Below are 56674 nucleotides of genomic sequence, written 5' to 3' on the forward strand. Positions count from 1 at the left end.
CGCTTTGAGCTGGAGGAGAGCAAGGCTGTGCGGGCACTACGCGACCCATCCCATTTGACAGTCTGCACCCTGCAGGAGGACGGCGAGGCGGTCTGCACGCCCGCGCTGATGCTTCCTGCCACCTATCAGGCCATGGAGCGCTTTGAGCTCCTGATGCACCTGGGGCATCCGGACATGGCCGTCCGGCATCTGGCCGGCCGGGCGCTCCTGGCCCGCTTTCCCGACGCGGCGGATATCCTGATCGCCCAGCTGGAGCAACCCCAGTGGGGTCTGCGCCAGGAGGAAGCGCTGAGCCTGCTCGTGGGCCTGCAGGCCAGCCAGAGCCAGCCCGTGCTGCTGGCCGTGTTGCTGCCCATGCTCCAGTCCCGGGAAGAGGCGCGACGGCTGGCGGTGGTCAAGGCCCTGCGCTGGCTCACGGACGAGGCCTCTCCCTTTCTGCTCGCGCTTGGCGATGTCTCCTGGCGGGTTCGCCTGCAGGGGATTTTTGCCCTGAGCGACATGGGCCGGCCCGAGCACCGTCCGGCACTGGAACGACTGCTGCGGGAGGACCCTCCCCAGCTCCAGCAAGTCCGGCAGGCCACCCAGGGCGCGCTGGACCGCTGGAAACATCGCGGCCCGGAACGTTCCCTCAAGCACGTCCTGCGGCGCAGCGAGGAAGAACGCTGATGGGAACGCAAGGGGACTCCGCCCGGTTGTGACGCGCCTGCAGGCCGGTCTGGCCTCTTCCCTTGGCGCGCTGAATGTGGGACATGAGCACCATGCTTGGCCAGATTGGGCGTGGCCTTGTACTGCCCTTATCAGCCCTTAGCAGGAGGAAGTTCATGCGCCACATTCGTCTGATGTGTCTTGCCCTTGTGCTGCAGCTGGTTCTTGCCGCCGCCGCGCAGGCCGGCACGCTGCCGGATGGCTTCGTCTACCTCAAGGATGTTTCGCCCGCCATCCTGCAGGACCTGCGCTACTACGGCGAAGATAACTTCGTCGGCGCCCGGGTGGATGGCTACAACGCCCCCACCGTCATCCTCACCCGGCAGGCTGCCGAGGCCCTGCATCGGGTGCAGGTGCAGCTGCAGGCTTTCGGGCTCGGGCTGCTGGTGTTCGACGGCTACCGCCCCCAGCGCGCCGTGGACCATTTCCAGCGCTGGGCCAAGGATCTGCAAGACACCAAAACCAAGGAGCGCTACTACCCGGACGTACCCAAGGAAGAGCTCTTCAAGCGCGGCTACATTGCAGCCCGCTCCAGCCACAGCCGCGGCTCCACCGTGGATCTGACCATCATCTCCCTGGAAGACGGCCAGCCCCTGGACATGGGCTCGCCCTTCGATTTCTTTGGCCCCATCTCCTGGCCGGCGTCCATGGACGTGCAGGCTCCGCAGCGCGCCCACCGCATGCTCCTGCAACGCTTGATGGTCAGCCAGGGGTTTGTGCCGTACGATCAGGAATGGTGGCACTTCACGCTCAAGGGTGAGCCGTTTCCAGATACGTTTTTTGATTTTCCGGTGGAGTAGGGTGCGGGGTTGGCAGACTGGGGCGCTCGTTGTGACCATGTAACGACAAAGAGGGCTCGGATTGGCCGCCTGGAGTCTGGGCTTATAACACCTTAAATTTCAAAAGATTCCTTGATTGAAGCCCGTTGGTTTGCTAGGACTGTGCTGGTTTTGATTCTCGTTTTCAGGCGGCCGGCGCGATATTCGCGGCGGCCCGCCACAGCACAGGAGCGGATGCATGGGTCGAACCTCCTCCGACGCGCCGGTCATCGCCGTCCAGGGATTGCACCACCGGTACGGGGCGCGCGTCATTTATGAGCAACTCTCCCTGAATGTGCCCCGGGGCAAGGTGGTGGCCCTGCTGGGCAAGAACGGCGTGGGCAAAACCACGCTCATCAAGATTCTCATGGGCTTCCTTACCCCGCATGCCGGCCGCTGCACCGTGCTGGGGGACCCGTCTCATGCCCTCACGACAGAAACCCGCCGCCGCGTCGGCCTGTTGTTCGAGGGCCACGTGGCCTACGATTTCATGTCCATCGCGGAGATCGAGCGGTTTTACGCCCCGTTCTACCCCCGCTGGCGGCGTGAGTTGTATTGGGAGCTGGTGGGCCGCATGGGTCTGCCGGACAATCACCGCATTGCCCGCATGAGCGAGGGCCAGCGTTCCCAGGTGGTCCTGGGGCTGCTCATGGCCCAGCAACCGGATCTCCTTATCCTGGACGACTATTCCATGGGTCTGGATGCCGGGTACCGCCGGCTCTTTGTGGATCTGATGGCTGAATATCTGGACCCGGCCAGGGGGGAGCGCACCGTGTTCCTGACCTCCCACGTCATCCAGGACATGGAACGCTTTGTGGATGATATCATCCTGCTGGAGCGCGGCGGGGTGGCGCGACAGTGCGCGCTCAAGGACTTCCTCTGCCAGTTCAACCGCTACAGCCTGCCCAAGACGGCCGTGCGCGGCGGCCTGCAGGCCGGGGGCGGTGCGGGAGCGAGAGGGGGCGAGCTCATCAAAAATGCCGAGGAGCACGCGGCGCGCTGGGAATTGTTCTCCTTTGCCAGCCTGGAGGCGCTGCGGGCCACGCTCCGCGAGCAGGGCCACGATGCCACGGACCTGCAGCAGCTGCCCATGACCCTGGAAGACGCCTTTATTGGCTATACCGGGCGGTATTAGGGCCTCCCACCCAGCCACGCAACGAACCAACCATGCAGCATGGAATGCGGGCTTCTGCCTTGGTGGCAAGAGCCTGTCCGGAGCGATTTGTCGTGATGATCCAAGCAATTTTGATGAAGGAGTGGCGCAAGGCCTGGCGGCCGGCCCTGGTGATCCTGGGGGGCAACGTCCTGGCTGCGGCGCATGTCTGGCTGGCCACGCGGCAGCTGTTTCAGCGCGAGCATGCGGAAGTGGTCTGGTACCAGACCATGCAGCTGGGGCTGCCGTTTTTTCTCACCCTCAAGTACCTTCCCCTGGCCACGGGCGCAGCGCTGGCCGCGGCGCAGTTTCTGCCGGAAATGCGCAACGAGCGGCTCCGGCTCGCCCTGCACCTGCCCCTGGGGCTGCCCGGACTGCTCCTGGCCCATGTACTGGCCGGCCTGGCCGGGCTGGCCGCCTGTCTGGCCATACAGGCGGCGGGGCTGACGCTGGCCGTGACCAGCTGGTTCCCGTGGGAGATGCTCGGCCATGTCCTGGCCGTCTGGGCGCCCTGGGCGCTGGCCGGGGTGGTGGGGTATCTGGGGTTGGGGGTTGCGCTTCTGGAACCATCCTTCAGCCGGCGTCTGGCCGATCTGGCCCTGGCCGTGGGCGCGGCCTGGTTGTTTTTGCTGCCCGTGAATCCGGGGCAGGCCGCCTCGCTGCTGCCGGCGGGCATGTTGCCTCTGCTGGCCCTGGCCATGCTGCATTCCGCTGGCCGTTACAGAAACAGGAGGGCGGACCGGTGATGCAACGTCTTGCGCAGGCAGGTCTGGCCCTGCTGGTGGTGGCGCTCCTGGCCGTGTATCTGCCCCTGGGCTATGCATGGCTGTGCGTGGAGCCCGTGGAAAAAACACATCTGCTCTACAGCCCGGTGCTGGAACAGTTTGTCTGGAAAGAGAAAGTGGCCGCCGTGCCGCCCGAGGCCCTGGGCAAGGACGAAGACCATCATGCGGACATCATCCACCGCGACGAGGCCGGCCAGTATTACAGCCGGGTGGAATTCGAGAAGCTGCTGCCCTTCATCTACTTCAAAAACATGGAGATGTGGGGCCTCCTGCCCCTGTCGCTTGGCGGGCGGACCTTTGACGCGGCCAGCATCAAATCCAACCGGCGGGTCATGGAACTGCGGCCTCGGGACGTCCTGGAGGCTGACGCGGTCTGGCGGCAGGTGGTGCCCCTGCTGGAAGCCACGCCCGGCGAAGCCCGGCTGGTCTTTCCCGAGGACCGCCTCCGCCTGACGCCTGACGGGCTGGAGTTCATCAATGCCGATTTCAACCGTGTGGATGCAGCCTTGAGCCGGACCTTCACCAGGGCCCTGGCCGAGGCGGGCTTTGTGTTTCCGGCCCGGTTCGCCGCCAACTGGCCCGTGTTGCTCAAGCCCTTTGACGCCGGGCTGTTCCTGGTGGACGCCACGGGGGCGGTGTTTCGCCTGCGCCGGCAGGCCAATGCCCCGGTGGCGACGCGATTGCCCTTCCCTCCGGCGCTGCAGCCAAGGCACATCGCGGTCATGGAAAGCAACCAGCATGACTATCTGGGGCTGCTCCTGGCCGGCAACAACACCCTGCAGGTGCTGCGGGAGGCGGATCTGGCGCTCGTCGAACTGCCTTTGCCGGGCTATGACCCCGAGCGCATGGAGTGCAAGCTGATCATCGATCCCCTGCACGTCACGGCCATCTACAGCGATGAGGAGATGGTTCACGGCGTGGCCATGGACCGGGACTTCCGCCCCGTGCGCACGTATTCGCACCGCATGTCCCGGGCCGTGCCTTCGCCGGCGCAGCAGTTGCAGGCGGCGTTGTTCCCGTTCCAGGTGCGCTGGCAGGCGGAACCGCAGCCGGGGTTCCAGGTGCGGCCCGGCGGGGCCTTGGCTCTGGCGGGGATGGCCGCTGCCGTGGTGGCCTTGCTGGTCCTGCGCCGCTCCCGGAGGTTGCCGCTCTGGGAGGGGAAGGGGCTGGTGCTGACGGCGGCAACCGGTCTGTACGGCCTGCTCGCCACGGTGCTGGTGCTGGACGAGTAGGCGGCCAATCGCCGCTACAGCCCCTGGGCCCGGGTTCTGGCATGGCGGACCAGCTGGCCCACGTCCAGAATCAGGGAAATGCCGCCATCGCCGCTCACGGTGGCGCCGGAGAGCCATTTGAGATTGCGGTACATGTCCGCCAGGGGCTTGATGACCGCCTGTTGCCGGCCGACTACCGCATCCACGGCCAGGCCCACCTGTTGGCCCTCGCTGGAGACGACAACGACGCGCTCCAGCGGGGGCGGCGTGCCCGGTGCCTCCAGCAGCGTGCGCAGGCTGATGCAGCTGATCAGATGCCCCATGCGCTCGATGGTGCTCACTTCGCGGTCGTTTTCGGGCGAGGAGGCGCGCTCCTGGCAGGCCTCCACCGAGGTGAGGGGGATGATGTAAGACTCGCCGCCCACCACCACATGCAACCCGTCGATGATGGCCAGGGTCAGGGGCAGGCGGATGGCCAGGGTGGAACCCTGACCGGGAGTGCTCTCCATGCTCACGGCGCCGCGCAGGGCGTCGATGCTCTGCTTGACCACATCCATGCCCACGCCACGGCCGGACAGGCTGGAGACGGTGCTGGCCGTGGAAAAACCGGGCAGGAAGAGCAGGTTGCAGATGTCTTTGTAGGTGAGCTCATCGCCTGGAGCGGCGAGCCCGCGCTCAATGGCCTTGGCGCGCACGGCTTCGGCATTGATGCCGCCACCGTCATCTGTCACCTGGATGACCACCTCGCCGCTTTCATGCCAGGCGGCCAGCCGCACGGTGCCCTTGGCCGGCTTGCCGGCAGCCAGGCGGACTGCGGCGGCCTCGATGCCATGGTCCACGGCATTGCGCAGGATGTGCATGAGGGGATCTTTGAGGCGGTCGATGACTGTCTTGTCCATTTCCGTGTCTTCACCTTCGGTGATCAGCTCCACTTCCTTGCCGGTCATGGTGGCGGCGTCGCGCACCAGCCGGCGCAAGGCGCCGGTGACGCTGCCGATGGGCAGCATGCGCAGGCCCAGGGCGGTATCGCGCAGCTCGTCGGCCAGGCGTTCCAGATCCTCGGCAATGCGGTAGATCGGGGAGTCGGCCTCCATGCCGCGGGTGGTCTGGGTCAGCCTGGACTGCAGGATGACCAGCTCGCCGACCATGTTCACCAGATAGTCCAGGCGGCTGGAGTCCACCCGGATGCCGCTCGGGGCTGTCTCGGCACGGGCGGCGGGGGGAGGGGCAACAGCCTGGGCCCCGGCAGGCGGCGCTGCAGTGCGCAGGTTCAGCACCTCCTTGTGCTGGGCTTCCAGGGCCGCGCAGATTTCATTCGGAGCCTGCTGCCAGATTCCCTCCAGCAGGCGGGCAAAGGCGTCCAGGTCTGAATCGCGCACCGTGCCCGGGCCGATGGCCTGCACCCGGGCGACCTCTTCGCTCTCAAAGATGAAGATATCGCGCAGGGAATCAGCCCCGCAGGGGGAGAGCACCAGTACGTCCCACCAGCAGCAGACCTGCTCGGGATCCAGCTCCTGCAGGGGAGGCACGGCCTCGTCATGGCAGAGCAGACGGGTTTTGCCCAGCTCGCACAGTTCATTGAGCAGCATGAGCGGCTGGGTGCCGGAAAGAAAGGTCTCCGGCTCGGGCCGATAGCGCAGCCAGCACAGCTCGGCCTGTGGCGGCGTGGCGGATTCCAGCTGCGTCTGGCAGTCCCGCGCCGCCCTGCCCGAGGGCGGTTCCGCAGGCGGAGCAGGCGTCCGGGAGGAGGCCGATTCGCCCAGATACGGCTTGAACTGCGCGATGATGGCGTCCGACGCGGCAATGCTGGCCGGCTCGCCGGCAGGATCCTGGCCGAGCAGTTTCAGCAGATGATCCTTGGCCTGGAAGGTCAGGCTGATCAGCTCGCCGGTGGCCTGGATTTCGCGGCTGCGGACCTTGTCGAAAATGGTCTCAATATCATGCGTGAACCGGGCAATTTCCGAAAAGCCGAACATGGCCCCGGAGCCCTTGATGGTGTGCATGGTGCGGAAAATGCTAGCAATACACTCGGCATTCTGGGGATCCTGGTCCAGACGCAGGAGAAGGCCTTCCAGATCCGCCAGCAGTTCCTGGGCTTCTTCGATGTATGGCTGGTGGGGGTTCATGGCGGCCATGGGCGTCTCCTCAACGTGCGTCACCAGATTCGGGCGATTTTGGGGAAAGGCCAAGCCCCGTGGCAAGCTCCCGGGCCAGGGCGGAGGCCAGGGGAGGCGGCGTGCCAGGATCGCCCGATGCGCTGGCCGCGTCGCCCGCGTTCTTCGGATGACTGGCGATAAGATCCCCCCAGTTGGTGGCCAAGGCCGCGCAGCGGAAATCCGGATGCAGATCCCGCGCGCAGATCAGGGCCACGCCGGCGTCCTCACAACTGCGGCGGGCTGCCGTCAGTAGTTGGAAAAAGGACAAGTCCGCTTCGGCCACCCGGGAAAAACTGCAGTGCACGTCGCCGCCGGCCTGCAGGGCTTGCAATAGTGTGGCTTTGATGGCCTGGGCGTGTTCCACGGTGCAATGGGGCGGAAACGTGATCTCCATGGTGGCTGCGCTCCGTTCACAGTGCCGCGGCATCGGCGGCGGGGTGGAGGGACTCAAGCTCCTCGGGGGCGAACACCCGGTATTCATCCAGCAGGAGCATGAAGGCATCGCGATGGCGGGCCACTCCCTTGATGAAGTCCGTGCGGACGCTGGCGCCCATTTGCGGCGCCGGGGCGACCTGTTGTTCATCCAGTTCCAGCACTTCCTTGACCGAGTCGGCCAGGGCGCCGATGAGCAACTGGCGTCCTTCCTCTTCCAGTTCCAGAATGATGATCCGCGTAAAGATGGTGCGTTCCGTGCGGCCCATGCCGAATTTGTGCTTGAGATCCACCACGGAGATGGCATTGCCCCGCAGGTTGACCACGCCCCGGATAAAGGACGGCGCATGCGGGATGCGGGTGATGTCGCAAAAATCGAGGATTTCCCGGACCGAGGCGATGTGGAAGGCAAAGAATTCGCCATTGAGGGTAAAGGACAGATGCTTTTTGGGTGCGCCAACGCTCATGAAGCCTCCCAGATGACGATCCTGATATCCGTGCCGGAGGGCCTCCCTGCGGTCACGGGCCAGCCGCGTCCTGCAAAGCCAGACGGGGCGGCATGCGGCAGGCGTGGGCCATGGCGCGCGCCGGACAAGCCGGCGCGCGCAGGGGACGGCAGGGGTCAGTAGCGTTCAAACGCATCGTCCATGGCATCCCCCTCGCTCAAGTCCAGGACGATTTTCTTGGCAGTCTTGGCGGAAGCCGGCTTGTCCCCACGGCCGCCGGGCAGGCTCCTGTGGGGCTTGACGGCGGAGCGGGCGGCGGTTTTCTCGCCGTCTTCCTGCAGGGAGAAGAAGGCGATGCTCTGCTGGAGCTGCTGGGCCTGGGCGCTCATTTCCTCGGCAGTGGAAGCCAGTTCTTCGGCAGAGGTGGTGTTCTGCTGGGTGACCTGGTCGAGCTGTTCCAGGGCGGTGCTCACCTGGCGGGCGCCCATGTTCTGCTCGTTGCAGGCTGCGGCGATTTCCTGCACCAGACCGGCGGTTTTCTGAATGTCCGGCACCAGCTTGTCCAGGAGCACCCCGGCCTTTTCGGCCACGCCGGTGCTGTTGGCGGCCAGCTCGGTGATTTGCGAGGCCGCCACCTGGCTGCGTTCGGCCAGTTTGCGCACTTCCGAGGCCACCACGGCAAAGCCCTTGCCGGCGTCCCCGGCGCGGGCGGCCTCGATGGCGGCGTTCAGGGCCAGCAGGTCGGTCTGGCGGGCGATTTCCTCGATGATGGAGATCTTACTGACGATTTCCTTCATGGCCGCCACGGTCTGGCTGACGGCCTGGCCGGATTCCTTGGCGTCCTGGGCGGCCTTGAGGGCGATGACTTCCGTCTGGGTGGCGTTGTCGGCATTCTGGGAAATGGACGCGCTGATCTCGTTCATGGAGGCAGAGCTTTCCTCCACAGCGGCGGCCTGTTCCGTGGCGCCCTGGGAGAGCTGCTCGGAGGCGGCGCTCATCTGCTCGCTGCCAGCGGCGACGTTTTCGGCGCCGTTTTTCACGTCGCGCAGCACGTCGGCCAGCCGGCGGACCATTTCGCCCAGGGAGTGCATGAGCACATCCTGCGCATCACGCTGTTCCACGGCAATTTCCAGATTGCCCTGGCTCAGCTCCTGGGCAATGGCGGCAATGCGCTTTTCCGCCTCTACCAGACCGTGCAGGGCCTGGATCAGGGCGTCCTCGTCGGAGCGGGGGCGGATGGTCTGGTCAATCCGGCCGATGGCCAGGCCCTGAGCCAGGGCCACGATGCCGCGCTCGGCTTCCACCAGGGCCTGAATGGCCCGCATGAGCTCATCCTTTTCCGAGCGGGGCTGGGCTGCCACATCCAGGTTGCCCACGGCGACGCGTTTGAGCGTGGTCACGGTGCTTTGCTCCGCCGCCACCAGCCGCTGCAGTGCTTGGATGAGCAGGTCGGCCTCGGAGCGCGGGGTGAGGGTCACTTCCAGATCCCCCTGGGCCAGCTGCTCGGCCACCTGGGCCACGCGGCGTTCGGCCTCCACCAGGGTTTTGACAGCCTGCATGAGGGTATCGCGCTCGGAGCGCTCGCTCACCTGCACCTGCAGGTTGCCCAAGGCCAGCTGCTCCACCGTGGCCACGGTTTCGCGTTCTGCGGCCACGAGGCTGGCGAGGGCGGTGATCAGATCATCATTGTTGGACCGGGGGATGGGGGAGACGCTCAGATCGCCCATGGCCAGCAGGCCCACAGTCCGGCTGACTTCCTTTTCCGCATGCACAAGTTTTTGCAGGGAATGCATCATGGAGTCCTTGTCCGAACGGGCCGCGGCATCCACCTGCAGGTCGCCCTCGGCCAGCTTGGAGACGATGCCTTCCACCTTGCGGGAGGCGGACACCATGGCGCGCATGGCTTCGTAGACGCTGTCCTGGTGGGCGTTGGCGTGGAAGTCCAGGGTCAGGTCGCCGATGGCCACCTGCTTGGCCATGGCGGCAATATCCCCGGGCTCGCCGCCCAGGCTGCGGGTCACGCTGCGGATGATCAGCCAGGCCGTGAGGCTGCCAAAGAGGATCATGGCTCCGGTGAGCAGGGCAATGAGCATGACCGACTTGGCGAACACCTCCTTGGCGTTGTGCTCGCGTTGGGCGGCGTACTCCAGGTTGAGTTCGGTCAGCTTGTTGATGGATTCGCGCATGGTCTCGAATTGCTCGCTGGCCTGTCCCATGGTCAGGGTCTTCGCCTGCTCCTGGCCATCCATGGTGTTGCGCTGCCGGGCCTGGACCACCTGCCGGGAGGTTTCCTTCCAGACGGCGAGATCCTTTTCAAACTGCGCGATAAAGGCTTTCTCTTCCGGCGTCTGGGCCATGTTCTTGAATTTGTTGAACCGGTCCTGGGCCTGCTTCAGGTTGGTGTCGTAGGCGTCCAGCAGTTCCTTGAAGCCTGCGGAATCCGCATCGGTAAAGACCATGGACCGCTCGGCCACCAGCAGCTGGTGCAGGTCGCGGTCGGCCTCGATGAGGCTGTCTATGCCGGGGAGGAAATGGCCAAAGAGTTCACTCAGATCGTTGCTGATGGTTTTGGCGGCGTCATAGCCGGTGTACCCCACCCCTGCCAGGGAAAGGATGATGACGGCATAGCTGGCGACGAGCCTGAAGCTCAGACGGCTTGTCAGGTTGTTGCGCATCGGAATCTCCTCGGGAACTGTGTTGCAACGATCTGGATACCTACAACAACGTACAGACGGCCAACGGGGTGCGTCACGGCGTGCGGGCCGGGCAGCGCACTGCATGCGTGCTGTCGGCAGGGGGATGCATGGTCGAAACCAGCGGGCTGCAGGCCGAGCCGGTGGCGAGGGCCAGGTGTCCTGGGCGAGACGCCAGAGGCTCGCCGTGGCAACTGGAGGGGAGGAGGTAGAAATGTCGGCTGGAAAGCCGGCAGGGAGTCGGGGCCGCAGGGCCTCGTGCGTGGTGCGTGATGGCACCGTACGGTGCCATGCAGGCATGCGCCGCTACGAGGGTTCGACGGACATCACACAGCGCACGCATAGCGTTGCTTGGCAAACAGCGCACCCTTGCCCCCCTTGTCCTTCACTTTCGGTCTGGGACCACACCCTTCCTTGCGAGCCACAACGAACGCGCCACCGGGGGACACGTCGGGGAAAACACAGCGTTGACGAGGTGCCACGCAGTGCCTGCCGATGTGCTCCGGCAATTCTGGAAGACTACAGTCAAATCATTAACAGGTTTCAATCATTTGGGCAACCTGATTCAACTAATGTGTGCCAGCACGGAGGGTGGAGGGGGTGGGTCAGAAAGGACGCACGGGTGTTGGGGAGGGGAATTTCCAGTAAATGTCGCAGGCACCGTGAGTCCACCACAATCCAGGCATTTGGCGGACGGTCCTCCCCGAAAGAAGGAGTGGCTCACTCCGGGCGCCAATGGCGACCTGCGAAAATTCGCGCAGCTATTCCCCGCCACCGGCGACGTCGGCGCGGTCCACGGCCTGCAGAATGGCGTCGGCCAGTTCGCCCACGGGGCAGGGTTTGAGGAAGTAGTTCGCCGCGCCGCGTTCCAGCATGGCCGCGGCCACATCCATGGAGGCATGGCCCGTGAGCGCCAGCACTTCCATGGCCGGGGCAAGGCGTTTCATGGCCTCCAGGGCTTCCAGGCCGCCCATGCCGGGCATCTTCACGTCCAGGAGCGCCACCTGGAAGGTCTCCTGCTCCAGCAGGGCCAGGGCTTCCAGCGCGCCGGCAGCCGTAGTGGCCTGAAAGCCTTTGGCCCGCAGCAGCCTGGCCAGGGTTTCGCGGAAGCGTTCTTCATCGTCCACAATCAGCACGCGGATGGCATGGAGGGATTCGGGCATGGCGGTTCCTCACAGGGCAGAGGGTTCAAAGTAGCATGCGCCGGTGAAGAAACAGTCGGCCAGGGCCTGGACGCTGGATTCGCCGGTCATGAGCATGTCCACCTGCCGGGTGTATTGCAGCAACCGGCCCATCTGGACGAGCACGGCTTCGATCTTGGCGGCGTCGTACTTCTGGAACCGGCCGGCAACGCGATCGCCCGTGGTTTCCACCTGAAAGCCCAGACGTTCCAGAATGAGCGCGATGCCGCGGGCACGCCGGCTGCGGCGCTGCTCGTCCGCTGCGCCGCCCTTGAAGGAAAAGGTGATGTAATTCTTGTTCACCGTGCGGCCGCAGTAGCAGTCCAGCACGCCGTAGTGGTAGCCGACTCGGGAGCTGAAGTTGAGATATTTGTCTGAGATGATAGCGTAGCTGCGGTCGCCGAACCGCTCCTTGTGCAGATGATGTTCGCCTACCAGCTGCTCGCCCAGCACGGAGAGGAATCCTTTCAGATGCACGGGCCGGGGCCCCTGGGTTTGCGGATCCAGAATCAGCCCCTGGAGCAGGGCCCTGAAGGGCCGGGAGACGACATCCTGCACGGGGACGCGGTGGCGGCGGTGGGCGGTTTCCGTCAGGCCGCCGCCCAGGTCGATGATGTAGAGGTCCAGACCGGTGGTGCCGTCCAGGGGCAGGGCAAAGCCTTCGTCTACAGCGTCGGGGGAGGTGGGATCGTGCTTGCCTCCGGCGGTGCCGGCGGCGTGATCACTGATGGCGAACATGACGCCATAGGACTTCTCGTGCAGGAAACGCATGATGTCGTGCAGGGTGCGGCAGTGTTCCGGGGCGAAGCTCTGGGCCTTGGGGTCGGTAAGGGTCAGGGGCACCACTTCGCGCCGCAGGGTCTGCAGGGCTGCCCTGGCCGGGGAGGTCGGGGCGTCCAGGGAACAGGAGGCCCGGGCGCTGGACTCCCTGGCCTGGCGCTGGGCTTCCAGGGCTTCCGGGTGGAGGCCGGCATGCACCCGGCGGGACCATGCGTCCAGGGTCACGGGGCGGCCGGATGGCAGTCTGGTCATGGCGTCCGGCAGGCCCACCAGGGTGGGCAGGCCGAATTCGCGGGAGACGGAGGCCATGTGCCCGGTCACGCTGCCGTGTTCGGTGATCACCCCGGCCAGCCGTGGAAAAAGGGCCGTGTAGCCCGGCGAGGAGTGCCGGGCCACGAGGATGGCTCCTTCAGGCACGTTTGCGGCGTCCTCGGGTGTGGCGGAAAGAAAGACCGGCCCGGCGGCCAGACCGGGGCAGGCGGCGTCCCCGCCTTCGGCCAGCAGGGGCAGGGAACAGTCCTGCAGGCCGGCAAAATCCGCGTCGGTCTGATGGCTTTGCCCCAGGGGGCGGGACTGCAGAAACTGCAGGGAGCCGGCAGGGTCCACGGCCCACTCCACATCCTGCGGCTGGCCAAAGTGGCGCTCCAGGGCCTGGGCGGCGCGGGTGAGGCCCTGGAGCTGCTCCGGCAGGAGGCAGGGGAGGGCGCGCAGGGCCGCAGGCGTCTCCAGTTCCACAAGGGCATCATCCCTGCGGGTCAGCATGGAGGTCTTGCTGCCGAGACGCTCTTGCAACACCATGCCGGAATCCGCATCCAGAATGTACACATCCGGCTGGACACGGCCTTCCACGGCAAAGGCCCCCAGGCCCCACACGGCGTTGATGTACAACGCCCGCCGGCCCAGACCCCAGGGGTGGCGGGTGTACATGACACCGCTGGACTGCGCGTCCACCATCTGGATGCAGGCCGTGCACATGGCCAGCCCGTCCAGGGAAAGGCCATGCTGGAGCAGATAGCTTAACGCCTGGGGGGAGTACAGGCTGGCCGCCACGCGTCGCCAGGCCTGGCAGAGCTGGTCGCGGGCCACGTGGAGCACGCTCAGGTACTGCCCGGCGTGGGAAAGCTCGCCGTCCTCGCCCAGGGCGCTGGAGCGCACGGCCACGCGTAGATCCTCAGGTGCCAGCCCCAGCCGCGCGGCGCAGGCGTCAAAGGCGTCCAGCATGGCCTGCTCCAGGGCCCGGGGCAGGGGGGATTCCAGCATGGCCTCGGTGATGCTCCGGCTGGCCTCGGCATGGGAGGCGGGGTCGCCGGGCTGGATGATGGAGATGCACAGGCGGATAACATCGTCCAGGGCATTTTCCTGGATAAACTGCCGGAATCCCGCCACGGTGACGGCAAAGCCATCCGGCGTGGGCAGGCCCAGGCGGCCGTGCAGCTCGCCCAGGTTGGCGGCCTTGGCGCCGGCAATGTCCACCAGCTCCCGATGCAATGCAGCAAGTGACAGAACCGCCGGCGCGGCCAGCGCTTCCGCGAGATGTTCAGGATTGGCGAGCACATGGGTGAGTCGGTCCCGGATGGCGTCCATTCTGGAACGCAGCTCGGGCTGTGGCTTGCCGGAAAGGGTCTCGAAACTGGCGATCATCCGCAGGCCGTGAAACATGGCCCGGGTGGCGAGCTGCCGCAGCTGGGCCAGCCCCACCAGCTCGCCGCCGGCGTGGCGGGTTTCCAGTTCGGAAATGATGTTCAGAAGCTCGGTGTTCGATTCCAGGAGCTGCAGAAAGGCCTGATAGCGGGCGCGGAAAAAGGCCTGGCGATCGGCCCGGGCCGTGGCGGCCTTGCGTCGGTGCGCGGGGAGGAGCCGTTTGACGGCAGAGGAGATGATCTGGTGCAGAGGGGCGTCGGCCATGGCGGTTCCTTTCACCCACGTCAGATTGATACGCTGGCCGGTGGCTGCGGGCCGGCAACACGCACGGGGTCCAGGGGGAGTTCAATGGTGAAGGTGGCCCCCAGGCCGGGCAGGCTGGCCACGCGAATGACCCCGCCCAGGCTTTCCACCATGCGCTTGCACAGGGCCAGCCCCAGCCCGGTGCCCTGACCGGGCGCCTTGGTGGTGAAGAACGGGGTGAAGATTTTGTCCAGATGTTCCGGGGCGATGCCTTGGCCACTGTCCCGAACGCCAATTTCGACCCGGCCACCCACGCAGGCCGTGGTGACCATGATGCGGCCCCGGCGGGGGGAATGCTCCTGGGCGGCTTGGGCGGCCTGCACGGCCTGGGCTGCATTGTTGAGCAGGTTGAGCAGCACCTGCCGCAGCAACGGGCCGTCGGTGCGCAGGGTGGTCAGCTCCGGATCGTAGCTGCGCAGGACCTCCACATCGAGGAGCCGCTCGTCGCGTTCCACCAGCAGGACCATGTCCTCCACCAGCCGGTTGAGTTCCCAGGATTGCACAAAGGCCTCGCGTGGACGGGAGAAGTCCAGGAGCTTGCGGGTAATCTCCCCGCCGCGGGCCACCTGCTGGCAGATCTGCCGCAGGCTGTCGCGGATGTCCGCACCATGGCCGCTCGGGTTCTCCTCACCCAGGAGCAGCAGGGACAGCTCGGCTTCCTGACCGATGATGGCCAGAGGGTTGTTGATCTCATGCGCCACCCCCGAGGCCAGCTGGCCGATTTCGGCCATTTTCTGGGATTGCAGCAGGGCTTTGTCCAGGTTCTGCACGTGGGCCAGGGAGCGGGCCAGGGAACGCTGCATCCACCAGGCGCCGGCCACGGCCAGGGTCGAGGCGGCGGCCAGAAAGCCCACGCCCGCGGCACTCAACCCCAGCAGCCACAGCAGCCCGCCCAGAAGCGCCAGGCCGGCAGTGGCCAGACGCCCCAGGCGGAGCAGTTGCTGTGGGTTGGGGGGTGCCTGCCCGGAAGAAGAGAACAGCCCAAGCGCGAGCACGGGATCAGCCTTCCTGAGACTCTGAATGATTGTCCGCTGCCATACTGGATTCAGAGACCTGCGACCGGCGCAGGGCCCTGCGTTCTGCCGCGGCCTGGATGCGCAGGAGCAGCTCCTCCAGGTTGTATGGCTTGAGCACGTAATCGAAGGCGCCGTAGCTCATGCCCTCCAGCCCGGTTTTGACCGAGCCGTGCCCCGTGAGCATGATCACTTCCACCTCCGGGTGCTTTTTTTTGATTTCCTTGAGTGTTTCCAGGCCGTTCAACTCGGGCATCATCACATCCAGGATGACCACGTCCACGGCGTGGGATTCCAGGTGTTCCAATCCCTTTCGTCCGCTGATGACGCCGGCTGCGGTCAGACCGCGCTTGCCGAGACGCTTGACCATCAGGGAGACGAATTCTTCCTCGTCATCAATAATCAATACCGTGATCGGATGCATCTGCGCGCTCCTCTCAGCGTGCCGCCAGGGGCAGGCGCACGGTGAAGGTGGCGCCGTGGCCTTCCTCACTTTCCACGGCAATGTGGCCGCCCAGCTTTTCGATGATCCCGTAACTGATGGACAAGCCCAGGCCCGTTCCCTCGCCAACCTTTTTGGTGGTGAAGAAGGGGTCGAAGATCTTGTCCTGGATATGCCTGGGGATGCCCGGGCCGGAGTCGGTCACGGTGGCAATCACGTCCTCCCCTTCCTGGCGGGTGGCGATGGTGATTTCGCCCTGGCGGTCGATGGCGTCGATGGCGTTTTCCAGCAGATTCAGAAAGACCTGCTGGAGCTGGGCCGGGTCCGTGGTGATGGAGGGCAGGTTGCGGTCGAAGGCTTTATGGATGGCAATGCTGCGGTACAGGGCCTCGCTTTCCAGGAACTTGGTGGTCTGCTCCAGCACGGCGTTCAGGTCGATGTGCTCCTGCATGGGCTCCATGCGGCGGGCAAAGCCGAGGAGGCGGTGCGTCACCGTGCGGGCGCGTTCCACGTGCTGGTCTATCTTGATAAGGGCTTCGTCAATTTCATCATAATTTTTAACGTGTTCCTTGTCCTCCTCGCCCAGGAGGTCGCGGATCCAGCCGGCGCTTTCGCGAATCAGGGTCAGGGGGTTGTTCACTTCGTGGGCCACGCCGGCGGCCAGCTTGCCAATGGCGGCAATTTTGCCGGACTGCATGAGCGCGGCGTCCATGATGGCCTTTTCCTTGTCGGACTGGGCCAGCCGGGCGACGATGCTGCCGGAGGTGATGAAGGCGCCGATGAGGATGACCAGTCCGCCAGCCAGGACTATAATGAAGGTCTGGCGCTGGGTGCGCAGCAGGGGGGTCATCTCCTCGGCCGTATCCTCCTGCACCACGAGCAGCCAGTTGGCCTGTTGCAGCCAGGTCATGCCGGTGAGCAGGATGTGGCCGTTGGGCAGGGTGGATTCGGAAACGTGGGCCCCGGAGAACGGGCCCTCCATGGGCAGTTCAGCGGTGCCCAGCACCGGGCCGTGCCGGCTGGACATGGTCTGCAGCACGCTTTTGCCGTTCACCAGGAAGGCCTCGGCCTGCCGCCCCATGGGCACGGCGCGGACCAGGGTATTGAAGACGTCTGTATCCACGGTGGCGCGCATGGCCCAGACCTTGTCCTTTTCCCGGCGCAGCACGGCCACGATGCAGTGCGGGTAGTTGCGGAAGCCCAGGAACGTATCACTGACGTAAATGCCGCGCCGCATGACTTCATTGAACCAGACTTCCTGACTGTAATTGAAGCCCTTGAGTTTGTATGGGCCGGCATAGGCAATGTGGTTGCCATCCTGATCAATGACGCCGAGGTCCATGAAGGCATGGAAGGAGCCTTGCAATGTGGCCAGGATCCGGGTCAGGCGGTCCTGATCGCTCAGCTCGTCCATGGTGTAGCTCTCGGCCACGGTGCGCAGCTGGGAGAGGCTGGCCTCCAGGAACATGTCAATGGCGTTGCGCTTGTCTTCCATGATGATGCGCAGGGCGCGTTCCACCTTCTCCTTGTAGGCCTGGCTGAAGGAGGTGTGGATGATGTAGCCCAGGGAGAACAGCGGCGTGAGGGAGAGCAACAGAGTGGCGCCGATGATCTTGAGGCGCAAGGCGGTATATGGCGAGGATTCCATGGCTTATGCCTCTGCGAATTCCGGTGAACCGACACGTTGCAGATCCCGGCGAAGCTGCTGGCGGAGCGCGGCGACCCGGGCCGCATCGCCCATGACCATGTCCAGTTGCCGGGTGTGCTGGACGAGATGGCCTATCTGGCGGATGGCAGCTTCCATTCGTTCCTGGTCGTAGCCTTCCAGCCGGGCAGTCAGGGTGTCGGCCCGGACTTCGACAGCAAAGTCCAGCTCGGCCAGCAGCTCGGCGATGAGTTGGGCCCGGGACTCCCGGCGGTCGATGCTGGCTGCGCCGCCCTTGAAGCTGAAAAAGAGGGTGTTCTCGTCCACATTCGGGCCGGCCATGGCCTCCACCGTACAGAAGTGGAAGCCAGTTCTTGACTGCAGGCTCATGAAATATTTGGAGATGAGAAAATAGGTCTGCTGCGCGAAGGCCGAAGCCATGCCCGGCTCCAAATCCGGATTGGTGGCGGCCTCCAGCATCACCGTCATGAACCCGCGGGCGTCCACGGCCGGGGGGCCCTCCCAGGGGATGGCCGTCAACCCGCGCCAGTAGGCCAGCATGGGCACGCAGGCGACCTCTTCCAGGGAAACGTACGGCCCGGCAACGGGGGCGTGCAGGCCATCATCCAGATCTACCACCCAGTACTGCATGGGCCGGCCGTCCAGAGCCAGCTGCTTGCTGAGGCCGATGGGGAACTGCCGTCCCGCCTCGCTATCGGACTCTTCCCGGCCGCGGAACATCTCGTCCACGGCCTTTTCGTGGCAAAAGCGGGTGATATCATGCAGGGTGGCGCAGTAGTCGGGGTGGAAGGTGGCGGCCGCGGGATCCAGAAAGGTCAGGGGGACGATGAGGGAGGCGGCCCGCTCCAGCATGCGATAGGCCGGACTGCCGACCAGGGTGTTTTTGCGCGGACTGGCGGCGGCCAGGAGCACGCCTTCGTTCCGGCCGGGCAGCACCAGACAATGGGTGGCGTCCACCGTGATTTCCCCAGCCTGGGCCAGCAAATCCACGGCGTCTTCTATGCCAAAAATGGCCGGCACGCCGAATTCCCGGGCCACATTGGCCAGGTGTCCGGCCGTACTGCCGCTGGCGCTGACCACGGCCGCGGCCCGCTGCAGCAGTGGAGCCCAGCGGGGCAGGGCCTGCTGCACCACCAGTACCGCACCAGCCGGAAACTGCAGCAGATGCGCGCCCTGACGCACCACAAACACAGGGCCCGACGCCGCACCGGGGCTGGCCGTCTGGCCGCCCCTGGCAATGGCCTGACCGGCCAGCTCTGCCAGCGCCGCATTCGTTTCGTCGGCAACCCGGGCAGCCGCAGGGGAGGGCGCCTGCACAGCCAGTGGACGGCACTGCAGGAGCACCAGTTTTCCCGACGGTGCAAACGCCCACTCCACATCCTGCGGGCAGCGGAAGTGTCGTTCCAGCTCAAGCGCCAACCTGGACACCTGCCGGATCTGCTCCGCGGTGAGACTGGGCAGATCCTGCAACTCGGGTGGCGTCTGATCAAGAATGATCCCTTCTTCCGGGTGCAGCACGATGCGTGTCGCCTTGCTGGCAAGGTGTGCGTCGAGCAGTTCGCCCGTTGTGCGGGAAACGATAAATCGATCCGCCGGAGTCTGGCCGTCCACCACGGCTTTGGGCAGCCCAAGGACACTGTGGATATGCACCCCGTCACCATCAGGATCCAGCGGGTCGGTGGAATAGGCCACACCGCTGGCCACGGCGTCGATCATTTCCAGGCATCCCACGCACATGGCCACATCTTCATCCAGAAGCCCCTTGGCCTGGCGGTAGGCCATGGCCGTGACGCCATACTTGGAGGCTACGATTTCCTTGTATTGTTCCAGAATCGAGGCGCGGTCCACATTGAGCTCGGTGCGGTACTGGCCGGCAAAAGACGCGCCATGCGCATCCTCACCCAACGCACTGGAGCGCACGGCCACCTTTACCGGAGCGCCGCAGGCCTGCTCCAGGGCGGCATAAGCCTCCAATATGGCAGCGGCCACCTCTTCGGGCAGGTCGGCTTCGATGATGCAGTGCTGCACAGTGGAGGAAAGGGCGATGAGTTCGGGCAGGGTGAAGGCTCCGGCAATCTGAATGCGGCGATTGATTTCCTCTTGCAACCCATGATGTTGCAAAAAACGATAGAAGGATGTCGTCGTAATGACGAATCCTCTGGGAATTTCCGCATGTACAGATCTGGCTGCCTGGGCCAGGGTGGCCAGCTTGGAGCCAATATCCAACGCATGTTGCTGCCCAGCCTCGTGCAAGGGAATGATAAGTTGCCCTCCTCCATGTGCAGTATGCGTGCGAAGGGAATCCTCTATGGAAGATTGAATGCGTTTGAATGAACAATGCAGGGCATCATACGTTCCTGGGCGCATACTTTCCAAAGATCGAATCATGGTGAAGACGTTGGTGGCAATATCCACACATGTGCTTCGCAGAGTCTGTACATTGAAAGTGCGGTCTCCATCCAACGCTTCTTCCAAAAAAGCCATGGCGTGCAGGGCTTTTCCATTGGATTGCAGCAGTCGTTTGAAATGGAGGCACCGGCTTTGAAACTCCTTGCGCAGGGCGTCAAGCGCGTCGAGGTCGGCTGGGGTGGGCTTGGAAGTGCCAAGGCCGAGCAGCTGGGAGAGTGTGTGCCGAAGAAACGCCATATGAAGCTCCTTAGCATGAGCTCCGCCATGAAATGTTGAGCATCTGGCGGGCACTGTGTAAACGAGCACCTGGCATGCAGTTAACCGCCAAGGGAGCGCATGGAATTGGCCTCTTGAATTTTCATGAGCAAATAATCAAAGGACATTGGCTTCATCATGTAGTCAAAGGCGCCAAGCTCCATGCCTTTGACGGCAGTTTCCACATCGGCATGTCCAGTCAACATGATCACTTGCGTGCCAGGACTGATGGTGCGCAATTGGCGTAATGTTTCAATGCCATCCATTCCAGGCATTTTTACATCCAGGACTACGACGTCGTAGCAGTTGGAGCGGGCCAAATTCAGCGCCTCTTCGCCACTGGCGGCCACATGCAAGTCTATCTTGCGCTTGGACATGCGCTTTTGCATGAGATCCAGAAAGTCCTGCTCATCATCAACTAAAAGAACGCGCGTCATTTCCATGAGGAGCTCCGGGGTGTCTGTTCAGCCGGCGGGGGAGGGGGCGGAGCCCGCGCCTCGGGTTCCGCCCACAATCAACTGTCGGCCTGCAACGGGAACCTCACTGCGCCGCCCGCTGCCTGAGGTTGGTCAGCATGGTTTCAATCTGCGCCAATGATGTCTTGATGTCCTCAGGGTAGTCCTGCATCTTCAACGCTGCAGTTTTCAGAGACATTTCCATTAAGGCGCCCTGCAGTGCGGCTGTTTGCAGTGCTTGCTGCTTGGCCTCCATGGCGGCCAGCTGCCCTTCCAGTCGGCCGAAAAATTCCTTGCTCTTGGCCTCCAGCCTGGCGTCTGCCTTTGCTTCAATGGTGTTGATGGATTCAGTCGTGGAAACAGTAACACCCTCTATCCTGAAGGACAACGCACTGTAGGCAATAACAATGCAGATGATCATCAATCCAGCAAAACATCCTATCAACAGGCCCTTGCTCCAGCTTTTGTAGTCGCGTTGCTGGGATTCACTGCCAGGCTGTGAAAGACCATGCAGTGCCTCCAGCCGTTTACCTAATCCTAGCATGACAGACTCCTTATTATTGCAGTCTGAGGGTAAATATCCCAGAAAGTCAGCCATTATCCATGCACTGATTGCTGCGCCCCGTGCAGGCCAGAATGGAGTGCAACAGGGTTATTCACATCGGAAGTACGATTGCGCCTTTTCCGAAGAATAAATATTGCAACAAGCAAGGCAAGCAGTGTTGGAATGCATGCACCAAAGAAAATGGACATGAACGTGGAGTTGACGTTGTCTGATTGAGAGGCGTAGTACATGGCCACACAAAGCTCTGAAAGAATGAGTATATCAGCAATCGCGACCAATATCAGCTTTTTGTAGTCATGTACTTGAGGTTCTGCTGCGTCTTGCATTGTTTTGCTCCTGCACTTGAGAGAGTAGGCGCCCGGGCTGCAGGCGTGGAAGCAACCCGGGCGCAAAGCTCAGACGAACTGTTACTTCTTGTAGATGTCCGTCTTGCTGATGTTCATGAAGCGCGCAGCCTGACCTTCTTCCTTGTAAAAGATGCGCACTTCGTCACCGGAAATCCAGGTATCTTCAGGAAGATTGATGGATTCGGCGTCAACAGTGAACTTTGCAAGAATCTTCTGGCGGCTGGAAAAGATCTGGACCGTATTCTTCTCCTTGTCGATGATGGGGAACTTCTTTTCCGCAACCATCGGATGACTCCTGGTTACGTTCTCCATGATATCCACAGGAGTGAAGGGGATTTTGCGGAAGTTCTTGCTGGCAGGGTTGTACACCAGCACGAAATTATCCTTCACATTCAGTTCGATACGCCCTCCAGGAGTGGGCAACGGTCCGACTTCATGGGGATCTGCCGGAAGCCTCATGGTCACAGGGGGCAGCGCCGTGTAACGCGGGTTTTTCCGGTCATGGGACTCTTCCTTGATGAAAGTAACGATGCCGGAATCCTTATTGAATTCTACCACTCGCCCTTGGATGACATTGCCGTAATCGCAGCCCCACAAAAGGACCGGGAGCAGCAGCAAGGCGATTCGGCTGAGGAAGGTCTTGATTCGCATGGGATGTATCTCCATTGTCTCTTGACTGCAGGTTAGGCGCGGCTCTTCTTCATCGCGATTTCCTTGCGTGCCCCGGCAATCATCTTGAGGAAGATGTAAATGGACAGCGCAGCCACCAAACCCAAGACGAGGAACGTGGCGCTCCAGTCGAGATAGAATTTGTATGCAGGAAGGTACTTCACCAGCAGCTTGAGCAACACGGAAATGAGGCAGCCCACTACAGCGCAACCAAAGGCAACCTTGATGCCGGTACCCTTGATGTACTTGGTGGCCACAGCGCCCACCTGCGCACCGATAGAGGCGCCAACGAGCATGATGATGGCGGCCACAAGCTCGGTACGGCCCTTGAAGGTGTACGTGCCGGCGCCGTACACGCCAGAGATCATCACTTCAAAGAGGTCGGTGCCAACGGCAACATGCGTAGGACAGCCGAGGAGGTAAATGAGGGCGGGCATGCGGATAAGGCCACCGCCGATACCAAGGATGCCAGCCAGCCAACCCGTGAAGAAGGAGACGCCAATAGGCAGCCAGGCGGAGCAGTAAATGCCGGCGACCTTGAGATGGATCATCGGCGGAATCTTGATCTTCTGCAGGGCCTTGTGCCACTGCAGTCCGTGTTCCTCACCGGAATGCTCAAGACCCTTCGCCGCGGCTTCCTTGGCCCTTTTGTTGGCCTTGGATACGTCACTGAAGACCATCCAGGCAATGAATGTCAATAAAACAATATAGAGCCATCGGACGACGGTTTCGACATTGCCCATGCGCTCCAGCCACATGACCATCTGAGCGCCAACTTCAAAGCCGGCCACCGTACCGACGATCATGATCAGGCCAAGTTTGTAGTCAACGTTGCCGAACTTGCCGTGCCGCATGGTGGAAACGAGGGACTTGCCGGCCATGTGGGCAATGTCGGTACCGATGGCGAATGCCATGGGAAACCCGAGAATGTTCAGGCCGGGCGTCACCATCCATGCGCCGCCCATGCCAAAGAACCCACCGATGATACCAACGCCCAACCCGAGAATGATGAGGCCGGGCCAAAAGATATCCACACCGGCGATGGGCATGTGTACAAAAAGCCATTCCATGATTGTATCCTCTCAAGTCTTGGGGATTTCGATTTAATGACCGGGCAGTTCTTTGGAATGCAGGTCGATGCCGATGTTGCTCATGATCAAGTCTGCGATGACCCCAAAGATGACGCCAACAGCAGGAATCAATACACATGTGAGCATGGTGAAGTAGGCATGACTGTCGTTATAAAGGTTGCCCCACCACTTCAGAATACCTTCAAGGTCTCTGGTGTCTGAAACAATAACGATAGGGGCCCCGCCGCCGCCCGCAGCCATGGCGACTGCAGGGATAAGAAGTAACGCCAGGACAGTGATAAAGCCTATGAGTTTGAACTTGCCTCGCATTGCAGCTCTCCCTTGCTTTGGTGTTCGTGATTTATTGCGCAAGCGCGGTTCTGATGAAGCAAGAACGAGGCCAGTGGAAATTTGCGTGAAAATTTGATTTGCTTGAAAAATAAAATCGTATAATTTCAATTTGTAATCAACATTCGTGTTGGTGCGGCGGTTTTGAGCAAGATATCACGCAATGTCTGAGAGTTTCGAGCAAGGTTGGTCGAGCATGTGATTGGGGTAAGCTAGTGTGGAAAACGTCGAGACTCGAGTTTTCTTGCAAGAAATTGCCGGAGTGTTTCCGGTGCGTTTGCGATACAGCGGATTTCGCGCAAGTCCATAGGCTGATTGACGCAGGCGGCTTTGCTGGATAGGAGTAGCAAAACCAGTCTGTAATAGGGAGGCTGCCGTGGGTTTTTTTGGTGATGACGCCCAGGAAGTCCGGGTAAAAGCCATGCTTGGGCAATTTCCCAAACTTAGAGCGTCGCTGTTTCGAACGCGGCTATTCCTGTATCTCGCCCCCAGCATCATGGGTATCGTTGCCGTGACTGGATGGGGAGGGTATTCGATCTCGGATTATTATATACACATTGGCGTTGAGCGTATGACTCAGGTCTTGAATCTTGCCATGGGGCATGCGCTTGAGCAGCATCTAGCCGCTTGCAGACAAGACTTGCTGCGGGCGGCGCGCCATACGCCAACGCTCGATGCCATGCGTACATTTTTGCAGGATACCGCTGCAGTTCGGGGGGCTGCTTATGCGGAGTTTGGATTTCTTCCTTTGGAAGAGCGTGATGTGATTGTGTTTGTCTCGGACGGTACAGACATAAGCCTTGTACCTCGGGATCGGGTTTCAGAGATTCGGGGAAGTCCTTTGCTCCTGTTTAATGATATCAAGGGGCTTTCGCCGGGTTCCGTTCATATTACCCCAATGCGGGAAATTGAATATCCATTTTCTGTGCCTGACAATCCCTATAAAAGACTCTCGTTGTCTACAATGCGGTTGATAACGCCATATACTAACGTTAAAGGCGAACTCGAAGGATACTTGTTTATCGGGTTGGACGTTCGCGACTTGCGGAACGCGCTTTCCTTGTTCAATTCGCCGGATTCGCCTGTTGCAGCTTTTCCGCGCAGTCCCAACATGAGAGTTGCCTATTTTTTCGATACGGAAGGCTGGATTTGCTTTCAATCTGAGGATCACACTCGCCTGGATCTTCCACTTTCCACCCATTTGGCCCGTTCCGGGATGGCCGGGAGCCTTGGCCGTCCGGAGCATCCAGGAGCATATCGCCCTTTTGCAACCCACTTGTCATATTGGAAAATGGTTGATGAAACCATGCATGGTCAAAGTGGATTGATCACCCTCAGGGGGAATGAATTACCGCCAGAAACTACCGGTGAGTATTTTCTGGCGTACACACCTGTTAATTTCGCAGGAGAATCAAATGCATCTGCACAAATTATTGGAGGTGTAGCCTATCTTGACCGAAGCAGACTCCCATTGCTCGCAGGGTATGAGCATGTGGATACTCTGCTGGTAGTGATGTTGGTCGCCATGGCTGTCACCGTTTTGGTGATATACTATGCAGGGGCTCAGGCAGCCAAGCCTCTTTATGCCTTGGCCGATGCAGTACGCTCGATGCGCTTTCAGGGTAAGCTGCAGCCATTGATGCTTGAGCTTCAAGGGTATGAGACGAGCGTTTTACGCGATGCAGTCAATCATTTGGTGAATATTGTCAACGCACAGGTGGATGAATTATGCGCCAAAGATCAGGCCATTGTTTCTGCAGGCAATAAGGAGGAAATCTCTCTTGCCAAGGAAGCACCAGATTTGGAGCAGGCGCTTGATGATAGTATGGTGCCAGGCATTGTAGGACGGGGATTGCGTATTGAGGCATTACGTTCCGAAGTGCTGAAGGCAGCCCGCGCCAATGTGGATGTACTTATTCTGGGTGAAACAGGCACGGGAAAACAGTTGGCTGCGGAAGCCGTGCACCGGCTTTCAGACAGGAGCGGAAAGCCATTTATCAGTATCAACTGCGGGGCGTTGGATGAGAATTTGCTGCTCGACACGCTTTTTGGTCATGTTAAGGGGGCGTTTACCGGTGCCAAAACAGACCGTAAAGGGGCATTTCTTGAGGCCAATGGTGGCGTGCTGTTTCTTGACGAAATTCAGGCGGCATCGCAGAAAGTCCAGCAATCCCTTTTGCGGGCCATTGCAATTCGTACCATAAAGCCCCTGGGAAGTGATGCGGAAATTCCTGTTGATGTCCGTTTGATTGCTGCGTCCAATATCGATTTGAAAGATGCAATCGAGCGGAATGAATTCAGAGAGGATTTGTATTTCCGGCTTAACGTCATCACGATTCATACACCTTCTCTTCGTGACCACCCGGAGAATATCCCTGCGTTGGCCTTCTATTATTTGAAAAAGGCTGAAAAACTGGTCACCAAAGAACGGGTCGCCTTTTCTAAAGGGGCGCTGGAAAAACTAAAGACGCATGACTGGCCTGGAAATGTTCGAGAGTTCAAAAATGTAGTCACCAGAGCTGTGGTCATGTCAGAAGGTCCAGTGATCCTGGCAGAGGATATCCTGCTTGATGTGGATGCCGCAGCTGCCGAGGCCGTGCATGGGGACTCTGAGACTGATAGCAGCGTTCGGTCTGATGCCAGTACAGCCGGAGCCCTGCCCGGCAGGGGGGCGCAAGTGACGCTGAACACCCGACAGCAGCGCGCGTGGCAACAGATTGTTGAGCGAGGAGAAATTACGAGGGCTGAATATGAACAGCTCGTCGGGGGCGGTGTGCCATCACGCACGGCTGCCTATGACTTGAAGGATTTTGTCAAGAAGGGACTGCTTATCAAAGCAGGGAGAGGACCGGCGACCAAGTATCTTGTAGCCGCTCACCTTGTAATTTGGCACGATAAGCATGATGCACCACTCTAATGATTTCATGTCACGCGCTTATCAGAGGTACTGCGCATGGATTTATTGAGTCATTCTCTGCTTGAGGCTGCCAATCTATATATTTCTCAGATTTCCGGGCAGCTCATTGCGAGACGTTTGCAGATGGGGACGGCTGAAAGTTGTACTGGTGGGCTCGTCGCAGCCTTGTGTACCTCCCGGCCAGGAAGTTCGGCGTGGTTTACGGGGGCGGTGGTGGCCTATGAAAATCGTATCAAGCAGCGCATCCTTGGTGTACAAGATCATGTATTACAGACTGTTGGCGCGGTAAGTGGGCAGTGTGTGGAGCAGATGGCGCGTGGTGCGCAACGTGCCTTGCAAGTGAGCGCGACAGTGGCCATTTCCGGAGTGGCAGGGCCGACAGGCGGCACTCCGGAGAAGCCTGTGGGCACGGTGTGGATTGCCTGGGCCGTTGATACTACCTTGAATGCAATGCAGTATCAGTTTGATGGCGACCGCGATGCAGTGCGTGCGGCTTCAGCTGTGGCGGCCCTGGCGGGCCTGGCGAAACTGCTGGATGCCTTGGGGTGAGCCATGCGGTGTTTCATTGGCTTCACACTGCCCGGGGCGTGGCAGGAACAGTTTGACACGCTTGAGAATGACTGGACCCCAAGATTTTCCAGCAGGTTGACATGGACGAAGCCGGAACAACGACATCTCACGCTTCGCTTTCTCGGCGAGATATCTGCGGAGCAGGTGCCTGCGCTGGCAACTGCACTGCCTGCGGTGCTTGCCGCTGCTGCGGTTGATGGCAGGCCGGCCACGCTGGAGATGCAACTGGCCGGGGGCGGGTATTTTCCAAATATCCAGACACCGCGAGTGGGGTGGGTCGGGATGGGCCTTGGGCGCGACGCGTTGACCAACTGCGCGGCCCGGCTGGAGGATTTTGTCGTATCTCTGGGGATTGCAAGAGAACTGCGCCCGTATTCGCCTCACGTGACCCTTTTTCGGGTCAGGGATGCCGAGCCGTGCCGGAATGATCCTTGGCGAGCCTTTGCGGAACATCTTGCCGGGGTGGACTGGCCTGTGGCCACACTGGAGCGACTGGTGTTGTGGGAGTCCCTGCTGGGGCCGGGCGCGGTGCGGCATGTGCCATTGGCCAATGCGCAGGCGGCTGCGCCGAGGAGCCCGTGAAAAAGAAGAAGGCCGGCTGCCACGCCGGCCTCTTCCCGCCAATGCTTGAAGCGTCTGGCATGCGGGGGGGGTTAAATGTAGTCCCCGCGGTTGAATTTGAAGCGCTCCGTCACCGTGAGAATCTCCAACTCGTCCACCACAGACTGCAACTCAGGATTTTCCTGCTGCAGTTCGGGGAGGGACTGCTTGAGCTGGCCAACCTGGCTGGAGATGTCCTCCAGGACGCCATAGGCGTTGCGGAGAGCACCTTGTTCAGAATCGTCCTTCAATGAAGAAGCATACGATTCCAATTGGTCCAGGACAGAGTCGAGATGTTCCATGACCGCGCGCTCAGTAAGAGGGTTTGCGTCCGCCGCTTCCGCATCTGTGGCAGACCCGACAACGTCGATGTCGGGCAGGGGGGAAGCGGTCGCCACGGCCGTGGCCTGGGAGGAGTCTTGCGAGGCGTCGGGGCTGTCGCTCTTGGCCGATTCCGTGGCCAGCATGCCGTCGAACATCCCTGTTCCAGACGACTGCCTGGCGCGTCGCAAGTCTTCCTGCCGCAAGGTCTCCAGGTGATTTGATCTGATCTTCATGCTGCACCTCGTGGCGGGTGTTTGGATTCCTTCAAGCAAGGAGCTTGCCAGAACGGCGAAAAGGTGTCAGTGCTGTAATTTCAGTAGATTGGAAAAAAGGCTCGGCATTTTTTTCCGGATGCGAAGGTTGGGCGCAACACCCGGCTGAACAGGAACGTACCGCAGAAGAAAGCAGTTGTCTAATGCCGCGCTGCTCTGGCAAGACAGAACTGTGCATGGTTTGAACCCGTTGGACACTGAGGGCAAGGCAGAACCTTGCCGAGGAGGCAACTCATGGCAACCATCAAGAAGGTGCTTTGCGCGCTGGACTTTTCGGAAATCAGTCCCAAGGTGGCGGACTACACTGCGACCATTGCCCAGCAATTCGGTGCTGAAATTGTTGCCCTGTATGCTGCGCCCTCTCTGGCGCAGTACGTGGGGTTTCATGTACCGCCCAACTCCATTGATTCTTTTGTCGGCGAAATTGTCGCCGGCGCCGAGAAGACCATGGAGGATTTTTTGAAGGAGCACTTCAAGGGTGCGCCTGTGCGGGGCAGGGTGGTCACGGGGTACGCGGCCGAAGAAATCCTGAATATTGCAGTTGAGGAAAAGGTGGACCTGATCATCATGGGCACCCACGGCCGCAAGGGCATTGACCTCATTTTGTTTGGTTCCGTTGCGGAAAAGGTGGTAAAGAGCTCCAGCATCCCGGTGCTGACCATCCGCCCCAGCGAGCCGGAAGCCTGATCGTTTCCGGCGATTCGCCAGATGCAAGGGGGAGCGGCGCCATGGGGCGGCTCCCCCGTGCTGCCTGAAGAATATGGCGAATGAACACGCCCCTTGCCTGCGAGGCGAGGAGGCGGTATGAAATTCGGATTCCAACCACTTGTAGCGAATCCAGACATCATGACATCTTCTGCTGAATCTTCCGCCGTGTTCCCCGGCAATGTCGAGGCTGACCTGCTGGAGGGGACCTTGCGCCCCCAGGTGCAGGCCTTTTCACCGTATGTTGCGGGGTTGTCCATTGCAGAAATTATGGAACGACACGGCCTTGCGCAGGTAATCAAACTGGCCAGCAACGAAAATCCCCTGGGCGCCTCGCCGGTGGTCATGCGCCGTGTGTGCGACAGCGCCGGTTCCGCGTTCCGGTACCCGCAGGCTGGCACGCCGCGGCTGCGCAAAGCCATTGCCGCCAAGCTTGGTGTGCAGCCGGAGATGATCGTGCCGGGCAACGGCTCCGACGAAATCATCGACCTGCTCATCCGTGTCCGCGCCCGGCCAGGGGATGAGCATTTTCTGGCCTTTTCGCCCTGCTTCAGCATTTATACGCTGCAGAGCGCGCTCCAGGGCGTGGAGGCCCGACAGGTGCCGTTGCGTGCGGATTTCAGCTTTCCTTTCGCTGCCTTGGCCGATCGGGCCACGGAAAAGAGCGCCCTGGCCTTTGTGACCAATCCGGACAATCCTTCCGGGCATGCGGTGCTGGCTACGGAAATCTGCCGCTTTGTGGAATCCCTGCCACAAACGTGCATCGTGGTGGTGGATGAAGCTTATGTGGATTTTGCCCTGCCCGTGGACGAATACAGCATGCTGCCGCATTTGGCCAAATATCCAAATCTGGTAATTTTAAGAACTTTTTCCAAGTGTTATGGCTTGGCGGGCTTGCGATTGGGCTATGGGGTGATGCACCCCTGGCTGGCTGCGGCGCTCATGAAGGTCCGGCTGCCCTTTAGCGTGAACCTGCTGGCCGAGGAAGCCGGTCTTGCAGCCCTGGAAGATGAGATCTTCTACACCGAGACCGTGCGCGTGGTGGTAGAAGGCCGCACCCAGCTGGCTGAAGGGCTGACGCGACTGGGATGCGCAGTGCAGCCTTCCCTGGCGAACTTTCTGCTGTTCCGCCTGCCTGCCGGATGCACGCAGACCGCACGGCAGGTGTTCGAAGCCTTGTTGGCGCGCGGGGTGATCATCCGCCCCCTGAACAGCTACAACCTGCCGGACGCCCTGCGCGTGAGCGTGGGCACGGCGGAAGAAAACTCCATGTTCCTTGCCGCCCTGGAGGCTGTCCTTGGGAACTGAGCTTCACCCCTCTGACAACAGGCAACCGGTAGTCACCCTCGACGGCCCCGCCGGCGTGGGCAAGACCACCCTGGCCCGCCGTCTGGCCGCGGCCCTTGGCGTGGCCTACATGGATACCGGCGCCATGTACCGCGCCGTGGCCATGTGCTTGGGAGAGAACGGCTGGGACCTGCCAGAGGCAGAAATTGCCAGCCGGCTCTCCAGCCTGCGTTTTTCCCTGCATGGGAGTGGCGAGGAAACAGCCCTGGCCATGGATGGCTTTTTTCTTGGCGACGAGTTGCGCAGCGAGGAAGTGGGGCGCTGGGCCTCCCTGGTGGCCAGGTTGCCCGTGGTGCGGGAGTGCCTGGTGGCTGCCCAGCGGCAGATGGGTGGCACGAGCGCCCTGGTGGCCGAGGGGCGGGACATGGGCTCAGTGGTCTTTCCCCAGGCGGCCTGCAAGGTGTTCCTGGACGCCCGGCCGGAAGTCCGCGCCAAACGCCGCTATGACCAGCTCCTGCGCCTGGGGCAAACACCGCAGCCCCTGGAAGAATTGGTGGAAGCCTTGCGTATTCGGGACGAACAAGACCGCACCCGCGCCGCCTCGCCGCTCAAGCCGGCCGACGACGCCATTCTGCTGGACACTTCGGACCTGACGGTGGAGGAAGTGTTTTCACAGCTGCTGGCCTTGGCCGCCTCACGGCTGGGAAGTGGGGGCAACATAGTGTAAGCCCGTCAACCGTATCCTGCGTACAGGGAGGTCCTATGCCCAAGTCGTTACGTTTGTGGATTCTTGTCCTGGCTCTGGTGGCCATGCCCTTTGTGGCCTCGGCCTTGTCCGATGCCCCTCACGTTACGGCAGAGCAGGCCATGGCGTTGCTCGTGGACGGCAACGCCCGGTTTGTGCGGGGCGCAGCCATTCATCCCAATCAAACGACAGATCGCCGCAAAGACACTTCCCTGAATGGCCAGCACCCCGTGGTGACGGTGCTGTCCTGTGCGGATTCCCGCGTTCCGCCTGAAATTTTGTTCGACCGCGGGGTGGGTGATGTTTTCTCCGTCCGCGTGGCTGGCAACGTGGCGGCGGTGGATGAAATCGGCACCATCGAATACGGTGTCGAGCACCTGGGCACCCCGTTGCTGCTGGTGCTCGGGCACACCCAGTGCGGCGCCGTGACGGCCGTCGTCAAGGGCGAACAGGTGGGCGGCAACATCCCGCAGCTGGTGGCGCCCATCGCCCCGGTGGCAGAACGCGTCAAGGCACAGATGGCCGGCAAGGATATCAACGCGGTGGTGGCTGCCGCCATTGAAGCCAATGTCTGGCAGGTCATCGACGACATTTTCAAGGGCAGTCCCATCGTCCGCCATCTGGTGCAGGAAGGCAAACTGAGCGTGCAGGGCGGTATGTACGTGCTGGAATCCGGCGCGGTGCGCTTCATGGGCGCACACCCGGAGCAGGACCGGCTGCTGGCGTACACCGGGGGGCCCGGCGGACACTGAGCCTGTGCCGGCGTGAATCGGAAACAGGAAAGGGGCCGCCAGGCCCCTTTTTTTGTGGATACCCCGAGCACTCCCAGCGCGTCACAGCAGATCGCAGTCCGTGCGTCGCACTGGCTGGGAGCTTTCCTCCAGTTGAAAGAAGCTGATGGTCAGTTGCAGCTGGTTGGCCTGGGCCGCCAGCTCTTCGGACGTGGAAGACATTTCCTCAGAGGCCGAGGCGTTGGCCTGAATCACCTGATCCAGCTGCTGAATGGCTTGGTTGATCTGCTCCACACCGGCATGCTGCTCATTGGTGGCGGCGGTAATTTCCTGAACGAGCTCGGCGGTTTTTTTGATGGTGGGCACCAGTTCCAGCAGCATGCGCCCGGCCTTGTCGGCCACGGCCATGCTGGAGGAGGAGAGCTGGCTGATCTCCGAAGCCGCACGCCCGCTGCGCTCGGCCAGTTTGCGCACCTCTGCCGCAACCACGGCAAACCCCTTGCCATGCTCGCCAGCCCTGGCGGCCTCGATGGCGGCGTTCAGGGCCAGCAGGTTGGTCTGCCTGGCAATTTCCTCCACAATGGAGATCTTTTCGGAAATCTGCTGCATGGCGGACACGGTGGCGCGGACGGCCTCGCCGCTTTCCTCGGCCTCCTGGGCAGACTGCTGGGCCAGGGTGTCGGTTTTTTTGGCATTTTCTGCCGTTTGCGCAATGTTGGAACTCATTTCTTCCATGGACGAAGAGATCTCTTCCACCGCTGAGGCCTGATCCACCGCCCCGCGCGAGATGGATTGCGAGGTGGAGGAAAGCTCGGTGCTGCTGGAGGCCAGATTGGTGGCGCCGTCCATGACATGGCCGATGACTTCGGTCAGGCGCTCGATCATGTCAGCCAGAGCCTGGGCCACGGTTCCCATCTCGGCCTGGTATTCGCCCTCCAACCGGGCCGTGAGATCCCCCGCGGCGAGTTGCCTGGCAACATTGCGGATGCCACACAGCGGGATGATGACGAATGTTTGCAGCAACCGCCAGCCGAGCATGAAAACCAGCAGCAGGATGCCGCCAGTCCAGGCCGCTGTTGTGGCAAGCGCCCGGTTTTGCGCGGCCTGCGCCGCGGCGTGGGAGCTGATGATTTCGAAGGCGCCGTGCAGTTCGCCCGTTTTCCAGCCTTCCATGGTCCCGCCCAGGGGGTCCCTGGCGCCTTTGGGGTCGCCGTGGCAGGCCAGACAGTCATCCGTCAGTCGGATGGCCCGAAAGAACCGGGTCTGGTCTGGCTCCACAATGATATGCTCATCAAGGTGCTCGGCCTCCATTTTCAGGAGTACCTCGCGTTCCAGTGGCGTGGGCGTGTTTTCGGGATTCCTCGGGCTGATTTTGGGAACGCGGAACTGATAGCCTCCGGCTGCAGCGTTCTCACGAGCCATGTTGATGGCTGTGATCACGGGCACGGCCTGGATCAGCTTGTCCCTGGGGATACTCTCGAAGGGAGCGATGATGCCCGCCTCAAGCTTCCGTCCCATCTCGTTGCGTGCGGATTCCGCCATGATGACAATGGCCCGGCTTTTTTCGACAAGCCCGTTGTGCGAAAATCGCTCAATGGCCGATTCGAGAAAAGACCCCATGATCAGGGCCACAAGCAGCGGCCCTGCCGTCGCAATGGCCAGCAACCGCCATTTGATGCTGAGATGTGCCAGCATGTCACCCCCCTGGCATGAAGGTGTTGCGGAGAACGCGGGACACCAGGAGTGATATGCATAACTCGATTACAGTGGCGGAGGCAAACAGTTTGTCAGGATTTTCCCTGAGTGTGGGGGCAGTGTTGTATGCGGCTGCGCGTGCTACGGTGCGAGGAGGGTCCGACAATTGGGAATATCATACTCCCAGCCGGCAAAGTGGCCATATTGCTGCAACAGCGCCTGAAAAATACCCTGGAAATCGCGTTCCACCCGGGCCATGCCCACGGTAAAGCGGCAGGTGGCCGGGTCCAGGAGGCCGTGGCCGGCCACGACCACGGTCTGGTCAAAGGGGAAATAGGGGTTGTCATCCGCGGAACGCAGGGCCACCGCAGCTTCGATGGTCACCTTGCCGTCGGGGGCGGTGACCGCGGTGACGCGCTGGATGGTCCCCTGGCGCTGATTGCCCAAGCAGAACTGCTGGCACAGGCCGGCCAGGAGCTCGTCGGCCTGGGTCTTTTCGATGACGTCGGCGGTGATGTCCCGCGCCTGGGCGGCTGCCGGCGTCGTCCAACCTGGCAGCATCACCAGAAGAAGCAGCAGCAGAAGGAGAGGGCGGGTCACTGCCGGGCCTTGGCTTCGTTCCAGAGGGCGTCCTGCTCGGCCAGGGAGAGGGCGTCCAGGCTCTGGCCGCGCTCACGGGCCAGTGCCTCCATGGTTTGGAACCGGGCCAGAAACCGCTGGTTGGCCAGATCCAGGGCGGCGTTGGCCTTGATGCCATGCCTGCGCCCCAGCTCGACCAAGGTGTACAGATAGTCGCCGAACTCCTGCTCCTTGGCTGCGGGATCGCCCTGGGCCACGGCTTCGGTGAATTCGGTCCACTCCTCCTGCAGCTTGGCCTCAACCTCGGCAGTGTCCGGCCAGGTGAAGCCGATGCGGCTGGCCTTGGCGTGCAGACGATAGGCCTTGAGCAGGGGCGGCAGGCTTTCCGGCAGGGAGTCATAGAGGCCCACGGGGCCATCCTTGCCCTTTTTTTCCGAGCGCTTGATGCGCTCCCAGTTCTTGAGCAGCTCGTCCTGGGAATTGATCTCCGTATCCCCGAACACGTGGGGGTGGCGGCGGATCATCTTGGAGGCAATGCCCTGCAGGGCCTCGTCCAGGGTAAAGTCCCCGCGGTTCTCGTAACACGCGCCGATGAAGCAGAGCAGAAAGCCCAGGTCGCCCAGCTCTTCGCGGGCGTCGGCCACGTTGCCAGAGCGGATGGCGTCCACCAGCTCATAGGCCTCTTCGATCAGATGGTCGCAGAGGGATTCGGGCGTCTGTTCCTGATCCCAGGGGCAGCCGCCGGGACCCAGCAGCCGGGCGATGACCTGGCGCAGGTTGTCAAAAGCGTCCATGAGGGCGTGATCATCCTTGTTGTTGCGGAGCGGAGGGGAGCGGGCGCGCCGGTGGCAGCTGAGGCTGGCCGGGCGTGGTATTGCCCGGAGGGAGGGGCTGGTCCGGCCCGGGGGCCAGGGCTGGCGGCAGGGCCACGTCCTTGATGTTCACCAGCAGGGATTTGAGGATCCCGGCGTATTCCCTGGCATAGGGCGCCAGGCGGGAGGCCTGCACAAACTGGGACTGCGGCACAAAGGTATCAGCCAGAAAGAAGACGATGAGCGCCAGCACCGTGCCCTTGGTCAGCCCGGCCAGTGCGCCGCCAAGGTTATCCAGCCATCCCGCAAAAGCCAGATCCATGAGTTTGCGCAGTACGCGGGCCGTGAGCCCCACGGCAATATAGGCCGCCAGAAAGACCGTCAGATACGCCGCAATGCGGGCCCAGCCTTCATGCGCAATCAGATCGTGCAACAAGGGAAAGGCCCGGGCCTGATACTGCGTGGCCGCCCAGACGCCCAGGATGACCCCGGCCAGCCCGGCCACCTCGGCCAAAAGGCCACGCATGAGCCCGCGAACCAGAAACAGGCCGCAGAGTCCGGCGAGGATGCAGTCGAGCAGGCTGAAGTCGGCAATCATAAATTCAACGGTGCGGAGCAGTGGGTAAAAAAACCGTGCGTTGAGGCAGCACTAGCAAAGGGGCGGGAAAATGAAAAGGGCATCGGGTGTAAAAGAATCTGAAGCGGCGAGGGAAAAAGTTGAAAAAAAGTTGCGGTGCCCCCCTTGCCAAACGCAGTGGCGTGGTTAAAAGGGCTGAGTCGGCGCTAGCACTCGTCGCTGTCGAGTGCCAACAAGACGGCGTCGCGAAATCAATCACCACATCACTTCTGTTGAAAGGAGTCTTCTCATGAAGCTGAAGCCGTTGCACGACCGCGTCCTGGTCAAGCGTCTGGAAAGCGAAGAAACCACCAAGGGCGGGATCATCATTCCTGACACGGCCAAGGAAAAGCCCATGCGCGGCGAAGTGATCGCAGCCGGCCCCGGCAAGACCGACGACGACGGCGACCACATCAAGATGAGCGTGAAAAAGGGCGACATCATCCTCTTCAACAAGTACGCCGGCACGGAAATCAAGATTGATGGCGTGGAGCACCTCGTCATGCGCGAGGACGACATCCTGGCCGTCATCGAAGAAGACTAGGCCCTGCCGGTCTTCCTTTATCGTACTTGATCATTCCCCTCCGATCTTCATACTTTCAAGGAGCATGCTTCAATGGCTGCCAAAGAAATTCTGTTCAATACCAATGCCCGTGAACGCCTGCAGCGCGGCGTGGACAAGCTCGCCAACGCCGTCAAGGTCACCCTGGGGCCCAAGGGCCGCAACGTGGTGATCGAAAAGTCCTTCGGTTCCCCCATCATCACCAAGGATGGCGTCACCGTGGCCAAGGAGATCGAACTGGAAGACAAGTTCGAGAACATGGGCGCCCAGATGGTCAAGGAAGTCGCCTCCAAGACCTCTGACATCGCTGGCGATGGCACCACCACCGCCACCATCCTCGGCCAGGCCATCTTCAATGAAGGCGTGAAGCTCGTGGCCGCCGGCCGCAATCCCATGGCCATCAAGCGCGGCATCGACAAGGCCGTCGCCGCCATGGTGGAAGAGCTGGGCAAGTTTGCCAAGCCCACCCGCGACCAGAAGGAAATCGCCCAGGTCGGCTCCATTTCCGCCAACAACGACGCCACCATCGGCAACATCATCGCCGAGGCCATGAACAAGGTGGGCAAGGAAGGCGTCATCACTGTTGAGGAAGCCAAGGGCCTGGAAACCACCCTGGACGTGGTTGAAGGCATGCAGTTCGACCGCGGCTACCTCTCCCCCTACTTCATCACCGACCCCGAAAAGATGGTCTGTGAACTGGACGAACCCCTGATCCTCGTCCACGACAAGAAGATCTCCAGCATGAAGGACATGCTCCCCGTGCTGGAACAGGTGGCCAAGATGGCCAAGCCCCTGCTGATCATCGCTGAAGACGTGGAAGGCGAAGCCCTGGCCACCCTGGTGGTGAACAAGCTGCGCGGCACCCTGCAGGTGACTGCCGTCAAGGCCCCCGGCTTTGGCGAACGCCGCAAGGCCATGCTGGAAGACATCGCCGTGCTCACCGGCGGTTCCCTGGCTGCCGAAGAAATGGGCAAGAAGCTGGAAAACGTGACCCTGGAAGACCTGGGCCGCGCCAAGCGCGTTGTCATCGACAAGGAAAACACCACCATCGTCGATGGCTACGGCAATTCCGACGCCATCAAGGCCCGCATCAAGCAGATCCGCGCCCAGATCGACGAAACCACCTCTGACTACGACCGCGAAAAGCTCCAGGAGCGCCTGGCCAAGATCGTGGGCGGCGTGGCCGTGATCAACGTTGGCGCCGCGACCGAAACCGAAATGAAGGAAAAGAAAGCCCGCGTGGAAGACGCCCTCAACGCCACCCGTGCGGCTGTTGAAGAAGGCATCGTCCCCGGCGGCGGCGTGGCCCTGGTGCGCTGCTCCAAGGTCCTGGACGCCGTGGTCCCCGCTGACGACGACGAAACGGCCGGCGTGAACATCATCCGCCGCGCCGTGCAGGAACCCCTGCGCATGATCGCCTCCAACGCCGGCGTCGAAGGCGCCATCGTGCTGGAGAAGGTCCTCGGCGGCGCCGACGGCTTCGGCTACAACGCCGCTACCGGCGAATATGTGGACCTGATCGCCGAAGGCGTCATCGACCCCAAGAAGGTCACCCGCATTGCCCTGCAGAACGCCTCTTCCGTGGCTTCCCTGCTGCTGACCACCGAAGCGGCCATCGCCGAAAAGCCCGAACCCAAGAAGGACGCCCCCGCCATGCCCGGCGGCATGGGCGGCATGGGCGGCATGTACTAAGCAACCGCCTGAAATCGGGGGGAACCCTTTCTGTGGAAAGGGTTCCCCCCGAATCCCCCTCCCAAAGATTTTTGAAGGGGGGGATATATTGCACCCCCCGCTGCGCACTGCATGGCGGGGGGTTGCTATTATTGAAAGACATATTCGGGCGATGAATCGATTCTCCAGCAACATGCGGTGGAGAACGGAGCAGAAGGGAGCCGGCAACGAGACATTGTGCGCACCAGAAAAGATCACGCAACAAAAACGGCCGGCATCATCGATGATGCCGGCCGTTTTCGTGGCCAAGCGCGTCTGGCCGGGCTCACTCCACCTCAAATACTGCGTCCAGTTTGGACAAAAACGGGCGGACAGTCTCCTGGTCGGCCTTGGAGGATTCTTCGGCCATCTGATCCATCTGGCGTAGGGATTCCTGCATCTGCTGGCGTATGAGCTGCTTGTCTTCGGCGGAGAGGCCGGGCTGTTGTTCCAGCTGGGTCAGGCTGGATTGAATCTGGGCCCTGGCGTTTGCGCCTTCAGGGCCGAGCTTCAGGGAAGTGTACGCCTGCATGATCTGCTCGGCCACGGCGCCCCAGCGTTCGGCGGTAAAGCCGTGTTTCTGCAGCACGGCCAGGGCCTTGGGCTGCGTGGCGGCCAGGGTGAGCCATTGTGAGGCGTCAATCGGTCCTTCCGGCGCGGGGGCGTCGGGGGCATTGCGGGTCTTATCCGCGGGGTCGGCGCCTCCGGCCGCGGCAAAGATGGGCCGGAGTTCGTGCATGCTGGCGATGAAGCCCTGCACATCCGCGGCGGTCAGGGGAGTGACTGCCGGGTCGGCGGCCAAGGCAGAATTGGCGAAACTGGCGAAACTGGAGAAACTGGCAAACAACACAAGCAGGAAGCACTGCAATCCTGCGGAGCGAATCACCGTCATGCGGCACCTCTCTTGGAAACGGATGCGGTTGGGGACACACGGCCACGCCGCTGTCGCTTACATCTGCATGAGCGTTACCGCCTGCAGCACGTCTTCCTCGGGGACGTTGCGGACTACCTCCAGCCGGCCCACGGCGCGGGGGAGGATGAAGGTCAGGCTGCCGGCGTGCTTCTTTTTGTCCGTGCGCATGGCTTCGATCAATGCTTGGGGGGAGATGCGCGGGAAGGGGACGAAGAGCCCCAGGCGTTTGAGCAGAGTGTCCTGCATGTGGGGCAGGCTGTCGTCGCACAGGCCCAGCCGCAGGCTGAGCATTGCAGCCAGGCGCATGCCCTGGGCCACGCACCAGCCGTGGGGTTTGGCAAATTTCAGGAGTGTTTCCAGGCCATGGCCGAAGGTGTGGCCGTAGTTGAGGACCATGCGTTCGCCGGCCTCGAGTTCATCCCGCATGACCACGCCGGCCTTGATGCGGACGCAGTGCGCGATGGCGGCCGCGAGCGTGGGGAGGGGAAGACGCAGCCCACGTGTTGACGCTCCTGCGGGACAGGGGGGGGCGGAAGGTTCGGAAGGCAGGATTTCCTCTGAAAACTCCTGCTGCACCCATCCATGAAACGTCTCATCGAGCATGGCATACTTGGCCAGCTCGCCCAGGCCGGAGGCGAATTCATCGTCAGGCAGGGTGGCCAGGGTCTGGGGGTCGATGCCAACATAGGCCGGCTGGTGAAAGCGGCCGAGGCAGTTTTTGGCTTCTCCCAGATTGACGGCCGTTTTGCCGCCCACGCTGGCGTCGATCATGGCCAGCAGGGTGGTGGGGACCTGCACGCAGGGGACGCCGCGCATGTACAGCGCCGCGGCCAGACCGGCCACGTCGCCCACAAGCCCGCCGCCCAGGGCGATGACGCCGCCATCCCGGGCCAGGCCGTCGGTCAGGAACTGGGTGCAGAGGGCCTCCACCGTGGCCAGCCGCTTGTGCTGCTCGCCGGGGGGGAAGGTCAGGATGGGGCCAAGGGTGGCCAGCCCTGCGCGTTCCAGGGAGGCCAGGAGTTGCCGGCCATAGTGCGCGGCCACGGTATCGTCAGAGACCACGGCCCAGGCCTGCCGGGCATGCGGGGCCGGCGGGGCGAGGCGTTCGCCGATGGTATCGAGCAGGCCAGGGACGATTTCCACGGCATAGGCCGCGGGGGCCTTGGCGGGCAGCGTGATGTCGATGCGGTCCATTCCTTCCCCAAGTCCGGTGCAAGGTCCGATGCTGGCGCTATTTCAGGGACGCCGGGATGCAGGCGTCGCAGTCGTGTATGTGGCGGATTAACGCGACAGCCTGTTCCATGTCCAGCTGCTGATCGGCGTCGGAGAGGGCGGCGGCGGGCTGATAGTGGCATTCGAACATCACGGCGTCCGCGCCGGCGGCCAGGGCGGCAAAGGCCATGCGGGCCACCAGATCCTTGCGGCCCAGGGCGTGGCTCACGTCCACCGCCACGGGCAGGGCGGTTTCCTGTTTGAAGAGCGCCACGGCAGCCAGATCCAGAGTGTTGCGGGTCCAGGTTTCGAAGGTGCGGATACCGCGTTCGCAGAGCAGGATGTCGGCATTGCCGCCGGCGGCGATGTATTCCGCGGCCAGGATGGCTTCTTCCATGGTGGCGCACATGCCGCGCTTGAGCAGGACGGGTTTGTTAATGGAACCCAGGGTCTTGAGCAAGGAAAAGTTGGCCATGTTCCGCGTGCCCACCTGGAGCATGTCCGCGTAGCTGGCCACGAGTTCCACGTCCTTGACGTTCAGGACCTCGGTGATGACGTCCATTTCCAGCTCGTCGGCCACCTCGCGCAGGAGTTTGAGGCCTTCCTCTTCCAGCCCTTGGAAACTGTAGGGCGAGGAACGGGGCTTGAAGGCCCCGCCCCGCAGAAAGCGGACCCCGGCGTCGCGCAGGGGTTTGGCGGTGCGGTACAGCTGGTCGCGGCTTTCCACGGCGCAGGGGCCGGCGATGATGGCCGCGCGGCTCTCGCCCCCGGGGCCACTGCCGATGGTGCCGTGGGGCAGGCGGATCACATGATCGCCCGCGCCGGAGCTGCGGTGCACCCGCAGGCCCTTGCGCTGCTGCACACCCATGAATTCCGTGGAATTCTTGAAAATTTCCTTGAAGATGCGCACCAGCAAGTCATCGGGCAGCCGGGACGGGGAGGCGGCGTTGGCATCGAGAATCTCGCCGAGCATCTCGGCTTCGCGTCGGGCGTCGAAGTGCGGCAGCTGCAGGCGGTCCTTTTCCTGGCCGATCCGCCGGGCGATCTGGTAATACTCCAGGAGCGCCGCCAGGATGGCCTGGTTGACCTCACTCATGCGGCCGCGCAGCTGTTGCAGGGGAGAGTCTTCGTTCATGACTGCTCCTCCTCGGCCATAAGCTGCTTATACGCCTTGTAAAATTCCAAAATGTGCGGCGGGCAGCCGGGGATGAACCGGGCCAGGGGTTTGCGCTCGGCCTGGGAGAAAATCAGGTCCGCCGCGCAGGAACCGAAGCACCACAGCGGGCCGCGCAGTTTCTTGAGGTTGACCATGTCCGGCATGGGCTTGCCCACGTAGACGCTCTGGATGGGATTGCCCTCCAGCGCGCCCTCGCCGGCCAGTTTGTCCAGGGAGTGGCGCAGGGCAGACAGGCAGCCGAAGCAGGCTCCGCCCTCGATGCACTGGACCTCGTCGTAGGCGCCTTGCGGGCTGACCACGGGGCGGGCAAAGGGCCGGCGGACTTCCTCAATGCTGCGGCCGCGGACATCAATCTTGCTGACGTCCGTCTCGCCCAGGCCTTCCTGACGGCAAAGGCGGAGCATGGCCACCTCCATGGGGTGCACGCCCATGACGCTGGCTGACACGGCATCCACGGCCACGATGTCTTCCCCGGCCACCAGGGTGTTCATGTCCGGGACCACGCTGCCCGAGAGCGGGGCCTGGCCCTGCGCGGCGATGATGCCATCCACCAGGGTCAGCTGGGGGCGGACCTTGCGCAGGATGTCCACCATTTTCACATGCAGGTCGTTGCGGTGGAAGAACATGCGCTGGTCGTCCAGGATGAGGCCGTACTGGTTCTTGATGCCCAGGGTGACCAGGGCGTGCATGTGGGTCTTCATCTTGGGCAGGTTGATGTAGACCTCGGCCTCCAGCAGGCTTTTGGGCAGGATCATGGGGTCAAAGATCGTGGCGTCCGGATTCTCGACCACCACCTTTTCCTCTTCGTCAAAAAAGCGCAGCCGCGCGCCGTAGCCGGCCAGGCGGGCCTTGAACTCGCCCAGCTGGGCCAGGGCCTCGGCCAGGGGCAGGCCGTAGCCGGGGTTGTCGCCAATCCAGATTTCCTTTGCCCCGGCGTCCTTGAGCAGCTCCACCAGGGCGAAGAGCACGCGCTCGTCCGTGACCACGGCAAAGGGATTCTTGGGGTTGGGGCGGACGAGATTGGGCTTGACCAGCACGCGCTGGCCGCGGACCATGGCTGGCAGGTCCGTGGCCAGGCCGATGACCTCGGCCGTGAGCTGCCGGATGATGTCCAGGCTGGCGTCGGTATAGGCGGCGGGCGATTCGCCCACGTGTTCGGCGCGGGCAATGGCGACAATGGGATTGCCCTTGGGAATGCCATTGAGCGCAGAGGGCGAGTGGGAGGAGGCGGTGTTGGTCATGGTTAGAGTTCCTTCCAGGCGATTTTCCCGCCCGGGGTCTTGGGGATGGCGTCCACAATGTCTATGACCCGCGGCAGGGCAAAGCGGTGCAGGCGGGCCTCCAGCCAGTGGCGGAGTTGTTTGGGGGTGACGTCCATGCCGGGCCGCAGGGCCACCACGGCGCGGGGGGCCTCGCCGCGCAGGGGGTCTTCCATGCGCACCACCACAGCTTGGGACACGGCAGGGTGTGCGTGCAGCAGCTCCTCAATTCTGGTGGGATAGACCTTCATCCCGGCCACCTTGAGCATGCCCTGCAGGCGGCTGTGGAAGAGGATGGACCCGTCCGGCGAGCGGGCCACGAGATCCCTGGTCCGGAAGCGGGCCGTGCCGTCTGGCAACAGCTGGAAACTATCGGCCGATTCCACGGGCTGATCGAAATACTCCCGGCACACACCGGGGCCGGAGACGTGCAGCTCGCCCACCTCACCATCGGGCACGGGCTGGCCGTGTTCATCGAGGATCTCCACGCGATACTGCGGCAGGGGGCGGCCGGCGGCGGCGTCGGGGAAGGTGGGGTCATCCTCCATGGGGGTGGCCATGGCAATGCCCGTGGTTTCCGTGGAACCCCAGACCGGCAGCATGCGCACGCCAAAGGCGGTGCGGAAGTCCCGGCGCAGGGCGGCGGGCACATGCATGCCACCGCTCTCGGCCACCCGCAGGGAGGGGAGGGCAAAGGGGCTGTGTTCGTGCTGCTGCACCAGGGTCTGGTAGATGGCCCCCACAGCCATGAAGCAGGTGACGTCGAAGCGGCGGATGGTTTCGGCGATGGTCCGCGGGTCGATGCCTTCCATGAGGGCCAGGGCCGCGCCCTGGGCCAGGGGCCGGGCAAACAGCTCGTGCGGATGGACGAAGGACGGCATCATGCACAGGTGCACGTCGTCCCCGGTCATGCGGAAGTGCTCCACCGAGGCCAGGGAATTCCAATGGATGTTGCCCAGGGTGGCCAGGGCGGCCTTGGGACGGCCCGTGGAGCCGGAGGTGAAGTTCAGGTAAACGGGGGTGTCCTCATCATCCGAGGGCAGGGGCAGGGGAACACGCACCCCTTCCAGCTCGGTCCAGAAACGGCAGCAGGGCGCACTGGCCGGCAGGGGGAGCGCATGCTCAGGATGCGGCAGCACAAGCCGGGGCAGCTGGGGGACGTTGAGGGAGTCGAGGAGAGTGGCATGCGAGGCGCAGAGGACCATGGCCCGCGGGGCCAGACGCTCCAACATCTCCCGCAGCACGGCCGGGGGTTGGTTGCAATCCAGGGGGACGAAGATAGCGCCCAGGGCCATGATACCCAGGTAGGCGGCAATGGTTTCGGGGGTTTTGCGTACCAGACAGCCGACCCGATCGCCCGGGCGCACTCCCATGTCCTGGAGCAGGTGGGCTGCTGCGGCGCCTTCGTGGGCCAGCTCGCCATAGGTCATGGTCCGCCGGGCATGAAACACCGCCGGCCTGCCAGGGGTGCGGGCGGCATACCCGGCCACCAGAGCCGGGAAGGACGGCCAGGGAAAAGCGGTCATGCATTCCTCCGGTCGAGTTTTCGCAAGTAGCTGTCATACTGCCGGCATTGTTCCGCAAAATAGCCAGGCTCGCCATGAAAACGCATCCCTTCCGCCTGGGCCGGGCAGGTGGCCTGGCAATACAGGCAGCCCAGGCAGGCCTCGGGCAGGGCGCTCGTGCCGGCGTGCAGGGTGCGCGGGTCGTGCCCCAGGGGACAGATGGCCTGGCAGGGGCGGGGATCCTTGCAGGCCGCGCAGGCCGGGCCGGGTTCCAGGCGATCCAGGCGCATTTCCTGGTGCAGGAACTTGTCCTGGCGCAGTCCGGTCTTGAAGAGCAGTTCCCCGAACCAGTCCGTGGCTGCCAGTCGGGTGAAGAAGGGCGTGTTCCGAATGGCCAGGAAGTACTTCTGCCGCGAGGGGTGGTGAATGAATGTGGCGATGGGGCCGGCCTTGGGCGGGGCAAAGAGACGGGCCACGGCGGAGACATCCACGGCTTCGGCCTGGGCCAGCCGCTCGGGCGTGAGCAGGCCGGCCTCCCTGGCCTGGCGCAGGGGGCGCACAGCATCGTAAGCCACCATGGCCAGCCTGGCGCAGACCATGTCGATGACCAGGGGGTCCTCGCCCACGATGATGGTATCCAGCCGCAGCGGGGTGCCGCGGGTTGGTCCCAGGCCTTCCATGGCCACCAGGGCATCCACAATATGCAGCTGTGGGCTGAGGCCCTGATTGAGCCGGATAATGTTTGCGGCCAAAGATTGATGCGTCTTTTTCTTGTTCTCCTGACCCACGAGGCAGCCCATGAGGTTCTTGAGGCACACGCTCATGCCGGCTTCGAAATGCGTCTTGAGCTTGGGCAGGTTGATCAGCAGGGCTGCCTCGGCGCAGGTGCGGGAAACCTGGGCCACGACGCCGTCCTCAAAGGGCACATCCACGCTCTGATCAAAATTGCAGTCCACAAAGCGTGCGCCGAAGCGGGCGGCCAGGGCGTCCATGCGCAGCCGCGTGGCCACGCCGATCTTGTTGCGGTAAAAGCCGGAATTCGTCCCTTCGGCCACGGTCAGATTGGTGTAGCCCTGGTCCCTGAGCCAGCCGAGCAGGGCGGCCAGCAGGCGCAGATCCGTGGTGTTGCCGGTCAGGGCGTTCATGGCCGCGTTGGCGTTGGGCTTGAGCACCACAGGGGCGGCACGGTCCGCCGGCAGCACATGCCCGCGGACGGACAAGGCCTGATCCAGCCCGCGACGAAGGGACTGCACCGTCCAGGCGCGCAGGAGGGTTGGTGGAATGGCTGCGGTGACGATGGGCATGGCACACTCACGCAAAGGGGTTGGAGTATGACTACGGTATGGTCAATCCGCCAGCCATTGTCAAACAATGTTCAGTAAAAAAAGCTGGGAGCACGAGGTGCGGTGCTTCGTCAGGCAGAGGTCTGCAGCACCGCACGCGCCGCCTTGAGCCCCTGGCTGGCGGCGGTGGGGGTCATGCAGAACAGAAAGCCGCCCTGTCTGCCCACGGTAAGGCAGTTGCTCAGGGCGCGGGAGGGGCCCAGGGCCTGCTGGAGCTGGTGTTGATAGTCCAGCGGATAGACAGGCAGGGCCTGGGGCAGGCGCACCACACGGGATGCGCGGAGGGAGGAGGCGTCGTACAGATCAGCCAGGTGCGAATCCTCCAGGGCCGTGCGCACCAGGGCCTTGTCATCCATGGTCGCAAGCTCGGGGGTCATGGTGTATTCAAAGCACACGCCCTCCCGGCCGGGGGGCGACAGCTCCCGGAAAATGGAGTGCGGGTAATAGGTGCGGTTGCAGGCCATCCGCGGATCGGGATGGTAGACATACACAAAAGGGCGCTCTGGTGGCGCTTCGGTTGCAAAGGTCAGGCAGACCAGGGCCATGTCCAGGGCGGGCAGGGTGGGCACGCCGGCATCCAGCAGCCTGTTGAGAGTGTTCAGCGGGGCCGTCCAGACAAGCTGGGAGACATCGTAGTCAATGCCCCTGGCGGTCACTTTGGTCACGCGGCTGTGCGCGGTATGGACAGTCAGGGGGCCACAGCCAAACACTGCCCAGCCGCCCATGGCCTGGTATTCGCGGAACAGCAGATCCGTGAAGGCTTGAAAGCCGGCGCGGGGGTAGAAATAGGGCCGCTTGAGCCGGCGAAGGGCTCCAACTACGCGGGCCGCATGCCCCACGCGAGGTGGCGGCTCCAGCTCCTGTCGGGCGCTACGTTCCACGCGGGCCAGCCAGTGGACGTGCAACTCCCCGGGATCCCGCACGGTTTTTTTGCTCAGAAACTGGCGGAACAGTTCCTCATAAAAACACTCCCCGCCCTTGGCCACCAGCTCATCACGGGCCGAAGGCTCGCCGCGCAGGGCAGGCTTGGCGCCAAGCAGCCCCTTGAGAATTCCGGTCTTGTACCGCCAGGGATAGCGGAACACATCGCGATGATTCGGAAAGGCGTAGAACCGGCCGCTCTGTGTTCCAGGCATTGCAGGCGCATGAATGGCAAACGCGAAGGGACGCGTCAGACAATCCGCATGCGCCAGGGTCTCGCGGGCCAGCCTCGCGCCTTCATCCCCCGGATCCTCAAAGAAAACATGCGGACCATAGTCGAACACGACCTCATCCAGGACAAAGGATCGGCACAGGCCGCCTGGGCCGGCCTCGCGTTCCAGCAGCACGGAAGGCACGCCAGACCGGGCCAGGGCCACCCCGCACGCCAGACCGGCCAGCCCGGCGCCGACAATGACAACCCGCGCCATGGCTACCTCGGCACCGGCGTGAATTCCACCTTGGCCACCTTGATGGGCGGTACATCCACCACAATGAAGCGTTCGTCCTGGGATTCGCCAGGGGCCAATGCACCCTTGCGGGCCTTGCGCTCCACACGCTGGCTGGCCAGGAGCGTCCCATTGGCGTCATACAGGGCCACCACCAACGAATATCCGGCAATGGAAGAGGTGGACGTATTGGTGACGATGGTGTCCATGAACGTGTGTTCCTTGTATTCCTGCGGGGTGCAGATCACGTCCACGCTCACTGGCGGTACATTGAACACAGGACAATCGTCCGGAGCTGCCTTGGCGATGCCAGAGGCAACGGCTGGCGGTGCGCAGTCTGCCGAACCAGCCTGCACCGCCCATGGCGCACAGGCAAGCAGAGCGACAAAGACAAGAAGACCGGCAAACAGGCAGAAGCGATCTCGTTGCGTCACGGTGCGCATGGGGGCCTCCTGGCGGATGCAGCGTTTCTTTCTCGTATGACAAAGCCCAGCCCCCCTGGCAAGACGGAAAATGAAATCGCCTCACTATATGGCGCGGGTATTGCGTCATGGATCATGCGTTGGCTCATGCAGCGTGAGTGCAAGCGCAAGATGCACCCCTGCAGTCCGCAAAAGTGATTTTTTCATGGTCCCGTCCGGAAAACGTATTGTCACAGTCTTGAGACTTTGCTAGAAAAAATGCATCATCCTGTGACAGTATGTAATGGCAGGATCTGTCATGTCAGGATGTAGCATGCGCGCACATGCCAGGAGGAAATCATGGCTTCGTCACCACTGGAAGCTGTCCCGGTGCAGGGATATGCCACACATGCATCGCCTCGCGGGCAGATACTCAATCCCATTGTGGCTGTTGCTGCCATAGTGGTTGCAGTGGCCTCCATGGCGATGATGGTTTCACCCTGGTATACCTATGCCTGGCTCCCTGCCTTCGGTCTGATGCTCATGCTGATCCTCGGGCGCAAACCGGAATTGGCCTTTTATGTGGTGCTTTTTTTCGTGCCTTGGGATGCAGTTCGCAGTTTGGCCGGTCCGGACTCTCCAATCACCATCTCCAAATTTGCCGGTGCAGCCATGGTACTTGTGGTGTTGCTGCACATGGTCTTTTCCAAGGGAACCAGATACAACCTGCAATCTAATTTGTGGAGATGGATTGCCTTGTTCGTCGTGGTGGGATTGGTCTCCGCATTGATGACCGCCTATCCGGATGAAGCCTGGGATGAATTTCGTAAGCTGCTCACTTCCATAACTATTTTTGCTCTGGCGCTGGCTCTGGTCGATGTGCGCGGATTTGTGCGGATTGTGCCCCGGGTTGTCATTATCTCCATTGGGATTTCCACATTCATGTCTGTGGCCGCCTATGGTCTTGGATTTAATTGGTTTACCATGGATACCGGTATCGACCGGCTCGTGGGTGTGGCGAAAAACCCCAACCATTACGCCTCGTTTGTTCTGTTCAGCATGCCGCTCCTCGCGCACTGGTTCTTCAATGCTACCCGCGTCTGGGTTCGTCTGGTGGGAGCCTCCATATTTACGGTCAACATGATTGCATTGATGTTGACCTACTCCAGAGGCGCATTTTTTGTCAGCCTTGTCGTCTTTGGCGCGTTGTTGATTGAGCATGGGCGGAAAATACGCCCCAAGCACTTTGGGTTTCTCGGGCTTGGACTCGCTGCCGCTGTTCTGGTGCTGGCCGTGTATGTTCCGGACTCCTACTGGGAGCGGCAAAAGTCCATCAGCACTGGAGATACCTCTATTGGCGCCCGCCTGTCGTACGTGCTGTTCTCCTGGCAGTCCTGGCAGGAGCATCCCTTGGTAGGTACCGGCATAGGCACGTTCGACCGCGCCTATTCCTTTTCCGAGTTCGCGTTCACCAGAGGCTGGAAGCGGCTTTCCCGGCAAGATGCGCAGCGTGATGCCCATAACACGTATCTTGAAGTTGTGGTGGGGATGGGGACACTTGGAATCATCATTTTTGCAGGACTGTTGTATTTGGCATGGAGGAATTTTGATGAGGCAATACAACAATCACGCAAGCTTCAGGACCCTCAATTCACGCAGTTGATAGCTGCGTACAGACTTTCGTTTTTGTCATTACTGGCGTACTTCTGCCTGCTTTCACGCTTGTACTCGCATTACTTCTGGCTTTGCCTCGCACTGTCCACCGTTGCCTTGCGCATAGTGCAAATCCGGTGTCGTGAGCAGCAGGCTCAGGAAGCGCGGCAGGAAGACCATGCTCCAGTGGTTGGCTGAGACTGTTTTTGTCCTGGCTGCGGCAGTGCTGGTGCTGGTGGTGCTTGGGAATCCAATCGTTATTTTTGTGGGATCCCTGCTCAAGACTCGCAAGGAGCATCATGCACGGATCGCCAATGATACACTTCCGGCCATCTCGATCCTCATCGTAGGGCATAAACCAGGAGCGTTGCTTTCAGCAAAGCTTCAGAGTTGTGCTGCGTTAGAGTATCCTGCTTCATTGCTTGAGGTGGTGTACATTTCGGATGGTCCAGATCAACAGGCACTTCAGATCTGCAACCAACACAGGAGCACGCAGGCGGCAGGATACTGCCTCCAATGTCGTCAGATGTCAGGCCGTCTGGGGAAAAATGCCTGTTTGAATGAAGCAGTGTCTCTCGCAAAAGGCACCGTACTTGTATTTTCCGATGTCGATGCGCTGCTGGCGCCTGATGCGGTGCAGCGTTTGGTCACGCATTTTTCAGACGCAACAATAGGTGGCGTCGGGGGGCGGCGGGTAATTGCGAAGGAGGGCAAGCCTCTTGGGCCGGTTCAGCAATGGTATTGGAAGCTCGATGCCTGGTTGAAAACGAATGAATCCAATCTCGGCAGCGTTACAGCCAACGACGGCAAGGTATACGCGCTCCGCAAATCGCTGTTTCAGCGCCTGCCAGACGCGGTGACTGACGATTTATTCAATTGCCTGTCAGTCATTCAGAGCGGCTACCGCTTTGTGTACGAGTCGTCAGCCGTGGCTACTGTCCCCACACCGTCCAGGTCTGACACGCATGAACTGACCCGCCGCCGGCGGATAGTGTGTCGAGGATTACGGGGACTCTGGTTGAAACGCGATGTACTGAATCCTATGCGTTATGGGTGGCTGGCTGTTCGATTGTGCATCAATAAAGTATTGCGAAGGTTGTTGCCTGCTTCTGTATGTATGATTGGCGTTTCAAGTTTTGTGCTCTCATTTTCAAATCGCTTTTTTTTGATCCTGCTGTGCTTGCAAACACTATTTTTCGCAACTGCAGCATTGTATCCATTGCTTGCACCTATAAAAAAGGCACCATCGGCCGTCATAAAAAGCGCCGCAGCTGCCTGGTATATCTGCCTTGGACTCATGGGGACTTGGCTTGGATTTGTTGATTTCCTGCAAGGCAAGCGAATGACGATCTGGACTCCTGTCAAAACGGAATAAGGAAACTCCAACATGACCACGACGCGGATATCTTTGGCGAGACAGGCTTGGCGATACACAGTGGAAGGCGTCCCTCGCCGATTGCCTGATCCTGGTATGCCAGGCTCTGATGCGGCTTGTATGGAATACGCCGCCAAAGTGCGAGAAGGATACGCCCGCTTACGTGGGACGGCAGAACACCCTCGTGTATCAGTGGTACTGCCAGTTCATATTAAGGAACCACTCCCTCGATTGTATCGCAATTTCTCTTCGCTCTTTGAGAACACAGAGGCGCCAGCTACGGAGATCGTGGCTGTACTGAACGGCAAAGCCACCATGGCAGAGTTGGAAGCGTCTCTGCTGCATCAGTTCTGTTCGCAAGTGAACGTACGGCTATTCTGCATTTCATATCTCGATGACCCGCGCTATGTACAGATACAAAGACCGCAGAACATTTTTGTCCCAAAGCAATATGGCCTTGACATGGCGCTGGGAGATATAGTCCTGCACACAGATGTTGATTGCTATTACAGCAAAAACTGGATTAGCAGCTATGTGAAGATGTTCGAGGCAGATGCCAGAATTCTGGCAGCATACGGCCCTGTGTTTTATGATTCAGAAGCCTGCGGCATTATATCCCGGGGCATGACTGCATTGTCAACGCTAAGCAAGGCTGCAAAAATTCTCTTTAATTTTCCACCACTTGCCGGGCACAACCACGCAGTACGGCGGCAGGTCCGAGAATTGGCGCCAATGTTATATGGTGATTTGAGCAACAACTGCCAGATTATCACCAGCCGGCTTATGCAATCGCTGACAACAGAATCCGCATTGCGCGATGTTGTGACGTTTGTCCCAGGAGCACTGGTCTCAACATTATTCCCCAAGCGTACGGATAATGTACTGCATGCAATTGCCTGGATTCTTGAAGCTGGTCTACGGAATGTTTCGAACTATAAATTACATCGCGATAATTTGGCCGATAAGGCTTCTGATAAATAGCATAAAAAAATTAGACTACATATAGCCGAGGCTTCGCAGCTGTTCCATAACTGCTTCCTTGTCCTGCCCTCTCCCCTCGCGTTCAGAGGTGTGCTCCAGATCCTGTTCCCAGGCTGGGATGGCCGCCAATGGCCGTGTTGTGGACTTTGCGCCAAGCGAGCGGTATCCTTGCCGGTACAGTTCGCAAAAGGGAAGTCGTTCGGAGTGTATGATGTTCCATATATCTCTTTCGGTAAAATGAAGTAACGGGTGGACTCGATAATGCGGAGGACTATCTCTATATTGCACATAATCGTCATTGATGCGTTGCTCTTGTTCGTCCCAGCGAATACCAACAAGAAAATGAGAGACTGCATTTTGCCTGATATAGTCAAGAAGCGGAACCGTCTTGGTTAAATGGCTTCCAGCAAACGATTCAGGCTCGAATTGGAAGTAAGGGGATAAGTGATTAATGGCGGCAAGCTGTTGCTGATTGGCGTCCGAGAGTGAAGCAGTCTCTATCATCTCACCCATTGCAGGCTGTCGTTGCAGTAAATCATCATTCCGAATTACAGCAAGATTCAAGTCCCATGCCGAAGCCGTGGCTTGAACAAATCGATCAATCTCAGGAAATACATCACCGTCGTCAATATAGACACATTGTGGCACAGGAACATTTGCATCCTGGGCCAGACACCTGGCAAGCCACAGCATCACAGTCGAGTCTTTTCCGCCAGTCCAGCCTATGGAAACTCGCGACTCAGACGTAAGTATGGCTTCCAAAATCACTTGTTTGGATAACTGCACCTTGTCTTGCAAGGAAAGATTCCAGTTGGTCTCACGTTGAAATGCGTCCATTTTGGTGCTCGAAGGTTTCAAAGCTTGTGTGAAAAGAGTGTCGAGAGTATTGCCACATGGTGCGAAATGAGACTGTTGCGTTTCAGCACTACCATTGGTTTCAGGCTATGTGAAGTGAAATCACTGCGTATTGCTTGCGTTCTGCAATGGGTAGCTCAAAAAGAAAAGACGCGTACATTTAATCGGAAATTATTTATAATCATAAAACTAAATTCCACGGAAAAGAAACGCGACAGTTTCGAGAATGATGGCCAAATCCAAGAAGAATGAGCAATTTCGAATGTAAAATAAATCGTACTCAAGATTTTCGTGAATCGGAAGATTTCGATCTACACTGATTTGCCAAAGTCCTGTGATTCCAGGCTTAACCTGAAGCCGCATCTTTTCAATGCGGCTGTAATTCTCTGTAATAAAAGGCATTTCAGGGCGAGGGCCGACAAGGCTCATGTCGCCTCGCAATACATTGAAAAGTTGCGGCAACTCATCAAGACTCGTTTTTCGTAAGATGCGACCAATTTTGGTAATTCTGTCGTCCATCGAGGAAGCAGGTGTGTGAGCATATGGGTCACTCTTGGCATGCATGGTTCGAAATTTATACATTCGGAATCGTGTGCCGTGAATACCAGTACGTTCATGGGAGAAAAATGGAGAACTCCAATCCTGAAAGTATACAGCACAAAAAATCGCACAAGCAAGCGGAAAGAAAGCAATCATAAGGAATACACTCACAATAATATCAAAACTTCGCTTTAGTGCAGGATAAATGGAGATGGGCTTTGCATGAAATAATACGATAGGGACCTCGCCTATGGTTGTCAGTGTGATGTCGAACACAGAGTAGTTAAACAGGTTTGGAACGAAACTGAATTCGACATGAGCAGCTTTGCAGATTGAATGGATCTCGTTAAGCTGATTGTTAGAAATGTTTGAGATTGCGACAAGAACCTGGTCAACGTCATGGGCTCGGATAATAGCCGATAAGGCCGAGCCGCTGCCGAGCACCTGCACACAGCTCTTCCCAAATAGGCCGCAAGAGTAGAATTCTTTGCCCGTTGACGTGACATTGTCATCGACAAAGCCTATCGGGATCAGGCCATATCGGGAGGAGGCCATTACATTATACACCGTCCGGCCAAGGTGCCCGGCCCCATAAATGAGAATCCGTTTGCCCGTGAGTTTTTTCAGAAACAGAAAATGGTGATGCAGGTAGATGTGTCCGTAAAAAATTAGAATACTCGAAATTGTAAAAGCGATAAATAGCTTTCCCATGCCGGAGGGGGTAAAGAATGGTGAGCTTACAAATAGGCTGATGCAGAAGACAAGGCACAAGCCCTTGAGAGTTCTTTTGGAGTGCTCAATATTTAAAAAGCTTTTGTTGCTACTGAAGACGCCTGCAGAGGCTAATACGAAGAGCCAGAGCACTGCGATGGCGATGAATATAAAAAGCGATTTTCCTTCAGCGTACGAGACGTTGGCGATGCTCAATGATATATCAACTATGAAGAGTGAGGCAAAAACTGCAAGAAAGTCATAAAGAACAAAGAGAATGGTAAAGAGTAATTCTGCATGGGTCTTTGAGAGCTGTTCAAATATTCTGTTCATGACAAGCCATTTAAAAAGATGGTTGTAAAAATTTCTTCTTTTTACTATCTTCTATCGCACTTGGCTAGAGTTTTTTACAGTTGCAACCGCCACTGAACAGTTAGCAAAGGGCAGATGGTATGCGAGTTGGCCTTGATATGCACGCGATGCATCAGTTAATGCAAGGATCCAGGACATATATATTGCAACTTGCCCGCCATTTGGCAGATAGCATGGTTGAGGATGAGCTTTTCCTGTATACGCCCACTGCGGCTGTCGGCGAAATAAGCAAGACAATTCCACAGCGCAATGCGACGGTCAAAGGCATTGACGCATCGAGAATAAGCCGCCTCGTAACAAAGTTTCCACGGCAGTGCTCTCGCGATGCTTTGGATGTTTTGCACGTTCAATATATTGCGCCATTTTTCTTGAGAGTCCCGTATGTTGTTTCACTGCACGATATTTTGCATGAGGAATACCCTCAGTTTTATCCCTCTAAGCTGCGAAAACTCATGACCTTGCTGTATCCCATTGCGGCACGTAAGGCGGAGCGGGTTATTGCACTATCTGAATATACAAAGGCCCACATTATCAGGAAATATAAAGTCGCTCCAAAAAAAGTTGAAGTTGTGTACCCTGGTGTTGCGCCGGAGTTCTTCCCTCAACATGCGGGAGCTATTAACGAAGTCAGAGCGCACTATGGCATTGACGGTGAATACCTATTGTATGTTGGACGAATTGAACCGCGAAAGAATCTTGAAAGCCTTATCAAAGCGTTTGGGGTGGCCAATCAAAGAAATAGGCTCGGCTGTACGATGATCATTGCTGGAATGGTTGATCCGCTTATGCCCCAATATTTGCAAGAAATTCAAAAAATAGCGCAGGGACTTGACGTTCATTTTATTGGCGGTGTCGCTCAGCACCATTTGCCGGCACTGTACAGTGGAGCTTTGGGGTTTGTGTATCCTAGTCATGGCGAAGGGTTTGGCCTGCCAGTTATAGAAGCAATGCAGTGTGGTGTGCCCGTTGTGGCCTCCAACGTCACATCTCTTCCAGAAGCTGTGGGGGAGGCTGGGATCATGATTTCTCCGACTGATATTGACATGCTGGCAAATGCATTGGAAGCAATAGTAACAAACAGACAACTTAGAGCAGAGCTGATCGAACGTGGATTCTTGCATGCTGCGAAGTTCTCATGGAGAAATACTGCAACTCAAATTTACAACATATACACGAGCGTTGTCGGATGACTTTTGAGAGGATTTTTCATGTTTTTTTGATTAGGTGTCCAGGCGAAAGCCTGTCTAGAAAATGCATGCAGCCAGGCCATTTCTCTGTATACTGCGCGTAGCGGACGGCAAACTCGGCTGTTGCTTTTTCTATGGCCTCCTTTCGGGGCATTGTGTGGGGCATCTGGATTGGTGGCTCAATTGTGCATCGCCATTGCGTCGAGGAAACTGGTTCCAGAAACATCGGCAACAACGTCGCTCCGGTTCTGAGAGACAGGCTGGATGCACCTAGCGGAAATTCTACAATCTGATTGTGGAAAGCCAGCGCAATGTGTTTGCCATATTGCTCCTGAGTCCCGGAGCCATCTGCCGTGATCATGACTGGATTTCCTTCCTTCAAGTGCCTGAAAATCTTCCGGTAGTCGCTGCCGACAGGGACTATCTCCGCGGGAATCCTTTTTTCATATTGAACACGTAGCCGGAACGATACATGGCGCCCGATCCAGGAGAGTCCTGCATCTGAGGGATTGCCAATCTGTTTGACGCGGTACCCCATGCGGCCCAAGGCGAAAAGTGGAAGGTGCACGGGGCCGAAGTGCGGGTGCGCCAAAACCACGCCATTGCCTGAAGACAAGGCGTGGTGAAGATGTTCCATGCCTCTCCAGGCGAGCATTTTTTCGAGATGCGCAGGGGTGAGCGACGGGAAAATGAATATTATGAGTTGATTGAGGTAATGAGTCTGCATGTATCTTCTGCATTCAGAACGTATCTGACTCGTGGGCATGTGTGGAAATAACCGCAGAAGATTTTCTTGCAGCAATGCTCTTTTTTTTCTGGAAAGCAGATAATGAATGTCTCCGAGTGCAGCAATGCAAAAAAGACCTTTGGAAGGAGTAAGGAATTTAATTAACCACCGAAATGGATACCAGATTATGAGACGTAATATGTCTCTTGCAAGGCTTTCCTGAGTTTGCATTGTTCTATTTCCCCAATAGCATGAGTACTTTATTCCAAAACGATTCAATTAGCGCAGTTTTCTTTTGCGTGTAATAGGTGGGTTGCAATAAATCAGTATCCTCACTGCAAACACGTTCCTTGAGTGCGATCGCATGAAGAGTGGTATGAGGCTCTATTCGAAGAGAATTCACTTCGAAATGGACTCTTCGCCGCAGTGTCAATTTAGCCCGGAACAGAAAAACAATCAGCTGGACAAAACCAAGCCACGTTTGCCCCGGAGGATTCTTGAAGAAATTATAGCTAACTTCAAAGTTGGGATTAACTTTGGCCTGTTGCACAAGGATACGCCAGACGCGCAGTATATCTGCTCTGCGCTGCGACTTTCCAAGTGTCCGCAAGGTTGAATCCGTGATTCCATCCGGGCTTAAAATGAATGTGGTGCAGCCTGCCTTGAGGCATTTCTCAATAAAAGGTCCATCCATTTGATTCTCATTAAACCAGGCTGACCACTGTACAGCAATGTTGCGGGTAAGCAATTCGTCGCAAATTGCTTCAGCGTGAGATCGTGGTATATTAAAAACAGAATCCAAAAATGTAAAGCAAGATATTTTATGCATACTATACAGTGATTCTATGCGGTCCACTACGTCTGAAGGCTTCAGTAGACGGTACTCTCTGCCATTTAAAAAACCATACGGGCAGTAGATGCAATGCAAAGCGCATCCGCGTTTACTTTCCACGCCGATGGGTTCAGGGCCATGGTCGAGGTTGGGATAGCGTGAAAAGCCGGATGCCTGAGCGAAAATATTCTGAGTTTTCGATACGTCCAGTTTGGGAGGAGGCCCGGAAAACTGCAGCGCGCCATGCTCACGATAATATACTCCAGGCACGAGGGCAGGAGCATCCAGGTGCAGTAGCAAGGCGGCCATTGTTTCTTCACCTTCGAGATAGACGCCGGCGAAAATCGAAGGATTTTCATGCATGATGCGCTCGGCGAATAACGAAAACCCTGCACCGCCGACAATGATGGGCGCTATGGTTCGTGCATGGATATGCTGTAGCAGTGTCCGAAATTCTTGATAGTAGAATACAACTTCGCGTTTGTTGGTAGAATCAATATTCCGCAGGGAGATCCCAATAACTTGGGGATCAAATT

At 60.1% G+C, this 56674-nt stretch carries 52 protein-coding genes (2 of these 52 running past the window's edge); 19 read left to right on the forward strand and 33 right to left on the reverse strand.

What is annotated here, in order from left to right:
* The 5 genes from ACYQ00_RS16935 to ACYQ00_RS16955 all read left to right on the forward strand — a co-directional run.
* Window positions 1–666: the 3' portion of a HEAT repeat domain-containing protein gene (locus tag ACYQ00_RS16935; RefSeq protein WP_460033266.1), read on the forward strand. The gene continues 21 nt to the left of window position 1, outside the view; the window shows 666 of its 687 coding nt (coding positions 22–687); its start codon lies off the left edge, out of view; it ends in the stop codon at window positions 664–666.
* Between the two features lie 155 nt (window positions 667–821).
* The gene (locus ACYQ00_RS16940; protein ID WP_460033267.1) at window positions 822–1505 is read left to right on the forward strand and encodes a M15 family metallopeptidase; all 684 of its coding nucleotides are present in this window, start codon (window positions 822–824) and stop codon (window positions 1503–1505) included.
* A 217-nt stretch (window positions 1506–1722) separates the two neighbouring features.
* Window positions 1723–2658: an ABC transporter ATP-binding protein gene (locus ACYQ00_RS16945; RefSeq protein ID WP_460033268.1), complete on the forward strand. Its 936-nt coding sequence runs from the start codon at window positions 1723–1725 to the stop codon at window positions 2656–2658.
* Between the two features lie 95 nt (window positions 2659–2753).
* Window positions 2754–3422, forward strand: a complete 669-nt coding sequence (locus ACYQ00_RS16950; protein ID WP_460033269.1) for a hypothetical protein — start codon at window positions 2754–2756, stop codon at window positions 3420–3422.
* The gene (locus ACYQ00_RS16955) at window positions 3422–4693 is read left to right on the forward strand and encodes a DUF4857 domain-containing protein (protein WP_460033270.1); all 1272 of its coding nucleotides are present in this window, start codon (window positions 3422–3424) and stop codon (window positions 4691–4693) included. Before ACYQ00_RS16950 ends, ACYQ00_RS16955 begins: the two co-directional genes overlap by 1 nt.
* Window positions 4694–4707: 14 nt before the next feature.
* Here the strand turns inward: ACYQ00_RS16955 and ACYQ00_RS16960 are convergent, their stop codons facing one another.
* The 10 genes from ACYQ00_RS16960 to ACYQ00_RS17005 form a co-directional block, all read right to left on the reverse strand.
* Window positions 4708–6807, reverse strand: a complete 2100-nt coding sequence (locus ACYQ00_RS16960; RefSeq protein ID WP_460033271.1) for a chemotaxis protein CheA — start codon at window positions 6805–6807, stop codon at window positions 4708–4710.
* A gap of 10 nt (window positions 6808–6817) precedes the next feature.
* A complete protein-coding gene (locus ACYQ00_RS16965; RefSeq protein WP_460033272.1) occupies window positions 6818–7222 on the reverse strand; it encodes an STAS domain-containing protein in 405 nt (134 codons plus the stop codon).
* Window positions 7223–7238: 16 nt separating this feature from the next.
* A complete protein-coding gene (locus ACYQ00_RS16970) occupies window positions 7239–7727 on the reverse strand; it encodes a chemotaxis protein CheW (protein ID WP_460033273.1) in 489 nt (162 codons plus the stop codon).
* A 155-nt stretch (window positions 7728–7882) separates the two neighbouring features.
* On the reverse strand, window positions 7883–10381 hold the full coding sequence (locus tag ACYQ00_RS16975) for a methyl-accepting chemotaxis protein (protein ID WP_460033274.1): 2499 nt from the start codon (window positions 10379–10381) through the stop codon (window positions 7883–7885).
* Between the two features lie 779 nt (window positions 10382–11160).
* On the reverse strand, window positions 11161–11562 hold the full coding sequence (locus ACYQ00_RS16980; RefSeq protein WP_460033275.1) for a response regulator: 402 nt from the start codon (window positions 11560–11562) through the stop codon (window positions 11161–11163).
* 9 nt (window positions 11563–11571) lie between these two features.
* Window positions 11572–14265, reverse strand: coding sequence for a PEP/pyruvate-binding domain-containing protein (locus tag ACYQ00_RS16985; protein WP_460033276.1), 2694 nt, complete (start codon window positions 14263–14265; stop codon window positions 11572–11574).
* A gap of 20 nt (window positions 14266–14285) precedes the next feature.
* Complete coding sequence (locus ACYQ00_RS16990; RefSeq protein ID WP_460033277.1) at window positions 14286–15299, reverse strand: sensor histidine kinase; 1014 nt, start codon at window positions 15297–15299, stop codon at window positions 14286–14288.
* 4 nt (window positions 15300–15303) lie between these two features.
* A complete protein-coding gene (locus ACYQ00_RS16995; protein WP_460033278.1) occupies window positions 15304–15741 on the reverse strand; it encodes a response regulator in 438 nt (145 codons plus the stop codon).
* A 13-nt stretch (window positions 15742–15754) separates the two neighbouring features.
* Entirely contained in the window at window positions 15755–17407 is a 1653-nt protein-coding gene (locus ACYQ00_RS17000) for an ATP-binding protein (protein ID WP_460033279.1), read from the reverse strand.
* Window positions 17408–17410: 3 nt separating this feature from the next.
* On the reverse strand, window positions 17411–19651 hold the full coding sequence (locus ACYQ00_RS17005; protein ID WP_460033280.1) for a PEP/pyruvate-binding domain-containing protein: 2241 nt from the start codon (window positions 19649–19651) through the stop codon (window positions 17411–17413).
* 111 nt (window positions 19652–19762) lie between these two features.
* Here ACYQ00_RS17005 and ACYQ00_RS17010 point away from each other — a divergent pair, with 111 nt between their 5' ends.
* Window positions 19763–20110 (forward strand): hypothetical protein, encoded by a 348-nt coding sequence (locus ACYQ00_RS17010; protein ID WP_460033281.1) that lies wholly within the window; start codon window positions 19763–19765, stop codon window positions 20108–20110.
* Between the two features lie 41 nt (window positions 20111–20151).
* On the opposite strand, the gene ACYQ00_RS17015 is transcribed toward ACYQ00_RS17010, so the two are convergent.
* The 6 genes from ACYQ00_RS17015 to ACYQ00_RS17040 all read right to left on the reverse strand — a co-directional run bounded on the left by ACYQ00_RS17015 (window position 20152) and on the right by ACYQ00_RS17040 (window position 23525).
* Window positions 20152–20532 (reverse strand): response regulator, encoded by a 381-nt coding sequence (locus tag ACYQ00_RS17015; RefSeq protein ID WP_460033282.1) that lies wholly within the window; start codon window positions 20530–20532, stop codon window positions 20152–20154.
* A 97-nt stretch (window positions 20533–20629) separates the two neighbouring features.
* On the reverse strand, window positions 20630–21088 hold the full coding sequence (locus ACYQ00_RS17020) for a hypothetical protein (protein ID WP_460033283.1): 459 nt from the start codon (window positions 21086–21088) through the stop codon (window positions 20630–20632).
* A 53-nt stretch (window positions 21089–21141) separates the two neighbouring features.
* Entirely contained in the window at window positions 21142–21435 is a 294-nt protein-coding gene (locus ACYQ00_RS17025) for a hypothetical protein (RefSeq protein ID WP_460033284.1), read from the reverse strand.
* Between the two features lie 81 nt (window positions 21436–21516).
* On the reverse strand, window positions 21517–22107 hold the full coding sequence (locus ACYQ00_RS17030; RefSeq protein ID WP_460033285.1) for a DUF4881 domain-containing protein: 591 nt from the start codon (window positions 22105–22107) through the stop codon (window positions 21517–21519).
* 32 nt (window positions 22108–22139) lie between these two features.
* Entirely contained in the window at window positions 22140–23195 is a 1056-nt protein-coding gene (locus ACYQ00_RS17035; RefSeq protein WP_460033286.1) for a sulfite exporter TauE/SafE family protein, read from the reverse strand.
* Between the two features lie 33 nt (window positions 23196–23228).
* Window positions 23229–23525, reverse strand: a complete 297-nt coding sequence (locus ACYQ00_RS17040) for a DVU0150 family protein (protein ID WP_460033287.1) — start codon at window positions 23523–23525, stop codon at window positions 23229–23231.
* Window positions 23526–23919: 394 nt separating this feature from the next.
* Between ACYQ00_RS17040 and ACYQ00_RS17045 the strand changes: the two genes are divergently transcribed.
* Genes ACYQ00_RS17045 through thpR form a run of 3 tightly spaced genes read left to right on the forward strand, consistent with a single transcriptional unit; the run spans window position 23920 to window position 27612 of the window.
* Window positions 23920–26460, forward strand: a complete 2541-nt coding sequence (locus tag ACYQ00_RS17045; RefSeq protein WP_460033288.1) for a sigma 54-interacting transcriptional regulator — start codon at window positions 23920–23922, stop codon at window positions 26458–26460.
* A gap of 36 nt (window positions 26461–26496) precedes the next feature.
* Entirely contained in the window at window positions 26497–27009 is a 513-nt protein-coding gene (locus ACYQ00_RS17050; RefSeq protein WP_460033289.1) for a CinA family protein, read from the forward strand.
* A 3-nt stretch (window positions 27010–27012) separates the two neighbouring features.
* Window positions 27013–27612, forward strand: coding sequence for an RNA 2',3'-cyclic phosphodiesterase (gene thpR, locus ACYQ00_RS17055; protein ID WP_460033290.1), 600 nt, complete (start codon window positions 27013–27015; stop codon window positions 27610–27612).
* 71 nt (window positions 27613–27683) lie between these two features.
* Here the strand turns inward: thpR and ACYQ00_RS17060 are convergent, their stop codons facing one another.
* Window positions 27684–28187, reverse strand: coding sequence for a hypothetical protein (locus ACYQ00_RS17060; protein ID WP_460033291.1), 504 nt, complete (start codon window positions 28185–28187; stop codon window positions 27684–27686).
* Window positions 28188–28460: 273 nt separating this feature from the next.
* Between ACYQ00_RS17060 and ACYQ00_RS17065 the strand changes: the two genes are divergently transcribed.
* The 4 genes from ACYQ00_RS17065 (at window position 28461) to ACYQ00_RS17080 (ending at window position 31715) form a co-directional block, all read left to right on the forward strand.
* Window positions 28461–28913 carry a universal stress protein gene (locus ACYQ00_RS17065; protein WP_460033292.1) on the forward strand — a complete coding sequence of 151 codons (453 nt, stop codon included), beginning with the start codon at window positions 28461–28463 and terminating at the stop codon, window positions 28911–28913.
* A gap of 159 nt (window positions 28914–29072) precedes the next feature.
* A complete protein-coding gene (gene hisC, locus ACYQ00_RS17070; RefSeq protein ID WP_460033293.1) occupies window positions 29073–30239 on the forward strand; it encodes a histidinol-phosphate transaminase in 1167 nt (388 codons plus the stop codon).
* Window positions 30229–30945: a (d)CMP kinase gene (gene cmk, locus ACYQ00_RS17075; RefSeq protein WP_460033294.1), complete on the forward strand. Its 717-nt coding sequence runs from the start codon at window positions 30229–30231 to the stop codon at window positions 30943–30945. The genes hisC and cmk overlap by 11 nt, the downstream gene beginning before the upstream one ends.
* A gap of 35 nt (window positions 30946–30980) precedes the next feature.
* Window positions 30981–31715, forward strand: a complete 735-nt coding sequence (locus ACYQ00_RS17080; RefSeq protein WP_460033295.1) for a carbonic anhydrase — start codon at window positions 30981–30983, stop codon at window positions 31713–31715.
* Between the two features lie 81 nt (window positions 31716–31796).
* Here the strand turns inward: ACYQ00_RS17080 and ACYQ00_RS17085 are convergent, their stop codons facing one another.
* The 4 genes from ACYQ00_RS17085 to ACYQ00_RS17100 all read right to left on the reverse strand — a co-directional run bounded on the left by ACYQ00_RS17085 (window position 31797) and on the right by ACYQ00_RS17100 (window position 35378).
* The gene (locus tag ACYQ00_RS17085) at window positions 31797–33389 is read right to left on the reverse strand and encodes a methyl-accepting chemotaxis protein (protein WP_460033296.1); all 1593 of its coding nucleotides are present in this window, start codon (window positions 33387–33389) and stop codon (window positions 31797–31799) included.
* Window positions 33390–33530: 141 nt separating this feature from the next.
* A complete protein-coding gene (locus tag ACYQ00_RS17090; RefSeq protein ID WP_460033297.1) occupies window positions 33531–33989 on the reverse strand; it encodes a hypothetical protein in 459 nt (152 codons plus the stop codon).
* Window positions 33986–34762, reverse strand: a complete 777-nt coding sequence (mazG, locus tag ACYQ00_RS17095; protein ID WP_460033298.1) for a nucleoside triphosphate pyrophosphohydrolase — start codon at window positions 34760–34762, stop codon at window positions 33986–33988. Before mazG ends, ACYQ00_RS17090 begins: the two co-directional genes overlap by 4 nt.
* 10 nt (window positions 34763–34772) lie before the next feature.
* Window positions 34773–35378, reverse strand: coding sequence for a CvpA family protein (locus ACYQ00_RS17100; RefSeq protein ID WP_460033299.1), 606 nt, complete (start codon window positions 35376–35378; stop codon window positions 34773–34775).
* A 268-nt stretch (window positions 35379–35646) separates the two neighbouring features.
* On the opposite strand from ACYQ00_RS17100, the gene groES reads away from it, so the two are divergent.
* Window positions 35647–35940 carry a co-chaperone GroES gene (gene groES, locus ACYQ00_RS17105; RefSeq protein ID WP_460033300.1) on the forward strand — a complete coding sequence of 98 codons (294 nt, stop codon included), beginning with the start codon at window positions 35647–35649 and terminating at the stop codon, window positions 35938–35940.
* A 72-nt stretch (window positions 35941–36012) separates the two neighbouring features.
* The gene (groL, locus tag ACYQ00_RS17110) at window positions 36013–37650 is read left to right on the forward strand and encodes a chaperonin GroEL (protein ID WP_460033301.1); all 1638 of its coding nucleotides are present in this window, start codon (window positions 36013–36015) and stop codon (window positions 37648–37650) included.
* A 304-nt stretch (window positions 37651–37954) separates the two neighbouring features.
* Here the strand turns inward: groL and ACYQ00_RS17115 are convergent, their stop codons facing one another.
* The 8 genes from ACYQ00_RS17115 to ACYQ00_RS17150 all read right to left on the reverse strand — a co-directional run bounded on the left by ACYQ00_RS17115 (window position 37955) and on the right by ACYQ00_RS17150 (window position 46947).
* Window positions 37955–38560, reverse strand: a complete 606-nt coding sequence (locus ACYQ00_RS17115) for a hypothetical protein (protein WP_460033302.1) — start codon at window positions 38558–38560, stop codon at window positions 37955–37957.
* Between the two features lie 57 nt (window positions 38561–38617).
* Window positions 38618–39775: a 3-dehydroquinate synthase gene (gene aroB / locus ACYQ00_RS17120; RefSeq protein WP_460033303.1), complete on the reverse strand. Its 1158-nt coding sequence runs from the start codon at window positions 39773–39775 to the stop codon at window positions 38618–38620.
* A 37-nt stretch (window positions 39776–39812) separates the two neighbouring features.
* Window positions 39813–40928, reverse strand: coding sequence for a bifunctional 3-deoxy-7-phosphoheptulonate synthase/chorismate mutase (locus ACYQ00_RS17125; protein WP_460033304.1), 1116 nt, complete (start codon window positions 40926–40928; stop codon window positions 39813–39815).
* Window positions 40925–42211, reverse strand: a complete 1287-nt coding sequence (locus tag ACYQ00_RS17130) for a DUF362 domain-containing protein (RefSeq protein WP_460033305.1) — start codon at window positions 42209–42211, stop codon at window positions 40925–40927. The genes ACYQ00_RS17125 and ACYQ00_RS17130 overlap by 4 nt, the downstream gene beginning before the upstream one ends.
* A gap of 2 nt (window positions 42212–42213) precedes the next feature.
* The gene (locus ACYQ00_RS17135) at window positions 42214–43755 is read right to left on the reverse strand and encodes a class I adenylate-forming enzyme family protein (RefSeq protein ID WP_460033306.1); all 1542 of its coding nucleotides are present in this window, start codon (window positions 43753–43755) and stop codon (window positions 42214–42216) included.
* Complete coding sequence (locus ACYQ00_RS17140) at window positions 43752–45038, reverse strand: DUF362 domain-containing protein (RefSeq protein ID WP_460033307.1); 1287 nt, start codon at window positions 45036–45038, stop codon at window positions 43752–43754. The genes ACYQ00_RS17135 and ACYQ00_RS17140 overlap by 4 nt, the downstream gene beginning before the upstream one ends.
* A 110-nt stretch (window positions 45039–45148) precedes the next feature.
* Complete coding sequence (locus ACYQ00_RS17145; protein ID WP_460033308.1) at window positions 45149–46486, reverse strand: protoporphyrinogen/coproporphyrinogen oxidase; 1338 nt, start codon at window positions 46484–46486, stop codon at window positions 45149–45151.
* Between the two features lie 2 nt (window positions 46487–46488).
* A complete protein-coding gene (locus ACYQ00_RS17150; protein WP_460033309.1) occupies window positions 46489–46947 on the reverse strand; it encodes a hypothetical protein in 459 nt (152 codons plus the stop codon).
* A gap of 318 nt (window positions 46948–47265) precedes the next feature.
* On the opposite strand from ACYQ00_RS17150, the gene ACYQ00_RS17155 reads away from it, so the two are divergent.
* From ACYQ00_RS17155 to ACYQ00_RS17165, 3 genes are all read left to right on the forward strand, one after another.
* Window positions 47266–48756 carry an O-antigen ligase family protein gene (locus ACYQ00_RS17155; protein ID WP_460033310.1) on the forward strand — a complete coding sequence of 497 codons (1491 nt, stop codon included), beginning with the start codon at window positions 47266–47268 and terminating at the stop codon, window positions 48754–48756.
* Window positions 48737–49933, forward strand: coding sequence for a glycosyltransferase (locus tag ACYQ00_RS17160; RefSeq protein WP_460033311.1), 1197 nt, complete (start codon window positions 48737–48739; stop codon window positions 49931–49933). The genes ACYQ00_RS17155 and ACYQ00_RS17160 overlap by 20 nt, the downstream gene beginning before the upstream one ends.
* A 120-nt stretch (window positions 49934–50053) precedes the next feature.
* Window positions 50054–50914 (forward strand): glycosyltransferase, encoded by an 861-nt coding sequence (locus ACYQ00_RS17165; RefSeq protein ID WP_460033513.1) that lies wholly within the window; start codon window positions 50054–50056, stop codon window positions 50912–50914.
* A gap of 15 nt (window positions 50915–50929) precedes the next feature.
* Here the strand turns inward: ACYQ00_RS17165 and ACYQ00_RS17170 are convergent, their stop codons facing one another.
* Together ACYQ00_RS17170 and ACYQ00_RS17175 are read right to left on the reverse strand one after the other, a co-directional pair.
* Window positions 50930–51751 carry a phosphoadenosine phosphosulfate reductase family protein gene (locus ACYQ00_RS17170; protein WP_460033312.1) on the reverse strand — a complete coding sequence of 274 codons (822 nt, stop codon included), beginning with the start codon at window positions 51749–51751 and terminating at the stop codon, window positions 50930–50932.
* A 207-nt stretch (window positions 51752–51958) separates the two neighbouring features.
* Window positions 51959–53353, reverse strand: coding sequence for a sugar transferase (locus tag ACYQ00_RS17175; protein WP_460033313.1), 1395 nt, complete (start codon window positions 53351–53353; stop codon window positions 51959–51961).
* 158 nt (window positions 53354–53511) lie between these two features.
* On the opposite strand from ACYQ00_RS17175, the gene ACYQ00_RS17180 reads away from it, so the two are divergent.
* Entirely contained in the window at window positions 53512–54582 is a 1071-nt protein-coding gene (locus ACYQ00_RS17180; RefSeq protein WP_460033514.1) for a glycosyltransferase family 4 protein, read from the forward strand.
* 16 nt (window positions 54583–54598) lie between these two features.
* Here the strand turns inward: ACYQ00_RS17180 and ACYQ00_RS17185 are convergent, their stop codons facing one another.
* Both ACYQ00_RS17185 and ACYQ00_RS17190 read right to left on the reverse strand, forming a co-directional pair.
* Window positions 54599–55537 carry a lysophospholipid acyltransferase family protein gene (locus tag ACYQ00_RS17185; RefSeq protein WP_460033314.1) on the reverse strand — a complete coding sequence of 313 codons (939 nt, stop codon included), beginning with the start codon at window positions 55535–55537 and terminating at the stop codon, window positions 54599–54601.
* A 4-nt stretch (window positions 55538–55541) separates the two neighbouring features.
* Window positions 55542–56674, reverse strand: partial view of a B12-binding domain-containing radical SAM protein gene (locus ACYQ00_RS17190; protein ID WP_460033315.1) — the 3' portion only. The gene runs 172 nt beyond the window's last position; only the last 1133 of its 1305 coding nucleotides appear in the window; its start codon lies beyond the right edge, outside the window; it ends in the stop codon at window positions 55542–55544.

Source organism: Megalodesulfovibrio paquesii (assembly GCF_054653055.1).

What these genes read in the sequence shown, in the direction of transcription:
- ACYQ00_RS17135 (WP_460033306.1), bottom strand. Translation starts at nt 43,755, where the DNA reads ATGACCGCTTTTCCCTGGCCGTCCTTCCCGGCTCTGGTGGCCGGGTAT.
- ACYQ00_RS17155 (WP_460033310.1), top strand. Translation starts at nt 47,266, where the DNA reads ATGGCTTCGTCACCACTGGAAGCTGTCCCGGTGCAGGGATATGCCACA.
- groL (WP_460033301.1), top strand. Translation starts at nt 36,013, where the DNA reads ATGGCTGCCAAAGAAATTCTGTTCAATACCAATGCCCGTGAACGCCTG.
- ACYQ00_RS17040 (WP_460033287.1), bottom strand. Translation starts at nt 23,525, where the DNA reads ATGCGAGGCAAGTTCAAACTCATAGGCTTTATCACTGTCCTGGCGTTA.
- ACYQ00_RS16960 (WP_460033271.1), bottom strand. Translation starts at nt 6,807, where the DNA reads ATGGCCGCCATGAACCCCCACCAGCCATACATCGAAGAAGCCCAGGAA.
- groES (WP_460033300.1), top strand. Translation starts at nt 35,647, where the DNA reads ATGAAGCTGAAGCCGTTGCACGACCGCGTCCTGGTCAAGCGTCTGGAA.
- ACYQ00_RS16940 (WP_460033267.1), top strand. Translation starts at nt 822, where the DNA reads ATGCGCCACATTCGTCTGATGTGTCTTGCCCTTGTGCTGCAGCTGGTT.
- ACYQ00_RS16945 (WP_460033268.1), top strand. Translation starts at nt 1,723, where the DNA reads ATGGGTCGAACCTCCTCCGACGCGCCGGTCATCGCCGTCCAGGGATTG.
- hisC (WP_460033293.1), top strand. Translation starts at nt 29,073, where the DNA reads ATGACATCTTCTGCTGAATCTTCCGCCGTGTTCCCCGGCAATGTCGAG.
- ACYQ00_RS16965 (WP_460033272.1), bottom strand. Translation starts at nt 7,222, where the DNA reads ATGGAGATCACGTTTCCGCCCCATTGCACCGTGGAACACGCCCAGGCC.
- ACYQ00_RS17150 (WP_460033309.1), bottom strand. Translation starts at nt 46,947, where the DNA reads ATGCGCACCGTGACGCAACGAGATCGCTTCTGCCTGTTTGCCGGTCTT.
- thpR (WP_460033290.1), top strand. Translation starts at nt 27,013, where the DNA reads ATGCGGTGTTTCATTGGCTTCACACTGCCCGGGGCGTGGCAGGAACAG.
- ACYQ00_RS17100 (WP_460033299.1), bottom strand. Translation starts at nt 35,378, where the DNA reads ATGATTGCCGACTTCAGCCTGCTCGACTGCATCCTCGCCGGACTCTGC.
- ACYQ00_RS16985 (WP_460033276.1), bottom strand. Translation starts at nt 14,265, where the DNA reads ATGGCCGACGCCCCTCTGCACCAGATCATCTCCTCTGCCGTCAAACGG.
- ACYQ00_RS16980 (WP_460033275.1), bottom strand. Translation starts at nt 11,562, where the DNA reads ATGCCCGAATCCCTCCATGCCATCCGCGTGCTGATTGTGGACGATGAA.
- ACYQ00_RS17015 (WP_460033282.1), bottom strand. Translation starts at nt 20,532, where the DNA reads ATGGAAATGACGCGCGTTCTTTTAGTTGATGATGAGCAGGACTTTCTG.
- ACYQ00_RS16950 (WP_460033269.1), top strand. Translation starts at nt 2,754, where the DNA reads ATGATCCAAGCAATTTTGATGAAGGAGTGGCGCAAGGCCTGGCGGCCG.
- ACYQ00_RS17050 (WP_460033289.1), top strand. Translation starts at nt 26,497, where the DNA reads ATGGATTTATTGAGTCATTCTCTGCTTGAGGCTGCCAATCTATATATT.
- aroB (WP_460033303.1), bottom strand. Translation starts at nt 39,775, where the DNA reads ATGGACCGCATCGACATCACGCTGCCCGCCAAGGCCCCCGCGGCCTAT.
- ACYQ00_RS16970 (WP_460033273.1), bottom strand. Translation starts at nt 7,727, where the DNA reads ATGAGCGTTGGCGCACCCAAAAAGCATCTGTCCTTTACCCTCAATGGC.
- ACYQ00_RS16955 (WP_460033270.1), top strand. Translation starts at nt 3,422, where the DNA reads ATGCAACGTCTTGCGCAGGCAGGTCTGGCCCTGCTGGTGGTGGCGCTC.
- ACYQ00_RS17115 (WP_460033302.1), bottom strand. Translation starts at nt 38,560, where the DNA reads ATGACGGTGATTCGCTCCGCAGGATTGCAGTGCTTCCTGCTTGTGTTG.
- ACYQ00_RS17060 (WP_460033291.1), bottom strand. Translation starts at nt 28,187, where the DNA reads ATGAAGATCAGATCAAATCACCTGGAGACCTTGCGGCAGGAAGACTTG.
- ACYQ00_RS17080 (WP_460033295.1), top strand. Translation starts at nt 30,981, where the DNA reads ATGCCCAAGTCGTTACGTTTGTGGATTCTTGTCCTGGCTCTGGTGGCC.
- ACYQ00_RS17030 (WP_460033285.1), bottom strand. Translation starts at nt 22,107, where the DNA reads ATGCGAATCAAGACCTTCCTCAGCCGAATCGCCTTGCTGCTGCTCCCG.
- ACYQ00_RS17175 (WP_460033313.1), bottom strand. Translation starts at nt 53,353, where the DNA reads ATGAACAGAATATTTGAACAGCTCTCAAAGACCCATGCAGAATTACTC.
- ACYQ00_RS17180 (WP_460033514.1), top strand. Translation starts at nt 53,512, where the DNA reads ATGCAAGGATCCAGGACATATATATTGCAACTTGCCCGCCATTTGGCA.
- ACYQ00_RS17160 (WP_460033311.1), top strand. Translation starts at nt 48,737, where the DNA reads ATGCTCCAGTGGTTGGCTGAGACTGTTTTTGTCCTGGCTGCGGCAGTG.
- ACYQ00_RS17025 (WP_460033284.1), bottom strand. Translation starts at nt 21,435, where the DNA reads ATGCAAGACGCAGCAGAACCTCAAGTACATGACTACAAAAAGCTGATA.
- ACYQ00_RS17145 (WP_460033308.1), bottom strand. Translation starts at nt 46,486, where the DNA reads ATGGCGCGGGTTGTCATTGTCGGCGCCGGGCTGGCCGGTCTGGCGTGC.
- ACYQ00_RS17130 (WP_460033305.1), bottom strand. Translation starts at nt 42,211, where the DNA reads ATGACCAACACCGCCTCCTCCCACTCGCCCTCTGCGCTCAATGGCATT.
- ACYQ00_RS16995 (WP_460033278.1), bottom strand. Translation starts at nt 15,741, where the DNA reads ATGCATCCGATCACGGTATTGATTATTGATGACGAGGAAGAATTCGTC.
- ACYQ00_RS17085 (WP_460033296.1), bottom strand. Translation starts at nt 33,389, where the DNA reads ATGCTGGCACATCTCAGCATCAAATGGCGGTTGCTGGCCATTGCGACG.
- ACYQ00_RS17020 (WP_460033283.1), bottom strand. Translation starts at nt 21,088, where the DNA reads ATGCTAGGATTAGGTAAACGGCTGGAGGCACTGCATGGTCTTTCACAG.
- ACYQ00_RS17170 (WP_460033312.1), bottom strand. Translation starts at nt 51,751, where the DNA reads ATGGACGCATTTCAACGTGAGACCAACTGGAATCTTTCCTTGCAAGAC.
- ACYQ00_RS17065 (WP_460033292.1), top strand. Translation starts at nt 28,461, where the DNA reads ATGGCAACCATCAAGAAGGTGCTTTGCGCGCTGGACTTTTCGGAAATC.
- ACYQ00_RS17000 (WP_460033279.1), bottom strand. Translation starts at nt 17,407, where the DNA reads ATGGAATCCTCGCCATATACCGCCTTGCGCCTCAAGATCATCGGCGCC.
- ACYQ00_RS17010 (WP_460033281.1), top strand. Translation starts at nt 19,763, where the DNA reads ATGCAGGGCATCATACGTTCCTGGGCGCATACTTTCCAAAGATCGAAT.
- ACYQ00_RS17035 (WP_460033286.1), bottom strand. Translation starts at nt 23,195, where the DNA reads ATGGAATGGCTTTTTGTACACATGCCCATCGCCGGTGTGGATATCTTT.
- ACYQ00_RS17140 (WP_460033307.1), bottom strand. Translation starts at nt 45,038, where the DNA reads ATGCCCATCGTCACCGCAGCCATTCCACCAACCCTCCTGCGCGCCTGG.
- ACYQ00_RS17125 (WP_460033304.1), bottom strand. Translation starts at nt 40,928, where the DNA reads ATGAACGAAGACTCTCCCCTGCAACAGCTGCGCGGCCGCATGAGTGAG.
- ACYQ00_RS16975 (WP_460033274.1), bottom strand. Translation starts at nt 10,381, where the DNA reads ATGCGCAACAACCTGACAAGCCGTCTGAGCTTCAGGCTCGTCGCCAGC.
- ACYQ00_RS17165 (WP_460033513.1), top strand. Translation starts at nt 50,054, where the DNA reads ATGGAATACGCCGCCAAAGTGCGAGAAGGATACGCCCGCTTACGTGGG.
- ACYQ00_RS17185 (WP_460033314.1), bottom strand. Translation starts at nt 55,537, where the DNA reads ATGCAAACTCAGGAAAGCCTTGCAAGAGACATATTACGTCTCATAATC.
- mazG (WP_460033298.1), bottom strand. Translation starts at nt 34,762, where the DNA reads ATGGACGCTTTTGACAACCTGCGCCAGGTCATCGCCCGGCTGCTGGGT.